We start from the raw sequence: 53,680 nt of genomic DNA on the forward strand, positions 1-53,680 counted from the left end.
AGCGAGGGCCAGCGTTCGCGGGGCGGCGGCTGGGGGTGCTGGTTGGCGTCGAGGGGCACCACGCGCGGGGCGATGCCCAGGTCGAGCTGCCAGGCGTCGCTGTTCAGCGCAACGGCGGCAGCGTAGGAGGAGCACAGCGGGCAGGTGAACTGCATCTGCGCGTGGTCGCTGCCGTTGTCGCCGAGGCTGTCGGACGCATCGTGGCCGAGGCTGCAGTAGCCGCCATCGAGACCGCTGAGCTCCAGGCCGGTCATCTGGCCGTGGTGCAACCCGCAGGCGAACAGGCTGAACAGGACGCTCGCGTAGAGCAGCCAGGCAGTCAGTGTCCGGGTCGAGGCGGCGGGTTTCATGGGCGGCGACTCTAGCAGGACGCACTCACCGCCGGGAATACGGACGGGTCCGAAATTTCCCTGCCAAATGAAGGGGTTGGGCCTCTGGCACGGCCTTGGAAGCGGGGCTGCGACCATTGGGCGCAGCCCCGTGGCACGCGCGGCTACTGCCCGCCGCCGCTGCCGCCACTGGCGCCCCCGGTGGCACCGCCACTCGCGCCCCCTGTGGAGGAGCCGCCCGTGGAGCCCCCGGAGCCGGTGCCCGTCCCTGAACCTGTGCCCGAGCCGCCGTTACCCATGCCGTCGCTGCCCATGCCGCCGGACCCGTTGCCGCCCGGGGTGGTGGGGCTGCCCGAGGTGCCGGTCCCGTTACCGGTGCCGTTCGACGAGCCATTGCTGCCAGGGCCGGTGTTGTTGCCCGGCAACGCGCCCGGCGAACTGGGCGAGGCGGGGGAACCGGGGCTGGTGGCGCCGGGCTGGGTGGGGCCGGTGCTGCCGTCGTTGGCAGCGAGCGCCGGCAAGGCGCTGGCACCGAGCACGGCGCCGAGCAGCAGGGTGTAGAGGGGGCGTTTCATGTCCATGGTCGTCTCCTGGGTTGCATTGACTGACACAGGGTTCGGCCTGTGCCGGTCCCAGGAGGTTCGGGTCAGGTGGACCAGCGGTCGCCCAGCGCGGCGCAGGCGAAACGCAGCCTTGAACGAGGCCCCGCGTGGCGCATAAGGTGTCCGCCTCGATGGAACCGGCTCCCGACGGAGCCCCGCACAGGGAAAGCCCATGAGCACTGCACCGGACCGCGTCCTGGACACCGAACGCTCCCAGGCAGTCGTCCGCCTGGTGATGGCGGTGGCCGCCAGCCTCTACATCAGCTTCATGTTGTTCACCGGCCTGGCGACGCCGGCGCAGACGGTGCCCATCCTCATCTACTTCGGCTGCTTCTTCTTCGCCAGCCTGGTGCTGCTGGCCTGCATCGTGCGCTGGCCCGGGCATTACCCGGCGCGGCGGCTGTTCAGCATGCTGCATGACTATTCGGCGCTGACCTTCGGCCTGGTGGTGGGCGGTCCGCCCCTGCTGCCGGTGTATGGCGTGCTGCTGTGGGTCACGGTGGGCAACGGCCTGCGCTATGGCTCGCGCTACCTGACCATCGCCACCGGCCTGGCGCTGTGCTGCCTGGCCATCGTCACCCTGACGTCATCGTACTGGCGGGAGCAGCCCTACCTGGTGCTCACCCTGGTGGTCACCACCCTGATCGTGCCGGCCTACGTCAACGTGCTGCTGGCCCAGGCCAAGCGCGCCAGCGAGGCGGAACGTGCCGCCAACCTGGCCAAGTCGCGCTTCCTCGCCCAGGCCAGCCATGACCTGCGCCAGCCGATCCACTCCATCAGCCTGTTCACCGCCTGCCTGCGTGATGCCGAACTGGGCCAGGACGAGCGCCGCCTGGTGGACAGCATCGACAAGTCGCTGCACAGCGTGGCCCAGCTGTTCCGTTCGATCCTCGACATGTACAGCCTGGACGGCGGCAAGGTGGCGCCGCGCCTGCAGCCGGTGTCACTGTCCGAGCTGCTGGGCGAGCTGGTGGAGCAGAACGCCCAGGCGGCGCGCTGGGCCGGGGTGGACATCCGCCTGCGGGTGCCGGGCGACGTGCATGTCTCCTGCGACCCGAACCTGCTGGCGACCATGGTGCAGAACCTCATCTCCAATGCACTCAAGTACGCGCCGGGCAAGCCCATGCTGGTGGCCTGCCGGCGGCGCAACGGCGGCTGGTCCGTCGAGGTGCACGACCGGGGCAAGGGCATCGCCCCGCAGCACCTGGAGAACGTCTTCGACGAGTTCTACCGGGTGCGCCAGGCCCGTGACCACGACATCGAGGGCGTCGGCCTGGGGCTCGCCATCGTGCGTCGGCTCAGCGGCCTGATGGGGCTGGAGATCCGCATCGCCTCACGGCTCGGGCGCGGCACCAGCGTGGCCATCGAGGGGCTGCAGGCGGTCCAGGCGCCGCAGCGCCAGCCGTCGACCGTGAGCAGCCTGCCGTTGCGCCTGCTGGACGGGCTGCGGGTGCTGCTGCTGGAGGATGACCGCAACGTCCTGCATGCCACCGCCAGCCTGCTGGAGCGCTGGGGCTGCCGGGTGGAGGCCAGCGCGGCCCTGCCGACGGCACCGGAGGCGTGCGACCTGGTGATCACCGACTTCGACCTGGGCACCGAGGCCTCCGGTGCGGACTGCATCGCCCGCCTGCGGGACCAGGCCGGCTGGCCGGTGCCGGCGGTGGTGATCACCGGGCACGACGTGCGCCGCGTGCAGGATGCGCTGGGCGACCCCGACGTGCCGGTGCTGTCCAAGCCGGTGCACCCGGCGGAGCTGCGTTCGGTGCTGATGGCACTGAAGGTGGGGCTGGCGCGGGAACACGCCGAGGCCTGAGCGGCCTCAGAGCCCCGTCTTGGCGGCCCAGGCCGCTGCGGCGGCGCGGCTGCTGACCCCCAGCACGCGCAACAGCGAGGAGACGTGGATGCGCACGGTGAAGGGCGAGATGTCCAGCTCCCGGGCGATCTCCTTGTTGGACAGGCCATTGGCGATCAGCCGCAGCACGTCCTGCTGGCGCGGGGTGAGCTGGGTGTAGAGCGGGTCGACGTCGAGCCCGCCGTCGAGGCCGGCCTGGCTGTGGTCGTAGCGCACCACGAACTCGCCGGCGAGGATCGCCGCCAGGGCCGCGCCCATCTCGTCCGGCGCCACGGCCTTGCCGATGAAGCCATCGGCCCCGACGGCCATGACCTCGTCGACGGTCTTCTGGTTGTCCACCATCGACACCACCGCCAGGGAACTGCGCTTGAAGGCCTGGCGCAGCTCGCCGATGGCCGCCATGGACTGGCCGGGGAACAGCAGGTCGAGGATGAACAGGGCAGGGGGCGGGCCTTGGTGTGCCAGTGCCAGCACCTCGTCCATGGTGCCGGCTTCTTCGATCACGGCGTGGGGCAGGACGCGCTGCACGATGCGGCTCAGGCCTTCGCGGAATACGGGGTGGTCATCGGCGACGATGACCCGTTGCTGGGGTGTTTCTGCGGGCATCCGTACGTTCTTGTTCTGGCGGAATGAGGCGTCCAGATGTCATGGGACAGGGCTCCGGGCGCGGCTCAGGGTAGAGCCAAACGTACCTTGGCGCCAACCGCCTGACGCGCCGACCTGATCATCGGCGATGCTGGCGCCTGGCCCGCATGGGAGGGTCGATCGCCCGGGTGGCGGGGCCTGCGGAGGTTTTGTGCGGGGCGTCATCGCCGCGTGATCACGCGGCCGTTATGCTGCGCGACCGATCACCGCAGGACGCCCCGGATGAGCGAGCCGACCCTCACCCCCTATCGCATCAGCGAGCAGGACTACCTGCGCAGCAGCCGCCTCGGCGGACGCCTGCGCACCCGCCACCGCAACCTGCTGCTGGCGGGGCTGTTCGTGCTGGTCGCCATGGCCTTGTACTCGCTGAAGATCGGGGACAAGGCGACGGCCTATCCCCTGGTGGGCGGTATCGGTGGCGGGGTGCTGGCCGCCCTGGTGATACGCCTGGTGGTGCGGCCGATCCTGGTTCGCCGGCAGTACCGCCGCTATGCGCTGATGCAGCAGGAGCAGAAGGTCGGCTTCGCGCCCGAGGGCCTGCACTTCCAGTCGGCCGTTGGCCAGGCGGTTGTCAATTGGAGCAACTTCCATGGCTGGCGGGAGAACGACGAATTCCTGGTGCTGTTCATCGCACCCCGGGTCTTCTACGTGCTGCCCAAGCGGATCGCCGAGGCCGGCTTTCCCCTGGAGACGCTGCGCACCACCCTGGCGCGGGAAGTCGGCCCGTCCTACTGAGGGGTATTCGGAATGGGGCCTGTGCACGGCCTCCTCCTGCCACTTCGAGTAGAGTGGCGGCCCCTCGATGCCACCACGGAAGGTCCATGAGCACGCCACGCATTCGCCTCTTCGCGAGCAACGTCCATTTCGTCGACACCGACTTCGAACGCCTGCAACCCCTGGCCCCCGTCAACAGCACGCTGGGCAAGCTCATCCTCGCCGTGATCCTGGGCATGCTCGGCCTGTTCGTGCTGGGCTTCTGGAGCGATCAGGAGTGGCTGGTGACCCTGGGGCTGCTGGGTGCCGTGGTGGTGCCGCTCGTCATGCTGGGGGTGAGCAGCTGGCTGCACCCGCCGGCGCGCGAGGAGGCCTATTTCGACGCGGAGGGCCTGTTGCTGAAGCTGGTGCCGGCACGCGAGTCGGAACCGGGGCGGGAGGTGCGCATCCCCTTCGCGGTCCTGCAGGACCTGGTGATGGAGTCCAAGGTCAACCGCGAGGGCAGCCGCATCCACCAGTGGCGGCAGTACCGCATCCGCACTCATCAGGAGGGGGAGCACCCCCACGTGTTGATCAACACCTTCCGCCCGCTGCATCTGGTGCTCCAGGACCTGGAGCGGATCAGCCAATTGCCCGGTGCGGCCGAGTTGCCGATACGCCTCGAACTGCCCCGGGAGCAACACGATGCGCTGATGCAGGCGGAGCGCTGAGGGTCAGCCGGCGGCGTCGGCCTGCCGCTCGGCGCGTTCGCTGACGAAGGCCTGGAACGCCTGCAGCGGCAGCGGGCGGCTGAACAGGTAGCCCTGGTACTGCAGGCAACCGCTGTCGGCGAGGAAGCGTTGCTGCGCCTGGGTCTCCACGCCCTCGGCGATCACGCTCATGCCCATGCTCTGGCCCAGGGCGATGACGGTGCGCACGATGGTTTCGCTGCTGCTGTCGGTGAGCACGTCGCAGACGAAGGAGCGGTCGATCTTCAGCTTGTCCAGGGGCAGGCGCTTGAGGTGGCTGAGGGACGAGAAACCGGTGCCGAAGTCGTCGAGGGAAAAGCGCACGCCGTGTTCCACCAGGGCGGCCATCTTCCGCGACAGGTCCTCCATGTCCTGCACGATCAGTGTCTCGGTCAGCTCCAGCTCCAGGTTGCGCGCCTCGATGCCCGACTGCTGGATCAGCCCCAGCACGTCGTTGACGAAGGTGGGCTGGCGGAACTGGTTCTGGCTGATGTTCACCGCCAGGTGCAGCTCGCGGAACAGCGGGATGGCTTTCCACGCGGCCAGCTGGGCGCAGGTCTCGTGCAGCACCCACTGGCCGATGGGGATGATCAGCCCGGTCTTCTCGGCGTGGTCAATGAACTCGGCAGGCGCCAGCAGGCCGCGCTGGGGGTGCTGCCAGCGGATCAGCACTTCGGCGCCGAGCACGCGCCCCTCGATGTCCAACTGCGGCTGGTAGTGCAGCACGAACTGCTGCTCCCGCAGGGCCGTGCGCAGGTCGCGGTCCAGCTCGGAGCGCTCGGCGGCATCGGTCTGCAGGATGTGCAGCAGCAGGAACAGCATCACCGCCGCGGCGACGCTCTGCACCCAGGAGCCGATCACCCGCAGCTCGTCCGGCAGTCCGTAGCCCAGGTCGGGGCTCCAGGAGGTGGAGGCCATGACGGTGAACAGCGCCAGGCAGAACAGCGACACGCCGTAGCGCAGCCACATCGGCTCGTCGCGGAAGGCCATCAGCGCGGCCACCGACACCGGCAGCAAATAGAGATGGGATGCCCGTGGCGCTGCCGGGCTGGGCTCGTCCAGCAACAGGGTGGAGATGCTGATGACCACCACCAGCACGGCGAACAGCAGGAGGTTGGCGCTGCGCGCGCGGTTGCGCAGGGTCAGGGCCAGCACGCCGAGCCCGCAGAGCACCAGCAGCAGGTCCATCGCCACGATCAGCCAGGCGCCGCGTACCGCGAACACGGCGCCCCAGAGCACCCCGATCACCAGCATCACCAGGCTGGCCAGCATCCGCATGCGCCGCTCGCGGCGCTGGCCGATCAAGGCCAGGTCGTGGGCGAGCCACAGCTGCTTCAGGCGTTTGAAAAAGGGCTGGGACGCGGGCATCGGGGGCTGAATACCTGGAGGGTCGGTATTCATTCTTGAGGAGGTTTGGCGGTTTGCAACCCGGCGGCAAGCGAAACGGCAGCCGGTGTCGTGGATGGACAAGGGGAACAGTGCGTTCCGGCGTGCCGGTGCCAGGTGGCGGGCACGAAAGAAGGGCCCGCCAGGGCAGGCCCGAGGTCCAGCGAGGAGGGGGCGTCAGAGCAGCGAGAGCGGGTAGCTCACGATCAGGCGGTTCTCGTCGAAGCTGTTGGTATTGCCCCAGTCGCGGCGCTGGCTGGAGTTGCGCCATTTGACCGAGAGGCTCTTGAAGGTGCCCGACTGGATGACGTACGCCAGCTCGCTCTCGCGGCCCCATTCCTTGCCATCGGTCACGCCGCCGACATGGGCGTCGCTGCCGTGGATGTAGCGGTTCATCAGGGTCAGGCCGGGCGCGCCGAGGGCGGCGAAGTTGAAGTCGTGGCGCAGCTGCCAGGAGCGCTCCTTGGCGTTGTCGTAGCTGGAGTTGTAGCTGTCGTTGGCCAGGGTGCCGCCGCTGGTGCCGTTGACGCGCATCCAGGCGTCGTCGCCGCTGACCTTCTGCAGGCCCAGGTAGAAGGTGCTGCTGCCGTACTTGGCGGAGAGCAGGGCGGACCAGGTACGGTTGTCGAGGTCGCCGGCCCGGGCGGAGCCGTCTTCCCGGCCGGTGAAGTAGCCGAGGTTGGCGCCCAGGGTCCAGTCGCCCAGGGGCTGGCTGTGCACCACCTGCAGGTAGTTCTGGCGGTAGATGTCCTGCAGCTCGGCGTACCAGAGCCCGACCAGGGTGCGGTTCTCGTTGAAGCTGTATTCGCCGCCGGCGAAGTTGAAGCGGTCGGAGGTGAAGGCCGCCTTACCCATCAGGGACAGGTCTTCCATGCTGGCGTCGTTGCGCGGGCTGTTGCCGCGGAACTGGCCGCCGTAGAGGGTCAGGCCGGCGATCTCCTTGGAGGTCACCTGGGTGCCCCGGAAGGTCTGCGGCAGCGAGCGGCCATCGTCGGAACGCAGGATCGGCAGCACCGGCATCCACTCGCCCACCTTCAGCTCGGTGTCGGAGACCTTCATCTTGCCGGCCACCGCCAGGCGGCCGAAGTCGTCGGCTGGGCGCCCGTCGTCGTGCACCGGCAGCAGCTGGGTGCCGCGGGTGCCCTTGCCGCCGTCAAGCTTGAGGGCGTAGAGCCCGAGCACGTCGACCCCGAAGCCGACGGTGCCCTGGGTGAAGCCGGACTTGGCGTCGAGGATGAAGCTCTGGGTCCATTCCTCGGCCTGGTCCTGGGTGCTGGTGCCGACGAAGTTGCGGTTCATGTAGAAGTTGCGCAGGTTCAGCGTGGCGCTGCTGCCGTCGATGAAACCGGGGCTTTCGGCAGCCTGGGCGGCCTGGCTGGTGAGGGCGATGGCGCTGGCCAGGAGGGTGGTGTGCAGGGCGTGGCGATGAGTGAGTGGCATGGTGGCCTCTGTCTTGTTGTTGTCGGGGCGCAGGAGGCCCTTCGCGGCGTTGGCGAATGGGCGATGGGCGTGGAGCGGGTGATCAGGCGGGGCGCGGGCTGTGCAGTGCCGGGCAGGCGGCAGCGGGCTGGCGATCAGGGGCGCGAAGGCGTGGGAGGAAGCAGGTGGGGTGCATCGGGATGACCTTTCTTGTCGTTATTGGGGTCGCCGGCGTCAGGGCGCCGGGCCTGGGCCGATAGTGGTTGCAGGCTGGGCGCTGTTCAATTCGTCGAAGGCGCTTGTGTTCGATCAGCGAACGAAAACTAACTGGTTCGTACATTTGTGCGCGAAACAACGGATGCGTTCCAGGTTTCGGCCTGGGGGCTGTGTCTTCTAGAATCGCCGCACCCTCATCCAGGACCCACGCCATGGCCGGTAGCCAGATCGAACGCGCCTTCAGCCTCCTCGAACGCCTGACCTCCGACCCCCAGGGGTTGGCGCTGCAGGCCCTCTCCGATGAGCTGCAGATCCCCAAGAGCGCGACCCACCGCATGCTGGCCGAGCTGATCCGCCTCGGCTACGTGCGGCAGAACCCCGACAACAGCCGTTACCAGCTGTCCACGCGGCTGGTGGCCATGGCCTTCCGCCACCTGGCCAGCAGCGGTGCGGACATCGTCCAGCCGATCCTCGACCGCCTGGCCCAGGAGAGCGCCGAACTGGTGCGCCTGGGCGTGACCGAGGGGGGCCGGCTGACCTGGATCGCCAAGTCCCAGGGGGCTCGCTCCGGCCTGCGCTACGACCCGGACATGGGCCGGGACGCGCCGTTGTTCTACACCGCCTCGGGGCACGCCTGGCTGGCGGCCCTGAGCGACGCCGAGGCGCTGGCCCTGGTGGAGCGCCAGGGCATCGCTGACCCGGCCGGCTTCGGCCCCAACGCGCCACGCTCGAACATCGAGCTGCTGGAGCGCCTGCGCCGCGCCCGCGAGCGCGGCTACGCCTGGGTGGTGGAAAGCTCCGCCGTGGGCATGTCTGCGATGGCCGCCGTGGTGCGCCACCCGGCCACTGGCCAGGTCATCGGTGTGCTCAGCGTGGCCGGCCCCAGCGCCCGCCTGCCGGAGGCGCGCATGCACGAACTGGCCCCATGCCTGCTGGCTGCAACCGCTGAACTGGGTGACGCGAGCCAGGCGTCCGAACTCTTCCCGTGATCCGCTGGGCCTCACCACGGGCCGTGAAGATCGCCTATTGCGTAAAAATGGAACTCTGTTCTAAATAACGCGAAGCCGATTTCAGAACCCCCTTGCTGTGAGGTCCCCGTGTCCGTCCCGTCCTTTGCCAACCGGCTGCCTGGCCGGTTTTTTCATGCCTTCCCGATGATGCCGACCAGGCAGGAGGCCTGCCGTGGCTGACCGTGCGCTGTCGCTCGCTGCCTTGACGGTGCTGGAGCTGGCACCTCCGGACATGGTCGAGGTGGCCGCCCGCACCGGCTACAGCCATGTGGGCCTGCGGCTGATCCCGGCGACGCCGGAGGAGCACCACTACCCCGTGGTGGCCGATGCCGACCTGCGTCGGCGCACCCGCCAGCGCCTGGGCGATACCGGGGTGCAGGTGCTGGACATCGAGATCCTGCGGCTGAAGCCGGAGACCTGTGTGGCGGACTTCGCCGCCGTGCTGGAAGCCGGGGCCGAGTTCGGCGCCAGCGAGGTGCTGGTGGCCGGCAACGACCCGGATGAAGCCCGATTGACCGACCGCTTCGTCGAGCTGTGCGAGCGCGCGGCACCCCTCGGGCTGCACGTCAGCCTGGAGTTCATGCCCTGGACCGACGCCCGCGACCTGGGCCAGGCGGCCCGGGTCGTCGAGCGGGCGGGCCAGCCCAACGGCGCGGTGCTGGTGGATGCGTTCCACTTCGACCGCTCGGCCTCGTGCCTGGCGGACCTGCGGGCCCTGCCGCCGCAGCGCCTGCGCTACGCCCAGTTGTGCGACGTGGCCGGACCGCGCCCGGACGACATGCAGGAAATCCTCCGCCAGGCGCGCAACGAGCGGCGCTTCCCGGGGGAGGGGGACTGCGACCTGGCGGGGTTGCTGCGGGCGTTGCCGGCAGGCATCCCCCTGAGCCTGGAGATCCCCACCCGGCAGTTGCTGGAGCAGGGCGTGAGCGCCGAGGCGCGGGCGCGCCTGGCGCGCGAGCGAACCCTGGCGCTGTTGGCCGGTCTCTGATCCATCGGCCTTTGCGCCGGTTCTCGAGGTGTCATGAGCGATCCGATTTCAACCGCTGTCAGCCAGCCCTTGCGCGGTGTGGCGCTGGTCCTGCTGGCGACCTTCCTGTTCGCCGGGCACGACGCACTGTCCAAGCACCTGGGGGGCCTGTACCCGGTGGTGATGGTGGTGTGGGCGCGCTACCTGGTGCACAGCCTGCTGATGGCCGGGCTGTTCCTGCCCCGCGCCGGCCTGCGCGGGCTGCGCACCCAACGACCGGTGCTGCAGGTGCTGCGGGCACTGAGCCTGCTGAGCACCAGCCTGCTGTTCACCACCGGCCTGCAGTTCGTGCCGCTGGCCGAGGCCACGGCGGTGAACTTCCTGGCGCCGATCCTGGTGACGGCGCTCTCGGCACCGCTGCTGAAGGAGCGGGTCAGTGCCGGCCAGTGGCTGGCGGTGGCGATGGGCTTCGTCGGCGTGGTGGTGATCGTGCACCCGGGTGGGGCGCTGTTCACCCCGGCGATCCTCTTCCCGCTGGGCTCGGCCCTGGGCTTCTGCGCCTATCAGCTGCTGACGCGCATCCTCTCGGCCCACGACAGCCCCACCACCAGCAACTTCCTCGCGGGGGTGTGCAACACCCTGGTGATGAGTCTGCTGGTGCCGTTCTTCTGGCAGTTGCCGAGCCTGTTCGACGGCTTGCTGCTGGTGGCCCTGGGCACCCTGGGCATGGCGGCGCACCTGTTCCTGACCCAGGCCTTCCGCCATGCGCCGGCAGCCTTGCTGGCGCCCTTCGGCTACTGCCAGATCGTGTTCGCCGGGCTGCTGGGCTACCTGCTGTACGCCCACGCGCCGGACCTGACCACCCTGGTGGGCATCGGCATCGTCTGCCTCAGTGGGCTGGGGGCGGCCTGGCTGCAGCGCAGCCGTGGCTGAAGGTGGGGAGTGGAGCGTGCACAGCCGCGAGAAGGCCTGTGCGTGAGGGGGAAGCGGGGGCCGAAGCCCCCGCCGGTCAGTGTCCCGGGTCCTCCTCGTCCCGTTGCCCGCGCGGGCCGCGCAGGTGGTCGAAATAGAAGAGTACGAGGCCGAAGGCGACGATGATCGCCGAGACGGCCAGTCCGAGTTGAGCGTTCTGCATCATGGATTCCGTTTCCAATGGGTGCGGTGGGCTCAGGGCTGGTGGCGAGGGTGCGCCATTCGCCTGAGAAAGGCCAGCATGAGGCCGCTCAGGAGCAGCATCCCGAGCAGCAGGAGGGGGTAGGCGACCCACCAGGGCGCACCAGCGGTCATCATGCTGAATTCCGACATGCCGCCGATGCTGGCCACCAGGTTGAGTGGCAGGAACACCACGTTGATCAATGTCAGCTTGCGCAGCATGTCGTTGATGCCGTGGTTGGCCAGGCTGCCCCGTGCGTCCATCAGCGCGGCGAACACCGTGGAGTAGATCCGCGCCTGCTTGTAGCACTGCTCGTTCTCGATGATCAGGTCGTCCAGGGTCGCCAGGGCGGCCGCATCCAGCTGGTACTCGGCGGCGTGGTTGCGCAGGCGCACCAGCACGGTGGCGTTGCTCTGGATGGCGTTGAGGTAGTGGATGAGGCTTTCGCTGAGGTTGACCATCTGCATCAGGTGGCTGTTGTCCAGCGAACGGTTGAAGCGGGCCTGCAGCTCGCGGGCCACCAGCTTGATGACCCGCAGGTGGCCGAGGTAGTGGTGGACGCTGCTGAACAGCATGTCCAGCAGCACGTCGCGTGGGGTGGCGAGTGCGCCGCGCTGGCCGACCCCCTGCAGCAGCGAATCGCCGGCGGCGATCACCAGCAGCCGCGTCGGCTCCAGCAGCATGCCGAAGGCGCTCACTTCGAAGACCATGCCGTCCTGCCCGGTGCAGCGTTCCGGGCGCTTCCAGATCAGGAACAGCCGCTCGCCGTGGAATTCGATGCGTGATACCTCGTCGGGGTCCAGGGCCGAGTCCAGCGCGTGCTGGTCCAGCTGCCAGGTGCGGCACAGGTGCTCGCGTTCGCCGGCATCGGGGTCGACGCACAGCAGCACGCTGGCGTCCGCTTCGGAGGTGCGCTGCAGGCGGCCGTCGCCCAGGCGGTAGGCGTCGAGCATGGGCTCACCAGGCCTGGCCGCGACGGCGGAGGTCGAGGCGGCGGATGAACTCCTCCAGCACCAGGGCGTAGAGATCGTCCTGCAGGTAGGCGTCCTCGATGCCGGCGTCCAGGTTGGGGTTGTCGTTCACCTCGATCACCACCACGCGGTCGCCGGCCTGCTTCAGGTCCACCCCGTAGAGGCCATCGCCGATCAGCCCGGCGGCCTGCAGGGCCAGGTCCACCACGGCGCGTGGCGCCTCGTGCACTGGCAGGGTCCGGCACTCGCCGTTGATGTCGGCGCCCTTGGCCTTGTGGTTGTAGATCTGCCAGTGGCCCTTGGACATGAAGTACTGGCAGGCATACAGCGGCTTGCGGTTGAGGACGCCGATGCGCCAGTCGTACTCGGTGTAGCAGTACTCCTGGGCGAGCAGCAGCACCGAGTGCTCGAACAGCTCCCCGGCCGCGCGGCGCAGTTCGGCGGCGGAGGTCACCTTGATCACCCCGCGGGAGAAGCAGCCGTCGGGGATCTTCAGCACCAGGGGGAAGCCCAGGCGCTCGCCGACCTGCTCGATCTCGCCGAGGCGCTCGCGGTAGAGGATCTCGGTGGCGGGCATGCCCAGCCCGTGGCTGGCAAGCAGGTCGGCCAGGTAGACCTTGTTGGTGCAGCGCAGGATGGAGCTGGGGTCGTCCATCACCACCAGCCCTTCGCTCTCGGCCTTGCGGGCGAAGCGGTAGGTGTGGCTGTCGACACTGGTGGTCTCGCGGATCAGCAGGGCGTCGTACTCGGCGAGCCGTGCATAGTCCTTGCGGCCGATCAGGTCCACGGCGATGCCCAGGCGCTCGCCCACCTCGACGAAGCGCTGCAGGGCCCTTGGGTTGGACGGCGGCAGCGCTTCGCCCGGGTCATGCAGGATGGCCAGGTCGTAGCGGGCCTGGCGCGGTGCGCGGGGCTGGCGCCAGACCTTGCGGCTGAAGCGGTCCAGGGCGTCGGCGAAGAGGTCCTGCTGGTCGTCCCGCAGGCGGTGCAGGGCACCCGGCCGTACACCGGTCACTTGCCAGCGTTCGCCCTTGCGGAAGTCCACCAGCAGGATCGGGCAGGGGAAGGCCTCGAACAACTGGCGGGCAATGTCCTGGAGACTTTCAAGTTCGGTATGGCCGAAATAAAGACTCAAGGTGAACCCTTCGGTATTGCCGCAGGGTTGTTGTTCGAGTGCATCGTCCAGTGAAGTTTCAAGTTCATCCAGCGCCAGCCCGTAGATGGACTTGCGGGTCAGTTCATTGATGGTCTTCACCGACGGGATGACTTTATGTCCGCGTGCCTCGGCCAACAGCGAACAGTAATAACCGTGGCCCAGGTACTTGTAGTTGCGACACAGGTTGATGACCTGCGCGCGCGGCCTGGAAGGCCCGCCGGGCGACTGTTCCAGGTAGTCGCGAGCGCTGATCAGGTAATCCGTGGGGAAGTAGGCCGACCAGTCTTCGGTCCGCTCGACAATGATCAGGGGGTGGTTGGAAAGTTCTTCCGTTTGAATCGGCGTCAATTTGAAAGTTGCTGCCGTTCGTGTTCTGTCCAATACTTCCTGCCACCGGTTCTGCACCGCACTCATGGGATTTATCGATCCGTTCGGGAACACAGGCTTTCTATTAAGCACGCGCTTTTGGAAATGTCCCGGACCGTTACGCACTCTTTACGGAGTTCCCATGAAACTTGATTTTCGCGTTGCTCGGGCGGCCGACCTGCCCGAACTGGTGGCCCTGGAAAACCGCACCTTCAGCCACGACCGGCTCAGCCCCCGCAGCCTGGCCTGGATGGTCAACCGCGCCCATGCCGCCTTCACCGTGGCGGAGCATGAGGGGGCGGTGGTGGGCTATGCCCTGGTGCTGTTCCACCGGGGCACTTCCCTGGCCCGGCTGTATTCCCTGGCCATTGCCGGGCACCTGCAGGGCCGGGGCATCGGCCGGCAGTTGCTGGAGCAGGCCGAACGCTGCGCCCACGCGCACGACTGCGCCTACCTGCGGCTGGAGGTGCGGGTCGACAACCCGGCGGCCATCGCCCTCTACGAGCGCGCCGGCTACCGGCGCTTCGCGGTGATCGACGACTACTACGAGGACCACGCCGGCGCACTGCGCTACGAGAAGCGCATCCGCCAGCCGCGCCAGGCCGGCACCCGCCGTGTGCCCTATTACCCGCAGAGCACCGACTTCACCTGCGGCCCGGCCTGCCTGCTGATGGCCATGGCGGCGCTGTACCCGCAGCGGGCCATGGAGCGCCGCGAGGAAGTGCAGCTGTGGCGCGAGGCGACCACGGTGTTCATGACCGCCGGCCACGGTGGCTGCAGCCCCCAGGGCCTGGCCCTGGCGGCCTGGCGACGGGGCTTCCGGGTGCGCCTGCAGGTGAGCCGGCGCGGGCCGCTGTTCCTCGAAGGCGTGCGCAGCGAGGACAAGCGCGCGGTGATGCGCCTGGTGCACGAGGTGTTTCTCGATGCCCTGGCCGATACCGACGTGGAGCAGGTGGAGGCGCCCTGGGCGGAGCTGGACGGCGGCCTGCGGGCCGGCGGTGTGTTGCTGGTGTTGATCAGCAGCTACCGGCTGACCCGTTCCAAGTCGCCGCACTGGGTTGTGGTCACCGGGTGCGACGAGGATTTCGTCTACCTCCACGACCCCGATGTCGACCACAGCCGGCAGCCCCTGGATTGCCAGCACCTGCCGGTGAGCCGGGATGCGTTCGCCCGCATGAGCGCTTTCGGCCGCCACAAGCTGCGGGCTTCGGTGACGCTGTTCCGCCGCGAGGGCTCAGTCGCCGCAGAAACGCAGCCGGGTGACGCGGTAGTCGATCATGCTGCTGTGGGCCTGCATGGTCTGCAGCCACTGCTCGGCCACGTCGCGACGGGTGAAGGCGCCCATGGAGGCGACCCGCTTCCAGGTGCGCTCCTCCCGCAGGCGTGACTCCAGGACGAAGACCGCCTCCAGGCCGTGGTCCTGGTACCAGGGCAGCGCCGCATCGCGGTCGTCGGGCTGCTGCTGCAGCTGCCGGACCTGGGCTTCGAGGGCTTCCAGCCGGCGTTGCGCCTCCACCAGGGCGGCCTGGGCCTGGTCGCGCTCCTGGCGGAGGAACTCGGTGAGGCAGCTGCTGGCGTGGTCGTCCCGCGCCTGGCGCTCGCGCTGTTCAGCCTGGCGCTGGCGCCAGGCACGCTGGCGTTCGGCGTTGCTCTGGGCCTGGCCGTTGCAGGGGCGCCCGCGCTTGCGCGGCGGAGAGGCGGTTGGGCTCATGGCGATGTCCGGGTGGCCTTGAAGGCTGATTCAGGAGGCTGATTATCGTTACGTAACAGAAACCTGCAAGCCCTTGAGAGCAAGGCCGATAGCAGTATTAGTGTTATTTGTCGTTACGTAACGAAATAAAAGCGCCACCCGCCCGGGCGGGTGGCGGAGCGGGCTCACTGCCAGCCGTAGCGGCGGGCGAACCACCCTTTCATGGCCTGTACCACGGCGGCATAACCCAGCAGCAGCGCCAGCAGGAAGGGGAAGTACGACAGCGGCAGGGGCTGCAGCTTGAAGCGCGCCGCCAGGGGCGAGAACGGCAGCAGCAGGCCGATGCTGGCGATCACCAGGGTCATCAGCAGCAGCGGCCAGCCGGCACGGCTTTGCAGGAAGGGCAGGCGACGGGTGCGGATCAGGTGCACCACCAGGGTCTGCGACAGCAGCCCTTCGACGAACCAGCCGGTCTGGAACAGGGTCTGGTGCGCCAGTGTGCTGGCGGCGAAGACGAACCACATCAGGGCGTAGGTGAGGATGTCGAAGATCGAGCTGAGCGGCCCGAAGAACACCATGAAGCGACCGATCTCGTCGGCCCGCCATTGCTGCGGCCTGGCCAGTTGCTCGTCGTCGACGTTGTCGAAGGGAATGGCGGTCTGCGACAGGTCGTAGAGCAGGTTCTGCACCAGCAGGTGCAGGGGCAGCATCGGCAGGAAGGGCAGGAAGGCGCTGGCCACCAGCACGCTGAACACGTTCCCGAAGTTCGAGCTGGCGGTCATCTTGATGTACTTGAGCATGTTGGAGAAGGTGCGCCGGCCTTCGCGAACCCCGGCTTCCAGCACCATCAGGCTCTTCTCCAGGAGGATGATGTCGGCCGCCTCCTTGGCGATGTCCACGGCGGTGTCCACCGAGATGCCGATGTCCGCCGCGCGCAGGGCCGGCGCGTCGTTGATGCCGTCGCCGAGGAAGCCCACCACGTGCCCGCGCTCGCGCAGCAGGCGCACCACCCGGGCCTTTTGCGCGGGCGTCAGGCGGGCGAACAGCGAGCAGGCGGCGGCCCGTTCGCCCAGCTCGCGGTCGTCCAGGGCGTCCACCTCGCTGCCCAGCAGCAGGCCTTCCACCGGCAGCCCCACTTCACGCAGCACGCGCTGGCTCACGCGCTCGTTGTCGCCGGTCAGCACCTTCACCGACACGCCATGCTCGCGCAGCGCCTGCAGGGCTTCGCGGCTGGTCTCCTTGGGGGGATCGAGGAAGGCGATGTAGCCGGTGAGCAGCAGCTCCTGCTCGTCCTCCACGCGGTAGTCGCGGCGGTCCCCGGGGAACTGCCGCACGGCCACCGCCACCACCCGCAGCCCCTCGTCGTTGAGGCGGGCGGCGTGCTCGCGGATGTCGGCCCGCAGGGCGTCGTGCAGGGGGAATTCCTCGCCGTCCAGGCGCACCCGGTCGCACACCGCCAGCACCTCGTCCAGCGCGCCCTTGCACACCAGCCGGTGGCCGTCGCCGTGTTCCGCCACCACCACCGACATGCGCCGCCGCTCGAAATCGAAGGGCAGTTCGTCGACCTTGCTGAACGCCTCGGCCAGCTGCGCCCGGCGCTGGGCATCGCCGTGCTCCAGCACCGCCACGTCCAACAGGTTGCGCAGGCCGGTCTGGTGGAAGCTGTTCAGCCAGGCGTCGTCCAGCACCGCGTCGCAGGGGCGGCCCAGCACATCGGTGTGGCGTTCGAGCACGATGCGGTCCTGGGTGAGGGTGCCGGTCTTGTCGGTGCACAGCACGTCCATGGCGCCGAAGTTCTGGATGGCGTCGAGGCGCTTGACGATCACCTTCTTGCGCGAGAGCGCCAGGGCGCCCTTGGCCAGGGTCGAGGTGACGATCATCGGCAGCATTTCGGGCGTCAGGCCCACGGCGATGGAGAGGGCGAACAGCGAGGCCTGCAGCCAGTCGCCCTTGGTGAAGCCGTTGACCAGCAGCACCACCGGGGCCATCACCAGCATGAAGCGGATCAGCAGCCAGCTGACCTTGTTGACCCCCTGCTGGAAGGCGCTGGGCTCGCGGTCGGGCTCCAGCACATGGGCGGCGAGGTTGCCGAAGTAGGTGTTCGGCCCGGTGCCCAGCACCAACGCGCGGGCGCTGCCGCTGACCACGTTGGTGCCCATGAAGCACAGGGTGTCGCGCTCCAGGGGCGTGCCCGGGGTCGGGCCCTGGGGCGTGGCGAACTTCTCCACCGGCAGCGCTTCGCCGGTGATGGCGGACTGGTTGAGGAAGAGGTTGCGCGCCTCCAGCACCCGCAGGTCCGCCGGGATCATGTCGCCGGCCGCCAACAGCACCACGTCGCCCGGCACCAGGTCGCGGAACGGCACTTCCACCGCGCCGCGCCGGTCGGGTGACGGCGCACCGGGGCGCAGCACGCTGGCGGTGTTGTCCACCAGTGCCCGCAGGCTTTCCGCGGCGCGGTTGGAGCGGGTCTCCTGGACGAAGCGGAGCAGCGTCGAGACCAGCACCATGCAGCCGATCACCAGCGCCGCCTGGAGGTCTTCGGTGACCCAGGAGAGCACCGCCAGGGCGGTCAGCAGCAGGTTGAACGGGTTGCAGTAGCAGAGCCAGAGGTGGTGCAGGGGCGACAGCGGTTTCTCCTGTTCCACCTGGTTGGTGCCGACCCGTTCGAGCACCCGCTGCGCCTGGGCCGGGTCGAGGCCGCCGGGCTGGCTGTCCAGTTGCCGGAACAGCTGCTCGGGTGGGCAACTGGCGAACGCCTCCAGTTGCTGGACGAATGCCGGCGGCAGGGTGGCGGCGGTGCGCCGGCCGCGCAACGCGTCGAGCAAGGCGCGGCGGCGGAAATGGCGGCCGAGGCCGTGGTCGAACAGAGCCAGCAGGCGCCGGCCCAGGGCGGACATCAACATGGTGGTTTCCTCGTCACTCGTGGAGCGATGGCTGTTCGAGGGGCCGGGCGAGGAGCCCGGTGCCGATGGGTTATGCGTCCGCCGCCAGGTCGTGAAGCCGCCAGCGCACCGAGCTGACGCCTTTCTCCAGGCTCACCCGGCTGACCAGGCGCTCCAGCTGGGTGGTGGTGCCGGGCTTGCCGAGCAGTTCGGCGCGCACCTCCAGGCGCCCGGGCGTGGCCTGGTCCTGGCTGTGCAGCGATTGCAGGCGCAGGCTGCCGCCCTCCAGGTCATGCAGCATCAGGCTGCGCACCTGGATCTCGTCCTCGGCGCGGCAGACGATGTCGACGCTGTAGCGCTGCTCGACCTCGCTGCCGGGCAGGGTGTCCAGGTGGTTCAGGCGCTGGGCGATGTCACGCAGCAGGATGTTGGCGCAGAGCACCGCCAGGGTGCCGAGGGCGGCTTCCAGCAGCAGGCCCATGCTGCACAGCACGCCGATGGCGGCGGTGCACCAGAGCGTTGCGGCCGTGTTCAGGCCGCGCACGTTGAGGCCGTCGCGCATGATCACGCCGCCCCCCAGGAAGCCGATGCCGGAGACCACGTAGGCGGCGATACGCGAGGCATCGCCCGCCATGCCCGGTACGCCCTGGCTCATCAGCACGAACAGGCAGGCGCCGGTGCTCACAAGGGCATTGGTGCGCAGGCCGGTGAGGCGCTGGCGCAGTTGACGCTCGGCGCCGATCAGGGCGCCGAGTACGAGCGCTGCGGCGACCCGCAGCAGGAAGACTTTCCAATCCATGTTCCACCTCGTGTCCGGCCAGGGGGCCGGGGTGTGTGCCGGGTGACCGGCGCTGAAGGGGTGTGGATTGCACAGGCAGGCGTCGCCGTCGCGCAGGCAGCGCGTCGGTGAACGTCAAGGAAGGGGCGTCGGGCCACCGTCCGCTGAAGGCAGCGAGACGACGGCGGAGGGAACCGCTGGACGTGCTCGCTGTTCAGCCCTGTCGCAATCGACCGGGGCAACTGTCCAAGGGGTTCTCCTGTTTCGGGTGGGAAGGCGGGCGGAATCTACGCCCGGCCCATAAGGGGGTCAATCGCCTCCTGCGTTTCATTCAGTCAGCGTTCAGGCGTCTACCCTGTAGGCCTCTGCGAAACGTTGTCGCAGGACATCCCAAAGAACTACAGACGCGTAGGAATAGCCCTCTATAGTCTGGGGAAAATAATCAGGGTGCCCTTTGGAGGCCGTCATGGGTGTCTTCAGTCGCTTCACTGCCAACGGCTCGTCTCGCGCGGCTGCGCGCCACCTGAGCTGTTCGTCTGCCGAATTGTCCCGGGAGCTGGCCGCGCTGTCGCTGCGGCCCACTTTCATCACCGGGTATGTGTCCCCGCACCTGGACATCGACCGGGTGGCCCGCCAGGTCAGCGGGCGCTTCCCCGGCGTGGCGCTGAGCCTGAGCAGCAGCGCCGGCGAGTTGTGCGAAGGCGGCGGGCGTCTCTATTGCGATGCTTCCGGGCAGTGGGACCGGGTGGTGCTGGCCCTGTTCGATGGCTCGGTGATCGCCTCGGCCGAGGTGGTCAGCGTGCCGCTGGAAAGCCAGGACATCCGCCAGGGCGGTGCCCGCATGGCGCTGCGCGAGCGCATCGCGCGGCTCACCCAGTCACTGAAGAACCTGCGGGTGACCACGCCCATCGAGGCCCACGACACCCTGGCCTACGTGCTGTTCGATGGCCTGTCGGCCTCGGAATCCTTCTTCATGGAGGCGCTCTACGAATGCGGGCGCTTCCCCTGCCTGTTCGTGGGCGGCTCGGCCGGGGGCAAGGGGGATTTCCGCCAGACCTTCCTCCACGACGGTCGCCAGCGCTACGAGAACCACGCCCTGGTGGTCTTCCTCAAGAGCGCGCCGGGCATCCGCTTCGGGGTGTTCAAGAGCCAGAACTTCGAGCCCACCAGCGTCAGCTTCAGCGTGCTGACCGCGTCCCTGGAGGAACGCAGCATCCGCCAGGTGGTGGACGCCAAGGGGCGCATCGTCAGCATGGTCACGGCACTGTGCGAGGCGCTGGGCTGCCGCCCGGATGAACTGGAGCGGCGCCTGGCGGAATACTCCTTCGCCATTCGCGTCGGCGAGCAGCTGTTCGTGCGCTCCATCGCCCAGATCGACCTGCAGCGCGAGGTGGTGCACCTGTTCTGCGACGTGGCGCCGGGAGAAGAGCTGGTGATGGTCAAGCGCACCTCGCTGGTGGAGGCGACCCGCCGCGACTTCGCCCAGTTCCTCCGTGGCAAGGGCGGCACGCCGCTGCTCGGGCTGCTCAACGACTGCATCCTCCGGCGCCTGAACAACGGTGACGAACTGGGCCGCATGAGCGGGGTGTTCGGCGAGGTGCCGGTGGTGGGGTTCTCCACCTTCGGCGAGATCCTCGGGCTCAACCTCAACCAGACCCTGACGGCGGTGTTCTTCTTCCAGGTGGCGCCCGGCGAGGCCTTCACCGACGAGTACATGGACCGCTTCCCCATCCACTACGGCGAGTTCAAGGCCTTCTTCCTGCGCCGCCAGGTGAAGAAGTTGGCCGGGCTCAGCCAGGTGGTGGTCAGCCAGATCGAGGCGTTCAAGCGCCACGACTACAGCAGCAGCGTCGACAGCGAGGGCCTGGACGAGCACATCCGTCCGGTGTTCCAGGGCCTGGCCGACCTGGGCCGTGTGCTGCAGGCCGCGGAGAGCAGCCAGCGGGAGATCGGTGAACAGCTGCGCCTGCATGCCGACGACCTGCACCAGAGCATGGACGTGCTGACCGAGAACATCGCCCGCCAGGGCGAAGTCACCGGCCAGGCCGAGCAGACCGTGCGCAGCCTCACCGAGCAGGGTTCCACGGTGGTGCGCAGCGCCGACGAACTGGCGCGCTCCAGCCTGCGCATCCAGTCCATCGTCCAGGTCATCCAGCAGATCGCCGGGCAGACCAACCTGCTGGCGCTCAACGCCGCCATCGAAGCGGCGCGGGCCGGGGAAATGGGACGCGGGTTCGCGGTGGTGGCGGACGAGGTGCGCAACCTGGCGCAGATCACCCACAAGAACGCCGCCGAGATCGGCACCGACGTCGACCAGCTGTCCCAGGCCATCACCGTGGTGGCCGGGCACATCCAGCAGCAGGCGGACGAAGTGGCGTCACTGGGCGGGATGATCGGCACGCTGCGCGAGTCGGCGCTGCTGACCGAGGAAACCTCCAGCCGCACGCGGGAGCTGGCGGACACCCTGAGCGGGTTGACGGGGCGGGTGAACGGCTAGGGAAGCGGCGCCCCGGGACAGGCGCCGCGAAGGGCACTACCGGGTTACTTGCTCATCCACTCGATCACGGCCTTGTAGTCCTCGGCCGAGCAGTCCATGCACAGGCCGCGTGGCGGCATGGCGTTGAAGCCTTCGGTGACGTGCTTGACCAGGGTGTCGTTGCCCTGGGCCAGGCGCGGGGCCCAGGCGGCGTGGTCGCCTTTCTTCGGCGCCTGGGGCAACTGGCCGTTGTGGCACATGCCGCAGGCGCGGTTGAACACGGCTTCCGGGTCCTGGGCGGCTTGGGCGGTCTGGATGGCGCCCAGGGACAGCAGGCCGAAAGCGAGCAGGATGGCTTTCATCGGGGATTCCTCATCGTGGGTGTTGTTATCGGATCACGGTGGCGTCTGCCGGGCGCTATCTTGCCGGGCCCGACAGCCTGAAAAAAAGACCCTCCCGTGCGGGAGGGTCGTCATCGACGGTGTCGATTCGAGGGGGGCCCCGAACCCAACCGTGGAAGCCCTGCCAAGGACAACTCCAGGTTCGGGGCCCCGCCATCCTAGTGGGGGCGTGAAAACCCCCTCAACTGCGACGGCCTGCCGCAGCCGGGTACCCGGCAGGCGCCGTTACACGCCCGGCAGGTGCCTGCGGCAGGCGGTCGCAGGTTCAATCGTGGATCCTCAGCCAGCGGCGGAAGCTGCCGATGCCGCCACGGCCCAGGGGCGACCAGGCGAAGTCGAAGCGTGCCGGCGGCAGCACCTGGATGTCGGCGTCGCCGCCGACGGCGTTGCCTTCCTTCCATTCCACCGTGGTCATGGGGAAGGCGCTGCACGCCAGGAGGATGCCCTGGGCCTCGCTGGGGTCGCTGTTGATCCAGCGTGCCGCTGCCGCGGAGAGCAGGCTCTCCACATGGGCGGCCTTCACCTGGGGGGCGTACTCGGACTGCAGCAGCCAGCGGCAGAAGCTGATGTGGAAGGTCCAGTCCTGCGCTGGCTGGTGGCGGTAGGCCCAGACCATGAAGGCGCGGAACAGCCCCACGCCCTCCGGCGGATCGAGCTTGAGCAGCACCGGGCAGAGGTCGAACAGCATGTGCCAGTACGGCAGCAGCCGCGTGTCCAGCGCAATGAACGACCGCGCATTGCTGGGGTAGTCGGGAAAGGGTTGCTCGCCACCCGCGCGGCGGGTGGAGAGGGTGGACCTGAGTTTGGGTGAACGCATCGCTCACGCTCCTTGTCATCGCGGGCCTCTTGGCCCGTCTAACCCTGGGTTCGGCCGGTGTTGCAGGCCGATGACGGACGATCAGGCGATGGCCGGCGGCGCCCGGGAGCGGGAGGAGGGGAAGTGCAGGGCGGCAAGCGCCGCCAGGGGCTGGCCCGAGCACACCGGCGTACCGGGGCGGGCGCAGGGCAGCGGCTGCCAGAGCGGGCCGGTGGCCGCCGGGGAGTTGAGCAGCAGCGAGCAGTAGCCGCAGGCGTCCAGCACCGTCAGCAGCGGGGCTTCGGGCGCCTTGGGTTGCAACGGAAGGGGAGCCGGCCCCGGGCTGGTCTGGACGCTGCCGGCGTGGCAGGCCAGCGCCTGCAGCCAGCTCCAGTCCTGCACGGGGGCCTGCAGGCGGGCCACCAGCGGCCCCAGCACGATGAGCGCCAGGGCCAGCAGCCCGAGGTGCGCGCCCAGCCGGCGCAGGCGCGCGTTCATGAACGTGCGTCTCCGTCCGGGTGCCGGGCCGTCTGCATGGGCATGCGCTTCACTGTGCAGGCTTCAGCCCGCTGCCGCATCGGCACTGTCCAGCGGGCGCAGCAGGCGGACCACCCGGTCCAGCAGCCACACGGCCACCAGCGATGCGCCCACCAGCGGGAAGGCCACGGCCAGCACCAGCATCACGCCGATGGCCGTCTTCCAGCGCGGCAGGTCATGGCGCTGCGGCGGCACACCGAGGCGGCCGGCCGGGCGACGCTTCCACCAGAGCACCAGGCCGCTGACCGAGCTGAACAGGATCAGCAGGCACACGGCAGCCATCAGCAGCTGGTTGGGCAGGCCGAACAGCTTGCCTTCGTGGAGCATCACCCCGGTCTCGACGGTGCGCGCCACCGGGCCGTAGTCGGCCCAGCGCACGTCCGCCAGCACCTTGCCGCTGTACTGGTCCAGGTGCAGGGTGGCGTCGTTGCGCGGGTCGTCGTCGAACACCGAGACGCTGAACACGCCCTCGGCGCCCTTGGGGAAGCTGATGCTGTAGCCCGGCGTCACCTGGCGTTCGCGGGCGGTGTCCACCACCTGCTGCAGGGGGATGCGCGACGCACTGGCCGGCGCCTGCTCGCTACCGTGGGCGTGGTGCGCGGCATGCGGGTCGGAGGCAGGCAGGGGCGTGGTCTCCACCGCCCAGGGCACGGTCTGGCGATGGGCCTCGTTGAGGCTGGCCGCCGCCTGGCGGGACTTCGGCACGTCGTCCCACATGGCTGCCGGGAAGTGGTTCCAGGCGCCGGCGAACTGGGCACCCCAGAAACCGGTCCAGGTCATCCCGGTCATCAGCATGAACAGCAGCAACAGCGAGCCCCAGAACCCGGTCACGCCGTGCAGGTCCCGCCACAGCAGGCGCCCGCGTGCCGACAGGCGCGGCCACAGCACACCGGCACCGCCGGTGCCCCGTGGCCACCAGAGGTAGAGCCCGGAGACCACCAGCACGATGCCCCAGCCAGCGGCCAGCTCGATCAGGCGATCACCCAGCGGGCCGATCAGCAGGTCGCCGTGCAGCTTGCGCGCGGCGGCCTGGAGGTTCCACAGCGCATCCTGGGTGCCCAGTACCCGGCCGCTGTACGGGTCGATGAAGAGGTTCAGCTCGCGGCCCTGCTCGGTGATCACGAACTGCCCGCTCCAGCCTTCCGCCACCGGCGGCAGGTACTTGCTGACCACCGCCTCTGGATGGGCGGCCTGCGCCCGCAGCAGCAGGGTATCGGCGCTGAGCGGCTGGCCGGCTGCCGGTACGCGCAGCAGGTCGGCGTACATCGCCTGGTCCAGTTGCGGCTTGAACAGGTAGATCAGCCCGGTGACGGACAGCAGGACCATGAACGGGATGACGAACAGGCCGGCATAGAAATGCCAGCGCCAGGCCAGGGTGTAGAACGCCGGGCGGGCAGCGGTCGCCGACTGGGCCGGCGCAGGGGTACGGGTGGTCATCTTCGGGCCTCCAGGCCACGACTTGCCGGACAGGCCGGCACAAACGGTTCGCAGGGTCAGGCAGCGGCCAGTGAGGCCGATGGGTCAGGCGAACAGCGGGGAGGCGCGGGGGTTGGCGAGCACCCAGGCTCGCCGAGGAGGATGGCGGTGGACCCGCTCGGGCAACGGCCAGTGGCGGCTGGGCGCCAGCAGGGCGAGCAGGCCGAAGAACGCCGCGAGGAGGAGGGCACCGAAGCTGGAGCTCAGTGCACAACCCGAACCGGAGGCCAGGTTGCCGCTGACCACGCCCATGTCGCCGAGGCTCTTGCTGCCGCCGCTGGCATCGTCCAGGGAGCAGAACTGCCCGTCGAGGCCGCTCAGGGCGAGGCCTGCCATCTGCCCGTGACCCACCGCGCAGGCGAGCGCGCCGAACAGGATGCTGAAATACAGCATCCAGGCGATCAGCGAGCGGTGTCGGCGGGCCATGTTCATCAGCGGGCTTCGGGCTGGTTGGGTCGGGCTGGGGGCAATGCTAGCAGAGTGTCGCCGTTGTGAAACAGCGAGCCCTGCATGAAAGCGAATCGGTCAAAAAGCCCCGTACACAGGCCGCCAAGCCGTGCACGGGGAAGCTTCCACACTAGTTGGCCGGGCGAATGACCACGCCCGAGCCCAGGTCCGCGCCGGTGATGGAGTCACGGCTCGGGTCCGAGGCGGTGCGCTCGCGCATCTGCTCCAGCGTGGCCCGCTGGCTGTCGGGCAGGTTCACGCTCGGCAGGCCGTTGCCGCCGTCCACGGCCGGCTCCGGCGCCTCCACGAAGGTCCATTCGTCTCCGCGGTTCCACGGCCCCCGACAGTCGCCTTCGCCCTGGGACAGGTTGAAGTACACGCTGGTGAAGGCCGGCATGCCCGGCAGCTTGCCCTGGGGAAAGTTCGGCTGGATCGAATGCAGCGCCTTCTCGAAGGACTTCTGGTGGGCTAGCTCGCGGGTCATGAGGAAGCCCAGGGCCTCCTTGATGCCCGGGTCGTCGGTGACGTTGATCAGCCGCTCGTAGATGATCTTGGCCCGCGCCTCGGCCGCGATGTTGGAGCGGAAGTCGGCCGTCGGCTCGCCGATGGAGTCGATGTAGGCCGCCGACCAGGGCACACCGGCCGAGTTGGTCAGCGCCGGCCCGCCGCCATACAGCAGGCTGGTGACGTGGGAGTCGTTGCCGGCGCCGGTCAGGGAGCGGTACAGGTCGGCTTCTGCCTCGATGCCTTCGGCCAGGTCGCCCTTGGCGCCCTTGTTGAGCATCCCGACGATGGAACCGATCACCTCCAGGTGGCTCAGTTCCTCGGTGGCGATGTCCAGCAGCAGGTCCTTGCGGCCGGCGTCGTCCTCGTTCAGGGCCTGGGTGAAGTAGCGCATGGCGGCGGCGAGTTCGCCCTGGGGACCGCCGAACTGTTCCAGCAGCAGATTCGCCAGCCCGGGATTGGGGGCCGAAACCCGAACGGTGTATTGCAACCGCTTGTTGTGAACGAACATGAAAGTTCTCCTCGAGTTGATCGTGACGTGATAGCGCGACGGGCCATGGGCCACTCACTAGGGAAGAACCGGATGTTGCCGGGGATGTTCAACGAAAGTTTCGAACGGTCGACTTGGAAAGTTGCATTCGCGGACGGAACGCCACCCTCTTTTTTCAAGGGCGGCGACGCCGACACGTTGCCTCAAGCGCGGTTCAGGTGGAACGACTGCGGGCGCATGGGAAGCAGGGGTTTCTTTTGCGGCGCGATATTCAGCACGGTGATGCCGACCTCTTCCAGCCAGGCCGCCATGGCCGCGCTGGACCTTGAGGGACGGGGCGTTCCAGGAAATTCGAGATCCTGGATGGCAAACGCCAGCGCCTTCAGGGTGGGCGTGGAGCGGGACTTCATCAGCAGCGTTCGGCGCTCGCCGTGCATCAGGTAGGTGACCAGCCAGTTCATGGCAACTCCTTCTGTCAATGATCCGAAGCGGAACTTAGCAAGACGCAGCGGTATTTCAATACTGGCCAGCTGATGCGTAGGAAAGTTGCGCGAAACAGCAAATTCTAAGACTGGGCAAGTTGCCTTTTGAAAGTCTGGTTAGTTGGGCTTGGTTATCGCCGTCTGGCTTCGTTTTTGTTGTACGGAAGTTCTCGTTTCATTGGCTGTGTATAACGCGTTGAACCATTCGGCCTTTCACCTGAACTTGTTCTGCCCGTGTTCACACGAAACCAGAACAGATCCCGGAGAACAGGCCATGCACAACCACACGGAAACCCCCAGCAACGACACCCCACGGCCGGAGGACGAGACCGCCACCTGGCCCATCCAGCAGGACCCGGAACCCGAGGCCCTGCCGGATGACCCCGACATCCAGGGCGACGACGCCTCCACCACCCCGCAATGAGCCGATGCCCCGCTGCGGTGGGGCACTGCACAGGAGCACCGAGATGACCGAGCGCCACGAACACCTGATCGACTGGCTGAAGGATGCCCACGCCATGGAGCAGCAGGCCGAGCAGATGCTCGAGGCCCAGATCGGTCGCCTGCTGAACTACCCCAAGCTGCGCACCCGTCTGGAGAAGCACCTGCAGGAGACCCGCGACCAGAAACGGCTGGTGGAACAGGCCCTGGAGCGCTTGGGCCATTCGCCCTCCACCCTGAAGGACCTGGGAGCCCGCCTGGGGGCCTTTGCCCAGGCCGCCGGGACCATGCTGGTGGAGGATGAAGTCCTCAAGGCCTCCATGGCCGGGCACGTCTTCGAGCAGATGGAGGTGGCGGCCTACACCGTGTTGCTGGCTGCGGCGGAGGCTGCAGGGGACGAGGAGACCCGCGTGGTGTGCGAGGCCATCCTGCCCCAGGAGCAGGCCATGGCCGAGTGGACGCTGGCGCACCTGCCCGAGCTGACCCAGGCCTTCCTCGATCGTGCCGAGGCACCCGGCCTGGAGGCCAAGCGATGAAGCGCGGACTGCCGGGCTGCTGCGGCCATTCCAGCGGGGCGGAGCAGCCCCTGGTGAAGACCCTCAGCTTCGCCGTGCTGCACTTCAGCATCGCCTTCTGCGTGGCCTACGCCTTGACCGGGAGCGCGCTGCAGGGCGGGCTGATCGCCCTGATCGAACCCGCCTGCAACACCGTGGCGTTCTACTTCCACGAGCGCTTCTGGCGCTGGCGGGGCACCTGCTCCGACCGGGAACAGGGCTACGGCCATGGCAACCTGGCTGGCGTCATCAAGTCACCCCAGGCCATGGAGCGCCGCGAGCCTTGAGCCGAGGGGCTCAGCCCTCGGGGCGTTCGCCAGGCCCTGCCAGGCTGGCCCAGGCCTTCCTGCTGTGCAGCCCCGTGATCACGCACAGTTCGGGCAGCAGCAGATAGGCATAGGCCAGGGGTGGGCAGTCCAGCGCCATGCCCGCCAGCAGCACCGGCAGGCCGACCAGCCACAGGGCAGCGGCCTCCAGCCGGCCGACCTCGGCGAAACGCCCGGCCGCCTGGTACTGGGCGCGCTGGAGGTTGCCCAGCACCCGCAACGGCAGGGACAGCGCGAGCAGCAGCAGGCCGGCCGTCCACCAGGGGCCCGATTGCCCGTAGAGCTGGCCGAGGGCCTGAATTGCCAGCAGCAGGCCCACCGACGCCACGGCAGCGACGGGCAGCGCCCGCCGCCGCACTTCATCACGGATCGCCACCGGGTCACCCGCAGCCAGGCGCAGGGCGAGAAAGCGCAGCAGGGCGTTGAGCGGCGACAGCACCAACATCCCCAGGGTGAGCACGGCGGAGAACCCATCCAGGCGCCCGGCGGACTCCGGCCAGGGGCGGTCCATGGCCACCAGCGTCACCGCCGCCAGGCCGAAGGCCTGGATCGCCAGCACCCGCTGGCTCTCCCAGCCGCTGTGCAGCAGCGCCTGCCGGCACCAGGCCCACCGAGGGCGCCACGGTTGGCCTGGGGAGGCGTGGGCCAGGTGGCGTAGCAGCCAGGCGCAGGTGCCGAGGTTCAGCAACAGGCCGGCGATGAAGCAGCCCGAGAGGCCCGCACCGAACCCCAGGACCAGCGCCAGGTCCAGCACCAGCCGTGCCAGCAGCTCGACGCCCTTGATGCGCAGCGCCTGGCGGCCCTCGCCACGGGCGTGGAGCAACAGGCCGGCGCAGCTGTTGAGCAGGCGCAAGGGCGTGGCGAGGAAGAACCAGGGCAGCGCCGCCATCACCTCGGGCAACTGCGCTGCTTCGCTGTGCAGCAGCATCGGCAGCAACCCCAGGCCGGCCAGGGCGCCGAGCAGGCCCAGAGGTACGCCCAGCGCCCCTGCCAGCACCAGGGCCGGACGCAGTCCTTCCCCGTGCCGGCCCGCGCGCTGGGCCTGGCTGGCCATCACCGATAGCGCGGTGCCCAGGGCCATGGTGACCACCAGTTCCAGCAGTGCCAGGCGGGTGAGCAGTGCATACAGGCCGGCCTGGCCGTCGCCGGCCCGGGCCAGCACCGCCAGGTCGATCTGCGGCCCCAGCTGGCCGGCGGCAAAGGCCAGCAGCAGGGCCAGGTAGCCGTGCCAGAAACGGCTGTTCAACGGGGCAGGTCGGTCCATCCGGGGAACCCCTCGGAGAGGTCGCCGGTGGCGCTGGTGAAGTAGCCGAAGGCGGCAGCGGGTGCGGGCAGGGGCTCCTCCAGCTCGAAGCGCTCGACCTGGCGGCCGGCCTCCAGGCTGCTGGCCTTCCAGCCGCACACCAGGTCGGGCAGGGCGGCGCTGCCGAGCACGATGCCGCGCTGGCGGGAGCGGTCGCCGGTGGCCCAGCGGGCGGCGGAGGCGGCCATCAGGCTGTAGCGCAGCTCATCGTCCACCGCATCGCGGAACGCCGACTGCTGCAGCCACACGTACACCCACAGGTACCAGGCCCAGTTGAACGAGCAGCCCTGTTCCACCGCCCAGGCCATGAACGGGCGGAAGATCGCCAGTCCATCGGGGCCGGAGAGCGCCAGCAGGCCGGGGCAGATGTCGAACAGGCTGTGCCAGTAGACCCGCAGGCTGGTGTCGATGCGCACGAAGGCGCGGGAGTCGCGGGGGTAGTCGCCCTGGCGGGCCGGTTGGTAGAGGGCCGCCAGCAACTGGCTGTCGGTGCGCGGCTGGTCAGCCATGGCGGCGCACCTCCGGTTGGGCGAACAGCGTGCGCAGGGTGGCCAGGTCGTTGTCGATCTCGCGCTGCACGAAGGCGTCGTCACGCTCGTAGGTGAGGGTGGCGCCGGGGCTGTCGAAGCGCTCGCGCCAGGTTTCGATGAAGGCCAGGGTTTCGTCCGACAGCGGGCGGTCGTGGGTGTCCAGCACCAGGTGTGGCTGGAGGATCGACAGGTTGTAGCCGGCGACGTGGAAGTGTCGGGAGGCGTCGATCACCGGCAGCCAGGCCTCCAGGGGCACGCCGCAGTTGAGGTGGGCGCACACCGCGTTGGAGATGTCGAACAGCACCCCCGCACCGGTCTCCCGGCACAGCCGCTCGAAGAAGGCCGGCGCATCGTGGCCGCCTTCGAGGATGGACGGGTAGTTCTCCAGCAGCAGCTGGCAGCCCAGGTGCTGCTGCCAGGCGTCCACGGCGTCACGCACGCGGGCGTAGTCGGCCTGGTAGTCGATCTCGGCCAGGTGGTAGAGCTGGCGCCCCTCGTGGCTGAAGCGGGCGACGTGGTCGGAGACGTACAGCGGCTTGACCCGGTCGATCAGCGTGCGCAGGCGCTGGGCCATGTCGTCCAGGCTGGCGGCGTCGGCCTCGATGAAGCGCGAGAACATGATGTGGAACCCCATCGGCGCGTCGAAGGCCCCGGCCAGGGTGTCCGCGTCGAGGGTGAGGAAGTTGTCGATCAGCAGTTCCACGTAGTCGATCCGCCCTTCGGCCAGCAGGCGACGGACCAGGGGCGTGGTTTCCCCGAGGGTGAAGTTGAATCCCAGGCGCATGGTTCCTCCTTGTCGGGAACCCACGCCGGCGCCAGGCGCCGGCGTGGGTGGGGCTCAGTTCACCCCGAGCGGGGCGCAGCAGGCACCACAGCAGGCACCGGCACGACCGGCGACGGTGAGGGTTTTCTTGCTGGCGATCTTGATGTTCATGGGGTTTCTCCTTGTGGATCAGCAATGAAAGGAACGTCGTTCGACGGCAGCGCCGTCAGGGTTGTGAGGTGGAACGGTGGGCGGTTTCTCGGTGCGCAGCCTCCTGGGTGTGGGTGGGTTGGAACCGGTAGCCCGCCGGCCAGGGGTCGGCGTAGCGGGGGTCATGGGGCAGGCTCAGGTCGGTGAGGCTGCCGAGGAAGGCTTCGAGGTCGTCCAGCTCGGCCTCGCTGAGGTCGATGCGGGCGATCAGCCCGCTCTTGTGCGGGTTGCGCCGGCCATCGCCCTTCAGTGGCCCCTCGGGAATGTCGCGGCCGCCGGCCGAGTAGATGCGCAGCACCTCGCGCAGGGTGGCGGCGCTGCCGTCGTGGAAGTAGGGCGCGGTCAGTGCCACGTTGCGCAGGCTGGGGGCGCGGAAGGCGCCCATGTCCTGGGCCTGGGCGGTCAGCTCGAACACGCCCCGGTTGGGGAAGGGGTAGGTGCCCTGGTCGTCCAGGTTGTAGAGCCCGGTGTTGTGGAAGGGCGTTTCCACCTCGCGGGTGCGGGCATGCACCACCTGGTCGTTGAAGTTGAAGCTGCCGTGGCAGTGGTGGCATTCGGCGCGTTCGCCGAAGAACAGCTCCATGCCGCGCTTTTCCGCGGCCGTCAGTTGCAGGCGGCCTTGCAGGTAGCGGTCGTAGCGGCTGTCCACCGCCAGCAGGGTGCGCTCGAAGGCGGCGATGGCGCGGATCACCGAGGCCATGCTGATGGGCTCGGGGTTTTCGGGGAACGCCTGGGCGAACAGCGGCGGGTACAGCGGCTCGTTCCGCAGGCGCTGGAGGATGGTGGCGCGGTTGCCGTCGTTCACCCCCATCTCCACCGGGTCGTCGCCGAACAGCGGGCCTTCCATCTGCCGCTCCAGGGACACCACGGCCGGGTTGGCCCAGTTGTAGGTGGCGTTCCAGGCCACGTTGGCCAGGCCCGGTGCGTTGCGGTGGGTGAGGGCGCCGGCGCTGCCGGTGGAGCGCGGCGTGCGGTCGCTGAAGGCCTTGGCCTGCAGGTGGCAGCCGGCGCAGGCGAGGGTGCCGTTGCCGGAGAGGCGCGGGTCGTAGAACAGCCGGCGGCCCAGCTCCACCTTGGCGGCGCTCATGGGGTTGTCTGCCGGTACGCGGGGCGCGGGTACGTGGCTGGGCAGTGGCCAGGCCCAGTCCTGCGCCAGGGCGCTGCCGACCAGCCCGAGGCCGGCCAGCAGTGCGGCGAGTCGGCCGATGCGCCGCGTCATGGCCGGGGCACGACGCGCAAGGCCGGAACCTGGCCATCCGGCAGCGGCTGGCCGCTGGCCAGGTCCAGGCCGAGGCGGGCGAACACTGCCGGGCATTCGGGGTCGTCCGGGCCGCTCATGCAGCCCACTGCGCCGCCCTGGTCACGGCCGAGCTGGCTGCCGGCCAGCAGGCTGGACAGGTCCAGCGCCACGGCATCGCGCCGGGGGTCGAAACCGCGCAGGGTGACGGGCACCCGGTTGGCCCGCAGGCAGGCCACCGTTTCGCCGGTGAGTGGGTTGCCGCTGCAGCCGGTTGAGCCCAGGTGCAGGTACCAGCTGGGGGCGCGGGCGCCATCGGCCTTGGCCACGCCGCCCTCCGGGTTGACCTCGAGCTTGGCGAACTTGCGCCCGGCCTGCCAGCTCCAGCCCATGGCGGCGATGTCCAGGGGCGGGCCCTGGAGTTCGGTGCTGGTGTGGTTGAGGGCCTCGGGCACGCCGAGGCTGAAGCGCAGGCCGACGTAGTCACCGGCCGGTGCCTGGCCGCGCACCTGGGTGCGGGTGGCCGGGGTGCCGCCCTGGCAGGTGCCGGTGGCGTCCTCGAAGTCCAGCAGGGCGACCTGGCCGTCCTGCCAGTCGTCGTGGTCGAGCACCAGGGGCACGGCCTGGCCGTCGGCGCGGACCAGCGCCACGTCCTGCACGTAGAACCGTGCATCGCGCAGGGTCGAGGAGCGGGCATCGGCGCCCAGCGGGCCCAGGGGCGCACCGCAGCGGGCGGGGTGTCCGTTGGCCAGTAGGGCGAAGTCGATCACCACCGGCTGCGGGCCGCTGGGGGCCTGGGCGGCGCATGCCGAGAGCAGGGCCGTGCCGAGCAGAAGGGGAAGGCGATGGGCGTGCATGGGCGGTCTCTCAGAAACGCGAGCTGAGGGTGAGGTTGACGCTGCGGCCTTCCTCGTAGCTGAAGGTGTTGGCCTGGGTCTGCTGGTAGGTGGCGTAGGCCTGGTCGAACAGGTTGGTCACTCCCAGGTCGACGCGGTACGGGTCGCGCTCCCAGGTCAGGCCGATGTCGTGCAGGGCGTAGCCGTCGCGGCGGCGCAGCAGGGTGTCGTCGTAGTCCTGGGCCTTGACGAACTGCCCGCGGTAGTTGACCGACCACTGCTCGTCGAGGCGGTAGCCCAGGGTCAGGGCCAGCTTGTCCGGCGGGGCGTAGAGGTCGGCGCCGGTCTGGGCGTTGCGCGAGCGCAGCTGCGAGTACCCCAGGCCGACGCTCAGGCGGTCCAGCTCGTAGGCCGCCTCGATCTCGCCACTCCGGCGTTCGGCCCGGGCCACGTTGCGCCGCTGGAAGACCTGGCCGACGCCGGCGAAGGGCGCCTGGCGCACATAGGTGCCGACCACCTGGGAGTCGATCAGGTCGTAGACATCCTCGTCGAAGCCGGTGGCCTTGAGGCGGAACTGGTCGCCGCTGGCCAGCAGGTCGCTGAAGTCCAGGGTGAAGCCGGCTTCCCAGGTCTTGCTGGTCTCCGGTTCCAGGCCCGGGTTGGGGCGGAAGTTGAACAGCGCCCGGCGCGTGTCCAGGTTGCCGTACATCTCGGTCATGGTCGGCGCGCGGAAGGCTTCGCCGTAGCTGACGAACAGCCCCAGGGGGTCGATGGGCTGGTACTTCAGGGCGATCTTCGGCGAGAGGCGGCTGTGGCGGGCGTCGCCCTGGCCGGGGGAGGACAGCTTGTAGTCGTCGTGGCGCAACGCGGCGATCAGGGTCCAGCGGTCGAAGGTCTGTTCGCTCTGGATGAAGCCGCCAAGGGCGCGCAGCTCGCCGTCGGGCAGCACCGAATTGCCCTGGCCGTTGGAGGTGTTCTCGGCGGTGTCCTTGTAGTAGTCCACGCCGTAGGTGAGGCGCTGCCGGTCGTGCTCGCCCACCTCGAAGGTGCTGGTGTTCTGCAGGCTGCCGCCGTCGGTACGGGTCATGGCCGAGGTGTCGGCCTGGGGCGGTGTCGAGCGGCTGTGGCCGGCGAGGCTGAAGCGGGTGCGGTAGAGGCTCAGCTTGCCGTCCAGCCAGCTGCGGTCGGTGTCGTGGAACGACCAGTTGCCGGTGTACTGCTCCTGCCGGCGGCGGGTGTCCTGATCGAAGGGGAACACCAGGTTGCCGCCGGGGTTGGTGGGGCCGGTGAAGTCGTCGTCGAAGGTCTGGCGGCTCAGCTCCACCCGGTTCAGTTCGCCCAGGTTGAGGCCGGCCTTGAGCAGGCTGGCGCCCAGGTCGCCGTCGTTGGGGTACTCCGAATCCGCGCCGCCCTTGCCGGTGTGAATGGCGCCGTAGTTGCGGTAGGTGGCACTGGCCAGCACGTCGGCCTGGTCGTTCATCGCTGCGGCGGTGAGGTGGGTGGAGAAGGCCTCGTTGCCGCTGCGGTAACCCACCTTGGCCTGGCCGCCGTAGCCGCGCTCGGGGTCGACGTAGTCTTCCGCTGCCAGGGTTTCGAAGGCCATCACGCCGCCCAGGCCGCCGCTGCCATAGGCCGCCGACATGGGGCCGCGCACCACGTCCACCTGGCGGATGAAGTCGGGGTCGAGCAGCAGCGGGCTGTTCACGCCGCCCTCGTTGTTACGCCGCGCACCGTCCACCGTGAGGATGATGCGTGGCCCCTGCAGGCCACGGATGGCGGGGATCTGTGCCGCAGGGCGGGGGCCGCCGCCGAAGTTCACGTTGGGCAGGCTGCGCAGCACGCTGGACAGGCTGTCGGCCTGGGTATCGTCGAGGGCCTTGCGGTCCACCGTGGACACCGAGGCCGGCAGGTCGAAGCTGCTGTTGGCGCTGCGGGTGGCGGTGACGGTGGTGCTGTCCAGCACCAGGGTCTTGTCGTCTTCCTGGGCCTGGGCGGCGGCGCAGAGCAAGAGCAGCAGCGGCCAGGCCGTGGCGGGCGAGGGGAGGAAGGCGGAGCGCCAGAACGAAGGGGATGGCATCACGGCCATGGGCGTCGGTCCCTGTTGTTGTCGAGTGGTTCCGGGAACGACTTGAGCCGCATGGTGCCGAGCTGTCCGATCCCTGGATGACTACCGGGCGCCTCATGGCGCCCGCATGCACTTGGCAGGCCTCTGGGGCGCTGCGGGACGGATGCTAGCAAGGCCCCCCGATGCGGCCCGACTGCGACGAGCTGCCACACCCCGGGCGCCCGGTGGCCTGCGGGTGGCGCCTGGCTGGCAGGGGAAAGTCGACTGTGGCGGACTGTCGCAGGCAGGGAGGCGCACGGGGCGCTCGCGGGGGCGCAAAAATTTGCCTTTGCCGCCCGCAGGCCCGCCAGTAAGATGGCCGCCGATGGTTTCCGGGCAACCGCCCGGAGCAACAGGGAACATGGTGCGGCGCAACGCCCAGGCCATGGCTGCCCCCGCAACTGTAAGCAGCGAGCGAAACCCGAAGCACCACTGGCCCCGGCCGGGAAGGTGGGTGAAGCATTGACCTGCGAGCCAGGAGACCTGCCATCCGTAACGGGCACGAGGCCCGACCCCTAGAACTGGTCACCGCGCGGTGGGCGCGGCAAGGAACCGCACATGCATATCGAACCCGGCGTCGTCGAAGGCGCCAAGCTCCTGCTCAGCTATGGCACCGCCGTCACCGCCTTCGGCCTGACCGCCAAGATGGCCTACGACAGCATCCGCACCAACGGCGGCATCAGTGCCCTGGCCCTGCGCAGCCTGATCGCCACGGCCCTGGTGTTCTGCTTCTTCGAGGTGTTCCCGCACCACGCGGTGGGGGTCTCCGAGGTCCACCTGATCCTCGGCTCGACCCTGCTGCTGATGTTCGGCGCGGGCGCGGCCGCCATCGGCCTGGCCGCCGGGCTGCTGGTCCAGGGCCTGTTCTTCGCCCCCTTCGACCTGCCGCAGTACGGCATGAACGTCACCACCCTGCTGGTGCCGCTGTGGGGCATCAGCCTGCTGGCCAACCGCATCATCCCGGCCCGCACCGCCTACGTGGAAACCCGCTACAGCCAGGCCCTGGCACTGTCCACCGCCTACCAGGGCGGCATCGTCGCCTGGGTGGCCTTCTGGGCCTTCTACGGCCACGGTTTCACCGCCGAGACCCTGGCCTCGGTGAGCACCTTCGGCCTGGCCTACATGAGCGTGATCCTGGTGGAGCCGCTGATCGACCTGGGCGTACTGGCCCTGGCCAAGACCCTGTCGCGCTACAGCCAGGGCCCGCTGTTCAACGTCCGCCTGCACCACGCCGCGGCCTGAACCGACACACCTGCCGCCCGGCTGCAATGGCCGGGCGGCCTCGTCATTACCCTTCGAATCCGTCCTGTTTCCGTCGCCCAAGTTTCACATGGCTGTGAATGTGACGACTTTCCGACGCCTCGCAACATCCAAGTTCGCCAGTAAACGGCGGCACATGACAACTTCCCCGGATTAATCCCGTCGCTCACAACTTGGCCAACTTCCAAGTTTCGTCCGGCTCAATACGAAATTTTCCCTCGAACTGCTGAAAGCCCCGCCGCGTGTGGGCTTGGCGCACTCCTTGACAAAAGTCCGGCGCCATTGAATCGACCTCGCAAAGCACGGCAGTTAGCGCGCTACTTGCCGGCTAAGTTCATTCGAAAAATGGAGATTGGCAGTCCGGAAATGTAGGTTCTCTGCAAAAAATACGGCTGTTAGCATGAAAACTGCACGACGCGGATAAGTCTCGACGAGTTTCGAAGTTGGTGAAGATGCTGGATGACTTGGCTTTATTCGTGCAGATCGTACGGGCAGGGAGCTTCGCAAAAGCAAGCAGGGTGCTAGGGATACCTGCCAATACCCTCAGCCGCCGCCTGATGAGCCTGGAACGCAGTCTCGGCACGGCCCTTTTTCTCCGCTCCACCCGGTTGCTGCGCTGCACGGCCGATGGGGAGCGGCTCTACCAGAAATGCAAGACGAGCATCGACCACCTGGGCAACGCCCTGGCCACCTTGCGTGACGACGCCCAGGGCATCGTCGGCCAGGTGCGCATCCAGGTGCCCACGGGCTTTTTCGAATGCCAGGAGAACGGCTTCTTCAGCCAGCTCCTGCGCCAGCACCCGGGGCTGGAACTGGACGTGGTGGTGGCGGACCACGAGCCGGACCTGGTGCTGGACGGGCTGGACCTGCTGTTCTTCCTCGGTGAGCTGAAGAACGACGCCTACGTGGTACGCAAGCTGTTCGACCTGGAGCTGGGCCTCTACGCCAGCCCCGGCTACCTGGCCATGCACGGCGTGCCGGAGCGGGTGGAGGACCTGGCCGAGCACGCCTGCCTGCACCTGAAGAACGTCCAAAGCTGCGAGTTGCATTCGAGCTGCGGCCGCCGGACCTATCGCCTGCGCCCCAACGGGCGGCTGGCGACCACCTCCGGCTCGGCCCTGCTCAACGCGGCGATCAACGATTCGGGCATCGCCCTGCTGTCCACCCTGGCCGCGGAATGGCGCAAGGAGCAGCTGGTGCGCATCCTGCCCGACTACGCCGTACGCGGGCGGGCGCTGCATGCCGCCTATTCCAGCCACCGCACGCTCTCGGCCTGCGGGCGTGCGGTGCTCGACTTCGCCGTGGCGACGGCCCAGCAGGCCTGCGACCTGGTGCAGACCGGGCATGCCTGATGGGGACCGGCGCCGCCGGGGGGAGAGTAGGGAATGCGCGATCCGGACAACGAGCAGCTGTACCAGGCACACCAGGGCCGGACCTTCATGCGTCCGCGCTTTCCGCCCCGCCTGGAGCAGCAGTACCGCGAATCGCTGACGCGGGATTTCCTGCCGTTCCAGAAGGCCTCGGCCGTGGTGGTGCTGCTGGTGTGGGCGCTGTTCATGGGGCTGGACCTGCTGCACTTCGACCTGCAGGCCGGCCTCGATGGCTGGCTGGTACTGCTGGCGGGGGTGCGGGTCGGCATCCTGTTGCTGCTCACCAGCCTGGTGCTGCAGATGCTGCTGCGCGGCATCGAGGCCTACTCGGTACGCTTCGCCTCGTGGGTGCTGCTATTGGTGCTGGCCGGTGGCATGGCCTCGATCTTCATCTACCGCATCAAGGGCCTGTACTTCTCCGACGGCATCTTCGCCTTGCTCGGCGTGGCGGCCTTCTTCCCCCTGGGCATCAGCTTCCGTCGCAGCCTGCTGGTGGCCCTGGCGCTGTTCGCTCTCTGGCTGCTGGTGGGCTACCCGGTGTACGCCGCAGAGGCACCCGAGCAGTACGGCTCGGTGTCCCTGGTGTTCCTGCTGTCGATCCTCGCCTGTGCCACGGGCGGCTACATCCGCGATCAGGTCAAGCGCGAACAGTTCCTCCTGCGCGAGCTGCTCAAGTGGCAGTCCAGCCATGACCCGCTGACCGGCCTGCACAACCGCCGCGCCTTCGACCAGCACGTGCAGACCGTGCTGGGCCTGGCCGCGCGTGAGGGCGCGAGCCTGGCCCAGCTGATCATCGATCTCGACTACTTCAAGCAGTACAACGACTACTACGGCCACCAGGCCGGAGACGCCGCCCTGTGCGCGGTGGCCGGGGTGCTGGAGGCCTTCGCCCGCCGCCCGCTGGACATCGCCGCGCGGCTGGGTGGCGAGGAGTTCACCCTGGTGCTCTACGACGTGGAAGAGGCCCATCTGGAAACGGTGGCGCTGCGGATCGTCCAGCAGGTGCGGGCCCTGGAAGTCCCCCATGCGCGATCGGCAGCCGCCCCGGTGCTGACGGTGAGCGTCGGTGCCTGCCTGTTCCACCTGCCTGTCAGTGAGGCGCTGATGTACCGCCGCTCCGACGAGCTGCTCTACGAGGCCAAGCGCCTGGGCCGCAACCGCAGCTGCGTGGCCGTGGAGGGTTCGCCGGTGGCGCTTCAGGAGGAGGCCAGCAGCGCCCTCAGGTAGCCGGCGAAGCCCTCCGGCGCGCGCCCCAGCAGCCGGGCACTGGTGTACACCCGGGGCCGCGCGCTCCAGGCGATGCGCGCGCCGATCCGGGCGAAGGCCTGCACCAGGTGCACGTCCTCATGGGCCGGCAGGGGCGCAAAGCCACCGGCGCGCAGGTAGGCGTGGGCGCAGAAGCCGAGGTTGGCGCCGTGCACGTGGCGGTGATCGTCGGCGTCGCAGTAGTGCTGCTCATAGCGGTCCCGGATGTGCTCCGGCAGGTCGTCCCAGTCGGCGACCTGCACGGTGCCGCAGACCAGTTCCGCTCCCATTTCGAGCTGGTCCACCAGCCAGTTGGCATCCACCACGCTGTCGGCGTCGGTGCAGGCGATCCAGCGGGCGCCGGCTTCCAGCAGCGACCTCGCGCCTTCGCCTCGCGCACGGCCCACGTTGCGCGCCTGAAGCGCCCGCGTCTCCACCCCGTAGGCATGAGCGATGGCGGCGCTGCCGTCGCTGCAGCTGTCCAGCACCACCAGCACGCGCACCGGCTCGCCGCCCAGCCCTGGGTGCGTGGCTGCGCGGAGTACGGAGTCGAGGCAGGCACCCAGGTGGGCTTCTTCGTCATGCACGGGGATCACCACGCCGATCATGCCGGCCCCTCGCGCAGGCCTTCGCGCTGGGCCACCGTGGTGGCGTCGCGGCTCCACACCTCCATCAGCAGGTCGGGCTCCTCGTGATAGAGCAGCCGGGGCATGTCCAGCGCGCCTCGCAGGTAGCCGTGGACGTCGTCGCCGGTCAGCGGGCAGCCCTCGATGGCGGGGCGCCAGTGGCAGGCCAGCAGCGTGCCCTGCTCGGTCAGCGACTCGCGCGCCTGCTTCACCAGCCGCTGCAGGTCCGTCGGGTCCAGGTAGTAGCCCAGCTCGCTGAACAGGATCAGGTCGAAGCGCCCCCGTGGCCATTGCTGGGGCAGGCGCGCCTGTACGAAACGCACGTTGGGCTTGCGCGCCACCCGCCGCCGGGCCAGCTCCACGGCCCGTTCCGAGGTGTCGCAGGCCAGCAGCTCGTGGCAGCGGTCGGCCAGGCGCAGGCTCAGCTCGCCGTTGCCGCAGCCGGGCTCGAAGACCCGCTCGTAGAAGCCGCGCGGCAGCGCCGCCAGCACCAGGTTGCGCTTGCGCCGCTCGTACCAGCGGCGGCGGAAGGCCCAGGGGTCGGCGCTGCGCCGGTACAGCGCCTCGAAATAGGCATCACCCACGCTCATATGAACACCAGTTCGAAGGGTTGCAGCAGGCGCGCCAGGGCCGCGTCGTCGAGGATCGGCCCGTGGCCGTCCGGCGAGGCATCCAGCTGGCTGGCGAAGGCTGCCACCGCCCGCTGCTTGCGCGCCCGTTGAGAGGGATCGAGGGGCAGCCGACGGGCCCGCTCCCAGGGCAGGCGCGGGTCTTCCGGCCTGGCCCAGTGCCAGGCCCACACCGGGTACTCGCAGACGTGGCAGCCCACCGCCTGGGCAGCGGCCAGGGTGGCCCGGCCACAGGCCTCGTGGTCCGGATGGCCGTCCCCGCGCCAGGTGGTGAACACCACGTCGTCTGCCCGCAGGCGTTGGCCGAGCCAGTCGGCCAGCGCCTGTTCACCGGCAGCGATCCCGCCGTCCGGCAGGCCGGCCCGCCAGCAGGGAATGTCCCGGTCCGGCACCAGGCGCTGCAGTGCCTCGCGGCTTTCCTCCGGGCGTACCTGGGCCAGGTAGTTGGGCGGCCAGGCACGGGAGCCGGGGTGACTGGCCTCGCCATCGGTCACGGCGATCACCTGGCACGCGCGCCCCAGCTGCGCCAGCTGCTGAATCAGCCCGCCGCAGCCGAGCACCTCGTCATCCGGATGGGGCGCGACGATCACCGCGCGCTGCCCGGGGCCCACCATTTCCGCTGCGTCGAGGGTGGGCACCTGCGCCAGGTGCGACGAGGCCTGCCAGGCCGCCAGCGGCGTGCCGAAGCCCCAGGCGGGGTCGGCCCTCATGGCAGCCAGCCTCCGGCCGGCGCCTGGGCGGCCAGTTGGCCCAATGCCGCCAGGTCCCGTTCGGCGTGGCTCTGGCGCAGGTACACCGGCAGGTCGGCGAGCAACCTCGACAGGTGCGGGTCCAGGCAATAGGGCGCCGCGCCCAGGGCGTGGCCGACATGCAGCAGGGTGGCTTCGGCGGCCGCCTCGACCACCGCACGCAGGCGCCGGGCGATGTGCTCGGCGTCCTCCAGGGGGTGGGCGTCGATCCATTCTGCCGCATCGGCCAGGGCGCAGCCGGCGGCGTACAGCTGCGCGTCCACCGCACCCAGGTGGGCGAGAGCGTGGGGTTCGCCCTGCTCGGCGCAGCGTCGGCGCAGGGCTTCGGCCAGCGCCTGGGTGGCGCCGAACCAGCAGGCGGCGATGCCGGCGCCGCCGTGCCAGAAGCCCGGCCGGTGCAGGTAGCCGTCCGCCGGGCCGACGCAGTGCCCCCGGGCCTGGTCGAAGAGCACGCTGTGGCTGCCGGTGGTGCCCATGCCGCAGGCGTGCCAGACCCCGTCCTCGAAGGCCACGCCCGGCTGGTCCAGGGCCACGGCCACCAGTTGCTGGCTGCCGTCCTCGGCCCAGGCGGTGAGCAGCGCATGGCTGAGCACCCGCGCGCCGGAACACCAGGCCTTGCGGCCATCCAGGCGCACATCCTGGGACGTGGTGCGGCCGTTGAGGTGGACCCGGGCGTCCGGCGGTTCGGCGGCCCAGGTGCCCCAGGTGCTGTCCGGCGGCGGTGCGTCCGCCCCCAGTTCGTGGAGGATGGCCAGGGCATCGGTGTGCCCCTCGTAGAGCTTGCACAGCCCCAGGTCCCGCGCGGCGACGCGGGCCAGGGCGCGCCAGCGGTCCAGGGTGGCGCCGTCACCGGGTTGCGGCAGGCAGTCCAGCCCGGCGGCCACCAGCTCCCGCAGCGCCTGCCCGAGGGCGGCGGTGTCGTCCACCGGCAGGGGTTCCAGTGCAAGGCGCAGGCGGTCGAGGAAGAAGCCGCCCGCCATCAGTCGGCCTCCTTGCGCAGCTCGAACAGCACCAGGGCGCGGCCGGTCACCACGAATTCCTCGCCGAACTCGTGCCGGGCCAGGCCCCGCTCATCCGGGCGGGCGGTGTCCGCCAGGCACACCCAGGCTACGCCCTGGGCCACTTCCGGAAGCTGGAAGGCCACGCCCTCGTGGTGCGCGTTGAGCAGGATCAGCAGCGTGGCGTCGGCACCGCTGCGGCGGATGCCGGTGGGCTGCGCGCGGCCGTCCAGCAGCACGCCCAGGCTGCGGGTATGGCCGTCGTCCCATTGCTCGGGGGTCATCTCCCCGCCGTCGGGGGCGAGCCAGGTGACGTCGCGCACCCCCAGCTCCTCGTTGTAGTCGCCCACCAGGAAGCGCCCCCGGCGGAGGATCGGGTAGGCGCGGCGCAGGCTGATCAGGCGCCGGGTGAAGTCCAGCAGGCCCCGGCCTTCGTCGTCCATCTCCCAGTCCACCCAGCCGATCTCGTTGTCCTGGCAGTAGGCGTTGTTGTTGCCGTGCTGGGTGCGACCGAACTCGTCGCCGGCCACCAGCATCGGCGTGCCCTGGGAGAACAGCAGCGTGGCCATCAGGTTGCGCATCTGGCGCAGGCGCAGCTCGCGGATCTCCGGGTCGTCCGTGGGGCCTTCGGCACCGTGGTTCCAGGACAGGTTGTTGTCGCTGCCGTCGCGGTTGTCCTCGTCGTTGGCCTCGTTGTGCTTGTGGTCGTAGCTGACTACGTCGCGCAGGGTGAAACCGTCGTGGGCGGTGATGAAGTTGACCGAGGCGAAGGGCCGCCGGCCGCGCTGGTTGAACAGGTCGCCGGAGGCGGTGAGCCGCCGGGCCAGGTGCCCCACCTGGCCGGGGTCGCCACGCCAGAAGGCACGCACGGTGTCGCGGAAGCGGTCGTTCCACTCCACCCAGCCCGGCGGGAAGCCGCCCACCTGGTAGCCGCCGGGGCCGCAGTCCCAGGGTTCGGCGATGAGCTTGACCTTGCTCAGCACCGGGTCCTGGCGGCAGGCGACGAGGAAGCCGTGGCGCTCGTCGAAGCCGTGGGGGTGGCGGCCGAGGATGGTGGCGAGGTCGAAGCGGAAGCCGTCCACGCGCATCTCCGTCGCCCAGTAGCGCAGGGAGTCGGTGACCATCTGCAGCACGCAGGGGTGGCTCAGGTCGAGGGTGTTGCCGGTGCCGGAATCGTTGATGTAGTAGCGCCGGTCATCGGGCATGAGGCGGTAGTAGGTGGCGTTGTCGATGCCGCGCATGGACAGGGTCGGGCCCAGCTCGTTGCCCTCGGCGGTGTGGTTGTAGACCACGTCGAGGATCAGCTCCAGCCCGGCGTCGTGCAGGTGCGCCACCAGCTCCTTGAATTCGTTGACGTGGCCGCTGGCGAGGTACGCCGGGTGCGGCGCGAAGAAGGCCAGGGTGTTGTAGCCCCAGTAGTTGTTCATGCCCTTTTCCAGCAGGTGCTGGTCGTTGACGAAGGCATGGATGGGCAGCAGCTCGATGCTGCTCACGCCCAGGGAGCGCACGTGCTGCAGCAGGTCGGCATTCATCAGTCCGGCGAAGGTGCCGCGCAGGTGCTCCGGCACCGAGGGGTGGCGCATGCTGATGCCGCGCAGGTGGGTCTCGTAGATCACCGTGGAGTCCCAGGGCACCCGCACCGGCTTCTGCTCGGGCCAGGTGAAGGCCGGGTCCAGCACCTTGGACTTGGGCACGAAGGGCGCGCTGTCGCGCTCGTCGAAGGAGAGGTCGGCGTCCGGGTGGCCGATGGTGTAGCCGAACAGCGACTCCGACCAGCGCAGCCGCCCCACCAGCTGACGGGCGTAAGGGTCCACCAGCAGCTTGTTGGGGTTGAAGCGGTGGCCGGCGTCGGGTTCGTAGGGGCCGTGTACCCGGTAGCCATAGATCAGCCCCGGGTGGGCGTCGGGCAGGTAGCCGTGCCAGATCTCGTCGGTGTACTCGGGCAGTTCGATGCGCTCCAGTTCCCGCTCACCCTTGCTGTCGAAGAGGCACAGCTCGACCTTGGTGGCGTGGGCGGAGAACAGCGCGAAATTCACGCCCAGGCCGTCCCAGGTGGCGCCGAGTGGAAAGGGGTGGCCTTCGGTGATCCGTGAGCGTTGCCTGCTCATATGGTGGCTCCTGTACGGCCTGGGGTCAGGCTTTGGGTGTCTTGGGGGTGCGTRGGGCGCGGGGTTTCTTCAGCAGGGCGGGCTTTTCCTCGGCCTCGCTGGCGGCGGGCTTGGCCGCCCGAGGGCGGCGGGTGGGAGTGACCGGGCCGGAGGAGGTGTCCACCGCCCGAGGCTTGCTGGCCGGCCGCGAGGTGGGTTCCGGCGGGGTGTCGCGGGGCTTCTCGCGCTGGGCCAGCTTGCGCGCCATCTCCCAGTGGCGAGCGTCCTGGCCGTGGGGACGGCCCTCGGATTCCCAGATCTGGTAGGCGAGCTCGCGGACGCGCTGATCGTCGGTGTTCATGGCATGACTCCTGTGGCATGGGGGCGGAAACACAGCAGGTTGACGGGGAAGTCGGCGAGCGCCCGGGACAGGGCCAGGCCTTCGGGACCCACCTGGGGCGGCTCGCGGCTGAACACACCGGCGAGGGCGCCGGTGGCCGGGTCGAAGGGCAGCTCCACGCGGGTGTCGCCCCAGCGCAGGGGCGGCACCTGGGGCACCTCAGTGCCTTCCAGCAAGGCATCCACCAGGCGCGGGGCGATCACCACCAGGTACTCGCCGTCGCGCTGGCGGGCGAAGGCGATCACCCGCTCGGCGTGTTCGCCGTGCACCGGCAGCGGCTGGTAGTCGCCCCGGGCGAACAGCCCGGCGCGGGCGTAGCGCACCGACAGCACGCTGCCGATCAGCCACTGCTTGATGCGCCCGTCGCGCCAGCCCAGCAGCAGGTCGGCCTGGTCGCGCAGGGTGCCCAGGGCGTCGATGCGCGCGGCGTAGTCCACCGGCCGGCGGTTGTCCGGGTCCACCAGGCTGAAGTCCCAGAACTCGGTGCCCTGGTAGAGGTCCGGCACCCCCGGCGTGGTCATGCGCAGCAGGCATTGCACCAGCCCGTTGAGGGCGCCGCTGGGGGCGATGGCCATGGCCGCGTCGGCAATGCCGCGACGCAGCTGGGCGGTGGCATCGCTGCCCAGCAGGCTGTCGAGGAAGGCGCGGCATGCGCCCTCGTAGTCGCCGTTGGGGGCGCTCCAGCTGGTCTGCAGCTTGGCTTCGCGCAGGGCCTTTTCCTGCCAGCGCAGCAGGCGCTCGTGGTAGGCGGCGAGGCCGGCGTGGTCGTCGGCTGCCAGGTCCAGCGGCCAACTGCCCAGCAGGCATTGGTAGAGCACCAGCTCGTCGCCGGGGCTGATGGCCAGCGGGCCGGTCGCTTCGCGCAGGGGCGCGGCCAGGCGCCGCCACTGTTCGCAGCATTCGGCGAACCAGGCAGCGCGCTCGCTGAGCACCGCCAGGCGCGCGCGGCTGTCCTCGCCGCGCTTGTGGTCATGGGTGGCGGTGGTCAGCAGGTTGTCCGGGAAGCTCTGCGCGCGGGCCTGGCAGGCCGCGTGGAAGGCCTCCAGCGGGGCGCTGAAGCGTTGCGGGTCGAAGCCCACGTCGTTGCGCGAGAGCAGCACCGCCGAGCGGTAGCAGGCGGTGTCCTCCACGGCCTTGGCCGCCGCCGGCGCGGTGAGCTGCTGGAAGCGCGCCACCACCTGCCGGCGCAGCCGGCGCTGGGCCAGGGGCACGGCCCGCAGCGGTTCGCCGCCGAGCCAGCGCTCCAGGTGGTCGAGCAGCGGGCGGTCGGCGTCGCCCAGTTCTGCGCAGGCCGCGTCGAAGGCCTGGCGGAACAGTCGCTGGTCCTGGGTGGAGCGGCCGCAGGCGTTGACGTAGGTGCGGTAGACGCTGAACTGACCGATCAGCGCGTGCAGCGCCCGGCGGATGCCGCCGAGGGTCAGGTCGCGGGTCGCCAGGTCGCTGCGCGCCACCTGCAGCAGGGCCTGGGCGAGGTTCTCCAGGTCGCCGGCGAGGTTGCTGCCGAGGATCAGTTCACGGGCCTCGCGGACCTCGTCGAGGAAGCGCGGCGAACGCCCGCTGGTCTCGCTCCACAGGCCGCACAGCTGCAGTTCGCCGAGGGGCGAGTGTTGCAGCAGCGACACCTGGTTCATGAATTCGTAGCCGGTGGTGCCGTCCACCTGCCAGTCGCCGGGCAGCGCCTCGTCGGGGCCGAGGATCTTCTCCACGTAGATGGGGAAGGGCTGCTCCGCCAGGCCGGCCGGGCGTTGTGCCGCCAGCCGCTGCACCCGGCGGCGCAGGCGGCGGCAGTAGCCGCGCGGGTCGGCCAGGCCGTCGACGTGGTCCAGGCGCAGCCCATCCACCAGGCCGCGCTGGATCAGCTCGAAGACCTTGGCATGCACCGCTTCGAACACCTCCGGGCGTTCCACCCGCAGGCCGCCCAGCTCGTTGATGTCGAAGAAGCGCCGCCAGTTGATGTCGTCGGCGGCGGTGCGCCAGCTGGCCAGGCGGTAGTGCTGGCGCTCCAGCAGGGCGTGCAGGCGTTCGAAGCCCGTCGGGTCGTCGCCCCGGAACGCCGCCAGGGCGTTCGCCAGTGCCTCGCCGGTCGGCGCGGCGCGGCCCAGGGCCTGGCGCAGCTCACGGGCGCGCTGCCAGGCGTCGGCGGAGCCTTCGAGGGTGTCGAAGCTGGCGGCCAGGGCCTGCAATGCCGGGTCGTCGGCGCGCCGCAGCACCTCGCCGTAGGTGGCCGGCCAGAGCGGGAAGCGGTGGTCGAAATGCTGGGCGTAGAGCGCGCCGCTGCTGCCGTCGTAATGCAGGCGCACCTCGCCGGCGGCGAGGACTTCCGCGTAGTCGCTGCGCAGGAAGGGGATCAGCAGCTGCCCGCGCAGCAGCGGGTCGTGGGATTGCCACTGGATGTCGAAGAACTGCGCGTAGGGGCTGGCGCGGCCCCATTCGAGCACGTCCAGCCACCAGGGGTTGTCGCCGCCGCCCACGGCCATGTGGTTGGGCACCAGGTCGAGGATGAGCCCCATGTGGTGCTCGCGCAGGGCGGCCACCAGGCGCTCCAGGGCCGGCTCGCCGCCCAGCTCGGGGTTGACCCGGGTGGGGTCGACCACGTCGTAGCCGTGGGTGGACCCGGCCCGGGCCTGGAGCACGGGCGACAGGTACAGGTGGCTCACGCCGAGACGGGCGAAGTAGGGCACCTGGGCGCGGGCGTCGTCGAGGGTGAAGCCGGCGTGCAGTTGCAGGCGCAGCGTGGCACGCAGTTCAGTCATGGGGGTGTTCCTGTTGCCGGCGGGTGTGGTCGAGGCGCTGCAGGCGGGCGCTCACCTCGGGGCGTTCGAGCAGGCTGGCGGCGGCCTCCGGCCAGCGCCGGCGCCAGTTGGGGTGCAGGTCGCCGGGGCCGGGGAGGTTGGGTTGCTCCTCGCTGCCGACGGCGTCCTCCAGGGGCAGCAGCACCAGGGGCGCGGGTGTCCGGCCGATGAAGGCGATGGCCGCATCGAGGTCGTCTTCGGGGGCCTGGCCGTGGCGCTGGCCGCTGGCGTGCAGGGCGCTTTCCAGGGCCTGGCGTTCCCGCTGGCGGTGCTCACGGTCGGCCTCGGCCTGCTCGGGCCGGGTCTGGCCAGCGGCCTCGCGCCAGTGGATGTCGCGCCCGGCGAGCCAGCCGCGCAGGGTCGGCAGGTCGTGGGTGGTGGTGGTGGCCAGGGCATCCGCCGGCCAGGCGTCGGGCGGCGTGAAGCGGCCGTCGGCCTGTTCGAACAGCAGCACGCGCATGCCGAGGATCAGTCGCCGGCCGAGGGCTTCGCGCAGCCCCTCGGGCACGGTGCCGAGGTCTTCACCGACGATCAGCGCGCGGTGGCGGGTGGCTTCCAGGCAGAGCAGGCGCAGCAGGTCTTCGCGGGGGTAGTTGAGGTAGGCGCCATGCCGGGGATCGGCGCCTTCCGGTAGGACCCAGAGGCGCTGCAGGCCCATCACGTGGTCGATGCGCAGGCCGCCGGCGTGGGCGAGGTTGGCCCGCAGCATCTCGATGAAGGCGCGGAAGCCCTGTTGGCGCAGGCCCTCGGGGGAGAAGGCGGAGATGCCCCAGGCCTGGCCGCTGCGGTTGAGGATGTCCGGCGGGGCGCCCACCGTCAGCGACGGCAGCAGTTCGGCCTGGCGCGCCCAGGCCTGGCTGCCGGCACCGTCGGCGCCCACGGCCAGGTCGGCGATCATCCCGACGGCCATGCCGGCACCGCGCGCGGCACTCTGGGCGCGGTCCAGCCCGCGCGCCACCAGCCACTGGGCGAAGGCGTGGAAGCGCACCTCGTCGGCATGCTCTTCGGCGAAGCGCAGCACCGCCGGGCTGGTGGGGTCGCGGTAGGGCTCCGGCCAGGTGCGCCAGTCGGTGGGCAGGCCGCTGCGGCTCATGAAACCGTGCAGGGCTTCGAAGCGGCAGTGCTGCAACAGGGCGTCGCCGGCGTGCTGGCAGAAGCTGTCGAAGTCGACGCTGTGCAGGTTCTCCCCGGCGGCGAAACCCTGGTAGAGCTGGCGCAGCAGCTGCAGGCGGGCGGCGGAGGCGGCCGGCCAGTCCACCAGCGGCAGGGACTCCAGGCGCTGCAGCTCGGGGCCGAGGCCGGTGGCGAGGACCGCCTCGCGCCAGGCGCGGTCGCCGAGGATGCTGGCCGGCGCGGCGTGCAGCACGTTGAACAGCAGGCGGCTGGAGGGCGAATAGGGGCTGTAGCGCTGCAGGTCGGCGCTGAACATGGCGTGCACCGGGCTCAGAGCGATGGCGTCGGCGCCCTGGGCGGCGGCGCTGCGCACCAGCTCTTCCAGGGCCTGGGTGTCCCCCAGGCCGCCGTCGCCGGGGCGGCGCAGGCCGTACAGCTGGGCCGCCAGGCCCCAGATGTGGCGGCGGCGGTGGTCGCTGAGCTGGGCGACGCTGGGGCAGGCCGGCGGGGCGACGGCGAGGGTCACCGCCTGGTCGCCCAGGTGCAGCTGGTGGTAGCCCCAGGCGGTGAGGGCGGGCAGGCACGCCTGGTCGTCCAGGTGGCCATCCACCACGCCGCCGTCTTCCAGCTGGACGCGGAAGGCGGCGCCGGGCCGGGCATGGGCGGCGAGTGCCAGGGGCTGGCCCTGGTCCAGGGTCAGCAGCCGGGGCAGGGTGGCGGCCTCATGCCGGGCCTGCAGGTGGGCCAGGCTGCCGGCGATCTGCTGCTCGCTCTGGGCCGGGTAGCCGAGGGCCTCCAGCAGCGCGCGCAGGCTGTCGGGAGCGACCTGTTGCGGGCGGCCGTCGGCGTCGGTCCAGTGGACGCTGAACCCCGCCGCCGTGGCCAGGGCTTCCAGCTGGGCGTCGCTCATCGCGGGTCCTCCAGGGTGACCACCATGCTGTGGGGGGGCAGCACGCCCTGGCGGTAGTCGGCGTCGTCGATGCCGTCGGCATGCAGGGTGCGGGCCTCGGGGTGGGGCAGCGGGGTGCGTACGGTGACCGCCGAGAGGTTCAGGTCGATGCGCAGGTGGCTGCCGTCGCCCAGCCGCCAGCCGGCGGAGACGGCCTTGTCCTCCAGCACCCGCGCGCCGATGGCCTGGCTGCCCGGCAGGCGCGGCACCAGGTGGGCATGACGCACCTGCAACAGGCGCTGGTAGAGCCGGCGCCAGGCCTCGGCATCGGCTTCGGTGGCTGCGGCGCTGTCGGGCATGGAGCGGCTGAAGGTGGAGAAGTCGTTGGGGTCGGGGATGGCGTCGCGCTGCTCGGGCCGGGTGAAGGCGCTGAAGGCGGCGAACTCGGCGCGGCGGCCTTCGCGCACGGCCTGGCCGAGGGCTTCGTTGTGGGAGGTGAAGTACAGGAAGGGCTGCTCGGAGCCCCATTCCTCGCCCATGAACAGCAGCGGCACCATGGGGCTGAGCAGCAGCAGGGCGATGCTGGCCCGCAGCGCGGCGGGCTCCGCCAGGCTGGCCAGGCGCTCGCCCAGGGCGCGGTTGCCCACCTGGTCGTGATTCTGCAGGAACAGCACGAAGGCGGTGGGCGGCAGGTGCGCGCTGGGTTCGCCGCGTTGGGCGCCGCGCGGGCTGGTCTCGCCCTGGTAGACGAAGCCTTCGCCCAGGCAGCGGGCCAGGTGGCTGGTGGGTTCGCGGGCGAAGTCGGCGTAGTAGCCCTCGTCCTCGCCGGTGAGCAGCACATGCAGCACGTTGTGGCCGTCGTCGTTCCACTGGGCGTCGAAGCCCTGTTCCAGCAGGCTGGCGGCGTTGTCTTCGTTCTCCAGCACCAGGTGCACGTGGCGCCCGGCGGTGGCGCGGCGCACGCGGTCGGCCAGCTCGACGAGGAAGTCGCGGTCGGGGATGGCGTGCACCGCATCCAGGCGCAGGCCGTCCATGCGGTAGTCCAGCAGCCACATCAGCGCGTTCTCGCAGAAGAAGTCGCGCACCTGCACGCGGCGGAAGTCGATGGCCGGCCCCCAGGGGGTGTGGCGGTCGTCGCGGAAGAAGGCGCCGGCGTAGCGGCCGAGGTAGTTGCCGTCCGGGCCGAAGTGGTTGTAGACCACGTCCACCAGCACCATCAGGCCCAGCTCGTGGGCACGGTCCACCAGGGCGCGCAGTTCGTCGGGGGTGCCGTAGGAGGATTCCGGGGCGAACGGCAGCACGCCGTCGTAGCCCCAGTTGCGCGCGCCGGGGAATTCGGCCAGGGGCATCAGTTCGATGGCGGTCACCCCCAGTTCGGCGAGGCCGGGCAGCAGGGCGGTGACCTGGCTGAAGCCGCCGAGCAGGCCGACGTGCAGCTCGTAGATCACCGCCTCGTGCCAGGGGCGCCCGTTCCACTCGGTGCAGCGCCAGGCATAGCGGGACGGGTCCTGCACTTCGCTGTCGCCGTGCACGTCGTCCAGCTGGCGGCGCGAGGCCGGGTCGGGCACCTCCAGTTCGCCGTCGATGCGGAAGCGGTAGGCGGTGCCAGCCCCCACCGGCAGCTGCACGCTGTACCAGCCGTCGGCGTGGGGAGTCATGGGGTGGGTCTCGCCCGAGGCAAGGCGCAGCTCCACCTGGCGGGCGTCCGGTGCCCAGAGGGCGAAGCGGGTGCTGCCGTCGTCCTGGAGCCAGGCGCCGTGGCTGCGGGTGACCGGGTACATCAGCGCGCCCCTCCGCTGGCGAGGGTGACGCGCTGGCCGATCAGCCGCTGGTAGAGCTGGTCGTAGGGCAGCACCGACTCGCGCCAGAACAGCGGCGCGGCCATGGCCTGGCAGCGCATGGCGTCCAGCAGCTCAGGGTGGCGGTAGACGTTCAGCGCGCGCTGCACGGCGTCCCAGTAGCTGGCGGCATCGGGCTCGCGGAACAGGAAGCCGGTCACGCCGTCCTCGATGGTGTCCGCCAGGCCGCCGGTGCAGCGGGCGATGGGCAGGGAGCCGAAGCGCTGGGCGTACATCTGGCTCAGGCCGCAGGGTTCGAAGCGCGACGGCATGAGCAGGAAATCGCTGGCGGCGAACAGGCGGCGGGCGTCGGTCTCGTTGAAGCCGACGCGCACGCCGATGCGCCCGGCATGGCGCTGCGCCAGGGCCTCCATGGCCAGCTCCAGTTCGGGCTCGCCACGGCCGATCACCGCCAGGCGGCCGCCCTGGGCGACGATGCGGTCGGCGATCTCCAGGGTCAGGTCGATGCCTTTCTGCTGCACCAGGCGCGAGACCACGGCGAACAGCGGGGCGGGTTCGCTGTCCAGGCCGTAGAGCTGCTCCACGTAGCGGCGGTTGGCCTGCTTGCCCTGCCAGGCGCGGGGGGCGAAGCCTTCCACCAGGTGGGTGTCGCTGCGCGGGTCCCAGCTCTCGTCGATGCCGTTGGTGATGCCGCTCAGGCGGCCTTCGGCGACGCGTTGGCACAGCATGCCTTCCAGGCCGCAGCCGAAGGCCTCGGTGGTGATCTCGCGGGCGTAGTTGTCGCTCACCGTAGTGGTGTGCCGGGCGTGGGCGATGCCGGCCTTGAGGAACGACAGCTTGCCGTAGAACTCCATGCTCTCGGGGCGGAAGGCCTGCTCCGGCAGGCCCAGCTCGGGGGCGCTGTGGGGGTCGCAGAGGCCCTGGTAGGCCAGGTTGTGGATGGTGAACACGCTGGGGGTGGCCTGGCCGCGCCAGGCCAGGTAGGCCGGCGCCAGGCCGCTGGGCCAGTCGTTGGCGTGCACCAGCTCGGGCACCCAGCTGAGGCCGGCCTGGCCGCCGGCGAGGTCGGCGGCGGCCAGGCCCAGGCGGGCGAAGCGGATGTGGTTGTCGGCCCAGTCGCGGCCATGGGCGTCGCCATAGGGGGTGCCTTCGCGCTCGTACAGCTCGGGGCAGATCAGCACGTAGACGATCAGCCCGTCCGGCAGGTCCATGCGCCCGACCCGGCAGGGCGGCAGGGCGGCGTGCCCCGGCAGGCGGCCGATCACCCGGATCGGGTGGCCGCTGTGCAGCACCGAGCGGTAGCCGGGGATCAGCACGCGGATGTCGTGGCGGGAGGCGAGGGCTCGGGGCAGGGCAGCGGAAACGTCCCCCAGGCCACCGACCTTGACCAGGTCGGCGAACTCCGAGGTGACGAAGAGGATTCGTTTTTTCTGGCTATTGGTTCCAAGGCTTTCCACGTGCAACTGGGGCCGACTGGCGAGGGTGGACCCCAGGCCTTCGAGTTGAAGGCTCACTACCGCATTTCCCATACCATCCTCCGCTTTCGAATATCCCTGAACGGGGCGGCGGAGCGCCGGGGCGCAAGCCATCTATCACTGCTGGCGGTCCGGGCCGCCGGCCGCTTGGAAGATGAGTTGAAGGTCCCGACGCAGACGTCCGCTCCCCACATGAATCGAGACCGGAGGCCCGGCGGGATAGTTTCGACTTTATTTCCCGGCGGCCTCCGCCGGACGGTGGCGCTGCGGGGGGAACTCGGCCCCGGGGCCGGCCTTCATAGCTAGCAACAGCGAACGGAGGAAAGGGCCATGCAGCATGTCGAGCAGGTGGTGAGCTTCCTGGAGCGGTACCAGTTGACCCTGGTGACCGCGGAGTCCTGCACGGCGGGGCTGATGACGTCGATCCTCGCGGACGTGCCCGGGTGCGGGCAGGTGCTGGACGCGGGCTACGTGGTGTACTCCCCCGAGGCCAAGCAGCGCTGCCTGGGGGTGTCGCCGGACACCATGGAGCGCTTCGGCCTGACCAGCGAGGAAGTCGCCCGGGAAATGGCCCTGGGGGCGCTGGAGGCCGCCGACCGTGCCGGTGTGGCCCTGGCCAACACCGGGTTGGCCGAAGGGGCCGGCGAGGCGGATGGGCTGGTGTGCTTCGCCTGCGCCATGTACCTGGACGGCGAGCCCTGGGTGGTGAGCGAGCAGCGCCATTTCGACGGGGAGCGCAACACGGTGCGCGAGCAGGCGGCCCGCCATGGCCTGCTGCAGCTGCCCTATTACTACGAGCGCCTGCACCAGGCCTGGGCGGTGCGCCAGCCGGTGGATCAGACCGGCGGCTGACGCTCGGGCCCGGCGATGGGGCCGTCGCCAACTGCCGGGGCCTGGGGTGGCTGTAGCGAGCGCAGTTCGGCCCGCATGCGCGGCAGGCTGTCGGGGTAGTTGCGGTTGACGAAGCTGATGAGGTTCTCCCGCAGGTAGCAGCGCAGGTCCCAGTTGCGCGAGGAGTCGGCGGAGCTGACCAGCACCCGCAGCTGCATGGCGCGGTCGGTGGCGTCCACCACCTGCAGCACGCTGACGCGGCCGTCCCAGAGCTTGGGCTGCTCGCCGCAGAGCCGGTCCAGCTCGCGCCGCAGGGGCTCCAGGGGCAGGGCGTAGTCGACCCAGATGACCACCGCGCCGGTGATCGAGGCGCCGACCCGGGTCCAGTTCTGGAAGGGGTTCTCGATGAACCACTGCAGCGGCACCACCAGGCGGCGGTCGTCCCAGATGCGCACCACGACATAGGTGCCGGTGATCTCCTCGATGCGCCCCCATTCGCCCTGGACGATCACCACGTCGTCCAGGCGGATCGGCTGGGTCAGGGCGATCTGCAGGCCGGCGATGAGGTTGCCCAGCACCGGCTTGGCGGCGAAACCCACCGCCAGCCCGGCCACCCCGGCCGAGGCCAGCAGGCTGGTGC

The 53,680-nt window shown here is 69.8% G+C and carries 50 protein-coding genes, 1 pseudogene and 1 riboswitch (1 of these 52 cut by a window edge); of the genes and pseudogenes, 16 read left to right on the forward strand and 35 right to left on the reverse strand.

Annotated features, from left to right (window positions below; genetic code table 11):
• Together SZ55_RS05485 and SZ55_RS27055 are read right to left on the reverse strand one after the other, a co-directional pair.
• The coding region (locus SZ55_RS05485) for a DUF2946 family protein (RefSeq protein WP_052807529.1) at positions 1–350 on the reverse strand (350 nt) is incomplete at its 3' end.
• Positions 351–493: 143 nt separating this feature from the next.
• Positions 494–910 (reverse strand): hypothetical protein, encoded by a 417-nt coding sequence (locus tag SZ55_RS27055; RefSeq protein WP_052807530.1) that lies wholly within the window; start codon positions 908–910, stop codon positions 494–496.
• Positions 911–1,103: 193 nt separating this feature from the next.
• On the opposite strand from SZ55_RS27055, the gene SZ55_RS05495 reads away from it, so the two are divergent.
• Positions 1,104–2,744 carry a hybrid sensor histidine kinase/response regulator gene (locus SZ55_RS05495; RefSeq protein ID WP_044402601.1) on the forward strand — a complete coding sequence of 547 codons (1,641 nt, stop codon included), beginning with the start codon at positions 1,104–1,106 and terminating at the stop codon, positions 2,742–2,744.
• Positions 2,745–2,750: 6 nt separating this feature from the next.
• Here SZ55_RS05495 and SZ55_RS05500 read toward each other — a convergent pair whose 3' ends face one another.
• The gene (locus SZ55_RS05500; protein ID WP_044402604.1) at positions 2,751–3,389 is read right to left on the reverse strand and encodes a LuxR C-terminal-related transcriptional regulator; all 639 of its coding nucleotides are present in this window, start codon (positions 3,387–3,389) and stop codon (positions 2,751–2,753) included.
• Positions 3,390–3,650: 261 nt separating this feature from the next.
• Here SZ55_RS05500 and SZ55_RS05505 point away from each other — a divergent pair, with 261 nt between their 5' ends.
• Together SZ55_RS05505 and SZ55_RS05510 are read left to right on the forward strand one after the other, a co-directional pair.
• A complete protein-coding gene (locus SZ55_RS05505; protein WP_044402606.1) occupies positions 3,651–4,163 on the forward strand; it encodes a YcxB family protein in 513 nt (170 codons plus the stop codon).
• 86 nt (positions 4,164–4,249) lie between these two features.
• Positions 4,250–4,852 (forward strand): hypothetical protein, encoded by a 603-nt coding sequence (locus SZ55_RS05510; RefSeq protein ID WP_044402609.1) that lies wholly within the window; start codon positions 4,250–4,252, stop codon positions 4,850–4,852.
• Between the two features lie 3 nt (positions 4,853–4,855).
• Here the strand turns inward: SZ55_RS05510 and SZ55_RS05515 are convergent, their stop codons facing one another.
• Together SZ55_RS05515 and SZ55_RS05520 are read right to left on the reverse strand one after the other, a co-directional pair.
• Positions 4,856–6,238 (reverse strand): putative bifunctional diguanylate cyclase/phosphodiesterase, encoded by a 1,383-nt coding sequence (locus SZ55_RS05515; protein WP_044402613.1) that lies wholly within the window; start codon positions 6,236–6,238, stop codon positions 4,856–4,858.
• A gap of 195 nt (positions 6,239–6,433) precedes the next feature.
• Entirely contained in the window at positions 6,434–7,696 is a 1,263-nt protein-coding gene (locus SZ55_RS05520; RefSeq protein WP_082078147.1) for an OprD family porin, read from the reverse strand.
• Positions 7,697–8,103: 407 nt separating this feature from the next.
• Here SZ55_RS05520 and SZ55_RS05525 point away from each other — a divergent pair, with 407 nt between their 5' ends.
• From SZ55_RS05525 to SZ55_RS05535, 3 genes are all read left to right on the forward strand, one after another.
• Entirely contained in the window at positions 8,104–8,880 is a 777-nt protein-coding gene (locus SZ55_RS05525; protein ID WP_044402615.1) for an IclR family transcriptional regulator, read from the forward strand.
• Positions 8,881–9,073: 193 nt separating this feature from the next.
• Entirely contained in the window at positions 9,074–9,889 is an 816-nt protein-coding gene (locus SZ55_RS05530) for a sugar phosphate isomerase/epimerase family protein (protein ID WP_044402617.1), read from the forward strand.
• Positions 9,890–9,922: 33 nt separating this feature from the next.
• The gene (locus tag SZ55_RS05535; protein ID WP_044402620.1) at positions 9,923–10,801 is read left to right on the forward strand and encodes a DMT family transporter; all 879 of its coding nucleotides are present in this window, start codon (positions 9,923–9,925) and stop codon (positions 10,799–10,801) included.
• A gap of 76 nt (positions 10,802–10,877) precedes the next feature.
• On the opposite strand, the gene SZ55_RS28780 is transcribed toward SZ55_RS05535, so the two are convergent.
• From SZ55_RS28780 to SZ55_RS05545, 3 genes are read right to left on the reverse strand one after another with little or no spacing between them, the layout of a single operon-like run.
• Positions 10,878–11,003 carry a hypothetical protein gene (locus tag SZ55_RS28780; RefSeq protein ID WP_260845184.1) on the reverse strand — a complete coding sequence of 42 codons (126 nt, stop codon included), beginning with the start codon at positions 11,001–11,003 and terminating at the stop codon, positions 10,878–10,880.
• Positions 11,004–11,035: 32 nt separating this feature from the next.
• On the reverse strand, positions 11,036–11,974 hold the full coding sequence (locus tag SZ55_RS05540) for a magnesium transporter CorA family protein (protein ID WP_044402622.1): 939 nt from the start codon (positions 11,972–11,974) through the stop codon (positions 11,036–11,038).
• Positions 11,975–11,978: 4 nt separating this feature from the next.
• Positions 11,979–13,562 carry a RimK family protein gene (locus SZ55_RS05545; RefSeq protein WP_044402625.1) on the reverse strand — a complete coding sequence of 528 codons (1,584 nt, stop codon included), beginning with the start codon at positions 13,560–13,562 and terminating at the stop codon, positions 11,979–11,981.
• A gap of 94 nt (positions 13,563–13,656) precedes the next feature.
• Here SZ55_RS05545 and rimI point away from each other — a divergent pair, with 94 nt between their 5' ends.
• Complete coding sequence (gene rimI, locus SZ55_RS05550; protein ID WP_082078148.1) at positions 13,657–14,901, forward strand: ribosomal protein S18-alanine N-acetyltransferase; 1,245 nt, start codon at positions 13,657–13,659, stop codon at positions 14,899–14,901.
• Between the two features lie 488 nt (positions 14,902–15,389).
• On the opposite strand, the gene mgtA is transcribed toward rimI, so the two are convergent.
• Entirely contained in the window at positions 15,390–18,107 is a 2,718-nt protein-coding gene (gene mgtA, locus SZ55_RS05560) for a magnesium-translocating P-type ATPase (protein WP_044402631.1), read from the reverse strand.
• 70 nt (positions 18,108–18,177) lie between these two features.
• Positions 18,178–18,885: an MgtC/SapB family protein gene (locus SZ55_RS05565; RefSeq protein ID WP_044402634.1), complete on the reverse strand. Its 708-nt coding sequence runs from the start codon at positions 18,883–18,885 to the stop codon at positions 18,178–18,180.
• 445 nt (positions 18,886–19,330) lie between these two features.
• Between SZ55_RS05565 and SZ55_RS29005 the strand changes: the two are divergent.
• Positions 19,331–20,437, forward strand: a pseudogene (locus SZ55_RS29005) (FIST signal transduction protein); the annotation flags it as partial.
• A 420-nt stretch (positions 20,438–20,857) separates the two neighbouring features.
• The gene (locus SZ55_RS29010) at positions 20,858–21,361 is read left to right on the forward strand and encodes a methyl-accepting chemotaxis protein (RefSeq protein ID WP_371320941.1); all 504 of its coding nucleotides are present in this window, start codon (positions 20,858–20,860) and stop codon (positions 21,359–21,361) included.
• Between the two features lie 44 nt (positions 21,362–21,405).
• Here the strand turns inward: SZ55_RS29010 and SZ55_RS05575 are convergent, their stop codons facing one another.
• From SZ55_RS05575 to SZ55_RS05605, 7 genes are all read right to left on the reverse strand, one after another.
• Positions 21,406–21,702, reverse strand: a complete 297-nt coding sequence (locus SZ55_RS05575) for a c-type cytochrome (protein ID WP_044402639.1) — start codon at positions 21,700–21,702, stop codon at positions 21,406–21,408.
• A 304-nt stretch (positions 21,703–22,006) separates the two neighbouring features.
• A complete protein-coding gene (locus SZ55_RS05580) occupies positions 22,007–22,558 on the reverse strand; it encodes a putative natural product biosynthesis protein (protein ID WP_044402643.1) in 552 nt (183 codons plus the stop codon).
• 81 nt (positions 22,559–22,639) lie between these two features.
• The gene (locus tag SZ55_RS05585) at positions 22,640–23,035 is read right to left on the reverse strand and encodes a DUF2946 family protein (protein WP_052807531.1); all 396 of its coding nucleotides are present in this window, start codon (positions 23,033–23,035) and stop codon (positions 22,640–22,642) included.
• A 63-nt stretch (positions 23,036–23,098) separates the two neighbouring features.
• Complete coding sequence (locus SZ55_RS05590) at positions 23,099–24,511, reverse strand: PepSY-associated TM helix domain-containing protein (protein WP_044402646.1); 1,413 nt, start codon at positions 24,509–24,511, stop codon at positions 23,099–23,101.
• An 84-nt stretch (positions 24,512–24,595) separates the two neighbouring features.
• Positions 24,596–24,982, reverse strand: coding sequence for a DUF2946 domain-containing protein (locus SZ55_RS05595; protein WP_044402648.1), 387 nt, complete (start codon positions 24,980–24,982; stop codon positions 24,596–24,598).
• 145 nt (positions 24,983–25,127) lie between these two features.
• A complete protein-coding gene (locus SZ55_RS05600; protein ID WP_044402652.1) occupies positions 25,128–26,012 on the reverse strand; it encodes a manganese catalase family protein in 885 nt (294 codons plus the stop codon).
• Positions 26,013–26,194: 182 nt separating this feature from the next.
• A complete protein-coding gene (locus SZ55_RS05605) occupies positions 26,195–26,452 on the reverse strand; it encodes a hypothetical protein (protein ID WP_044402655.1) in 258 nt (85 codons plus the stop codon).
• A 295-nt stretch (positions 26,453–26,747) separates the two neighbouring features.
• Between SZ55_RS05605 and SZ55_RS28250 the strand changes: the two genes are divergently transcribed.
• From SZ55_RS28250 to SZ55_RS05615, 3 genes are read left to right on the forward strand one after another with little or no spacing between them, the layout of a single operon-like run.
• Positions 26,748–26,897: a hypothetical protein gene (locus tag SZ55_RS28250; protein WP_160298833.1), complete on the forward strand. Its 150-nt coding sequence runs from the start codon at positions 26,748–26,750 to the stop codon at positions 26,895–26,897.
• 43 nt (positions 26,898–26,940) lie between these two features.
• Positions 26,941–27,450 carry a ferritin-like domain-containing protein gene (locus tag SZ55_RS05610; RefSeq protein ID WP_044402658.1) on the forward strand — a complete coding sequence of 170 codons (510 nt, stop codon included), beginning with the start codon at positions 26,941–26,943 and terminating at the stop codon, positions 27,448–27,450.
• Entirely contained in the window at positions 27,447–27,755 is a 309-nt protein-coding gene (locus tag SZ55_RS05615) for a DUF2061 domain-containing protein (protein ID WP_044402661.1), read from the forward strand. Before SZ55_RS05610 ends, SZ55_RS05615 begins: the two co-directional genes overlap by 4 nt.
• Positions 27,756–27,765: 10 nt before the next feature.
• Here SZ55_RS05615 and mbnM read toward each other — a convergent pair whose 3' ends face one another.
• Genes mbnM through SZ55_RS05645 form a run of 7 tightly spaced genes read right to left on the reverse strand, consistent with a single transcriptional unit; the run spans position 27,766 to position 34,759 of the window.
• The gene (gene mbnM / locus SZ55_RS05620; RefSeq protein ID WP_152644441.1) at positions 27,766–29,058 is read right to left on the reverse strand and encodes a hypothetical protein; all 1,293 of its coding nucleotides are present in this window, start codon (positions 29,056–29,058) and stop codon (positions 27,766–27,768) included.
• The gene (gene mbnC, locus SZ55_RS05625) at positions 29,037–29,606 is read right to left on the reverse strand and encodes a methanobactin biosynthesis protein MbnC (protein ID WP_082078149.1); all 570 of its coding nucleotides are present in this window, start codon (positions 29,604–29,606) and stop codon (positions 29,037–29,039) included. The genes mbnM and mbnC overlap by 22 nt, the downstream gene beginning before the upstream one ends.
• The gene (mbnB, locus tag SZ55_RS05630) at positions 29,599–30,411 is read right to left on the reverse strand and encodes a methanobactin biosynthesis protein MbnB (protein ID WP_044402667.1); all 813 of its coding nucleotides are present in this window, start codon (positions 30,409–30,411) and stop codon (positions 29,599–29,601) included. The genes mbnC and mbnB overlap by 8 nt, the downstream gene beginning before the upstream one ends.
• 54 nt (positions 30,412–30,465) lie before the next feature.
• Positions 30,466–30,561, reverse strand: coding sequence for a methanobactin (gene mbnA, locus SZ55_RS27310; protein ID WP_074971730.1), 96 nt, complete (start codon positions 30,559–30,561; stop codon positions 30,466–30,468).
• Between the two features lie 55 nt (positions 30,562–30,616).
• On the reverse strand, positions 30,617–31,819 hold the full coding sequence (locus SZ55_RS05635; RefSeq protein WP_082078150.1) for a methanobactin export MATE transporter MbnM: 1,203 nt from the start codon (positions 31,817–31,819) through the stop codon (positions 30,617–30,619).
• The gene (locus SZ55_RS05640) at positions 31,816–32,694 is read right to left on the reverse strand and encodes an MbnP family copper-binding protein (protein WP_044402670.1); all 879 of its coding nucleotides are present in this window, start codon (positions 32,692–32,694) and stop codon (positions 31,816–31,818) included. The genes SZ55_RS05635 and SZ55_RS05640 overlap by 4 nt, the downstream gene beginning before the upstream one ends.
• Positions 32,695–32,704: 10 nt before the next feature.
• Positions 32,705–34,759, reverse strand: coding sequence for a TonB-dependent hemoglobin/transferrin/lactoferrin family receptor (locus tag SZ55_RS05645; protein ID WP_052807532.1), 2,055 nt, complete (start codon positions 34,757–34,759; stop codon positions 32,705–32,707).
• A gap of 327 nt (positions 34,760–35,086) precedes the next feature.
• A riboswitch (cobalamin riboswitch) is annotated at positions 35,087–35,282 on the forward strand.
• Positions 35,283–35,335: 53 nt separating this feature from the next.
• Here SZ55_RS05645 and SZ55_RS05650 point away from each other — a divergent pair.
• The 3 genes from SZ55_RS05650 to SZ55_RS05660 all read left to right on the forward strand — a co-directional run bounded on the left by SZ55_RS05650 (position 35,336) and on the right by SZ55_RS05660 (position 38,634).
• Positions 35,336–36,019: an energy-coupling factor ABC transporter permease gene (locus SZ55_RS05650; protein WP_044402672.1), complete on the forward strand. Its 684-nt coding sequence runs from the start codon at positions 35,336–35,338 to the stop codon at positions 36,017–36,019.
• A gap of 470 nt (positions 36,020–36,489) precedes the next feature.
• Positions 36,490–37,389: a LysR family transcriptional regulator gene (locus tag SZ55_RS05655; protein ID WP_044403180.1), complete on the forward strand. Its 900-nt coding sequence runs from the start codon at positions 36,490–36,492 to the stop codon at positions 37,387–37,389.
• 33 nt (positions 37,390–37,422) lie between these two features.
• Complete coding sequence (locus SZ55_RS05660) at positions 37,423–38,634, forward strand: GGDEF domain-containing protein (protein WP_052807534.1); 1,212 nt, start codon at positions 37,423–37,425, stop codon at positions 38,632–38,634.
• Here the strand turns inward: SZ55_RS05660 and SZ55_RS05665 are convergent.
• From SZ55_RS05665 to glgA, 10 genes are read right to left on the reverse strand one after another with little or no spacing between them, the layout of a single operon-like run.
• Positions 38,604–39,260 (reverse strand): glycosyltransferase, encoded by a 657-nt coding sequence (locus SZ55_RS05665; protein ID WP_044402675.1) that lies wholly within the window; start codon positions 39,258–39,260, stop codon positions 38,604–38,606. The genes SZ55_RS05660 and SZ55_RS05665 overlap by 31 nt on opposite strands.
• Positions 39,257–39,868 (reverse strand): class I SAM-dependent methyltransferase, encoded by a 612-nt coding sequence (locus tag SZ55_RS05670; RefSeq protein WP_044402679.1) that lies wholly within the window; start codon positions 39,866–39,868, stop codon positions 39,257–39,259. The genes SZ55_RS05665 and SZ55_RS05670 overlap by 4 nt, the downstream gene beginning before the upstream one ends.
• Positions 39,865–40,617 (reverse strand): PIG-L deacetylase family protein, encoded by a 753-nt coding sequence (locus SZ55_RS27880; protein ID WP_044402682.1) that lies wholly within the window; start codon positions 40,615–40,617, stop codon positions 39,865–39,867. The genes SZ55_RS05670 and SZ55_RS27880 overlap by 4 nt, the downstream gene beginning before the upstream one ends.
• On the reverse strand, positions 40,614–41,636 hold the full coding sequence (locus tag SZ55_RS27885) for an acyl-CoA dehydrogenase (protein ID WP_044402685.1): 1,023 nt from the start codon (positions 41,634–41,636) through the stop codon (positions 40,614–40,616). Before SZ55_RS27885 ends, SZ55_RS27880 begins: the two co-directional genes overlap by 4 nt.
• Complete coding sequence (glgX, locus tag SZ55_RS05685) at positions 41,636–43,762, reverse strand: glycogen debranching protein GlgX (RefSeq protein WP_044402688.1); 2,127 nt, start codon at positions 43,760–43,762, stop codon at positions 41,636–41,638. Before glgX ends, SZ55_RS27885 begins: the two co-directional genes overlap by 1 nt.
• A 25-nt stretch (positions 43,763–43,787) precedes the next feature.
• Positions 43,788–44,102, reverse strand: a complete 315-nt coding sequence (locus SZ55_RS05690) for a DUF2934 domain-containing protein (RefSeq protein WP_044402691.1) — start codon at positions 44,100–44,102, stop codon at positions 43,788–43,790.
• Entirely contained in the window at positions 44,099–46,894 is a 2,796-nt protein-coding gene (locus SZ55_RS05695; RefSeq protein ID WP_044402694.1) for a malto-oligosyltrehalose synthase, read from the reverse strand. Before SZ55_RS05695 ends, SZ55_RS05690 begins: the two co-directional genes overlap by 4 nt.
• Entirely contained in the window at positions 46,887–48,956 is a 2,070-nt protein-coding gene (gene malQ / locus SZ55_RS05700; RefSeq protein WP_044402697.1) for a 4-alpha-glucanotransferase, read from the reverse strand. The genes SZ55_RS05695 and malQ overlap by 8 nt, the downstream gene beginning before the upstream one ends.
• Entirely contained in the window at positions 48,953–50,716 is a 1,764-nt protein-coding gene (treZ, locus tag SZ55_RS05705) for a malto-oligosyltrehalose trehalohydrolase (RefSeq protein WP_044402700.1), read from the reverse strand. The genes malQ and treZ overlap by 4 nt, the downstream gene beginning before the upstream one ends.
• Positions 50,716–52,263, reverse strand: coding sequence for a glycogen synthase GlgA (gene glgA, locus SZ55_RS05710; protein ID WP_044402703.1), 1,548 nt, complete (start codon positions 52,261–52,263; stop codon positions 50,716–50,718). The genes treZ and glgA overlap by 1 nt, the downstream gene beginning before the upstream one ends.
• 276 nt (positions 52,264–52,539) lie before the next feature.
• On the opposite strand from glgA, the gene SZ55_RS05715 reads away from it, so the two are divergent.
• Positions 52,540–53,061, forward strand: a complete 522-nt coding sequence (locus SZ55_RS05715) for a CinA family protein (protein WP_044402706.1) — start codon at positions 52,540–52,542, stop codon at positions 53,059–53,061.
• Here SZ55_RS05715 and SZ55_RS05720 read toward each other — a convergent pair.
• Positions 53,046–53,680, reverse strand: partial view of a mechanosensitive ion channel family protein gene (locus SZ55_RS05720; protein ID WP_044402710.1) — the 3' portion only. 487 nt of this gene lie beyond the right edge of the window; the window shows 635 of its 1,122 coding nt (coding positions 488–1,122); the start codon falls outside the window, past its right edge; its stop codon occupies positions 53,046–53,048. The genes SZ55_RS05715 and SZ55_RS05720 overlap by 16 nt on opposite strands.

The organism is Pseudomonas sp. FeS53a, assembly GCF_000931385.1.
In the GTDB taxonomy this organism is placed as follows: Bacteria; Pseudomonadota; Gammaproteobacteria; order Pseudomonadales; family Pseudomonadaceae; genus Metapseudomonas; species Metapseudomonas otitidis.

What these genes read in the sequence shown, in the direction of transcription:
- SZ55_RS27055 (WP_052807530.1), bottom strand. Translation starts at nt 910, where the DNA reads ATGGACATGAAACGCCCCCTCTACACCCTGCTGCTCGGCGCCGTGCTC.
- SZ55_RS05565 (WP_044402634.1), bottom strand. Translation starts at nt 18,885, where the DNA reads ATGGATTGGAAAGTCTTCCTGCTGCGGGTCGCCGCAGCGCTCGTACTC.
- SZ55_RS05520 (WP_082078147.1), bottom strand. Translation starts at nt 7,696, where the DNA reads ATGCCACTCACTCATCGCCACGCCCTGCACACCACCCTCCTGGCCAGC.
- SZ55_RS05525 (WP_044402615.1), top strand. Translation starts at nt 8,104, where the DNA reads ATGGCCGGTAGCCAGATCGAACGCGCCTTCAGCCTCCTCGAACGCCTG.
- mgtA (WP_044402631.1), bottom strand. Translation starts at nt 18,107, where the DNA reads ATGTTGATGTCCGCCCTGGGCCGGCGCCTGCTGGCTCTGTTCGACCAC.
- SZ55_RS05515 (WP_044402613.1), bottom strand. Translation starts at nt 6,238, where the DNA reads ATGCCCGCGTCCCAGCCCTTTTTCAAACGCCTGAAGCAGCTGTGGCTC.
- SZ55_RS05500 (WP_044402604.1), bottom strand. Translation starts at nt 3,389, where the DNA reads ATGCCCGCAGAAACACCCCAGCAACGGGTCATCGTCGCCGATGACCAC.
- SZ55_RS27885 (WP_044402685.1), bottom strand. Translation starts at nt 41,636, where the DNA reads ATGGCGGGCGGCTTCTTCCTCGACCGCCTGCGCCTTGCACTGGAACCC.
- mbnB (WP_044402667.1), bottom strand. Translation starts at nt 30,411, where the DNA reads ATGCGCCTGGGATTCAACTTCACCCTCGGGGAAACCACGCCCCTGGTC.
- SZ55_RS05615 (WP_044402661.1), top strand. Translation starts at nt 27,447, where the DNA reads ATGAAGCGCGGACTGCCGGGCTGCTGCGGCCATTCCAGCGGGGCGGAG.
- SZ55_RS05695 (WP_044402694.1), bottom strand. Translation starts at nt 46,894, where the DNA reads ATGACTGAACTGCGTGCCACGCTGCGCCTGCAACTGCACGCCGGCTTC.
- SZ55_RS05585 (WP_052807531.1), bottom strand. Translation starts at nt 23,035, where the DNA reads ATGAACGCGCGCCTGCGCCGGCTGGGCGCGCACCTCGGGCTGCTGGCC.
- SZ55_RS05645 (WP_052807532.1), bottom strand. Translation starts at nt 34,759, where the DNA reads ATGGCCGTGATGCCATCCCCTTCGTTCTGGCGCTCCGCCTTCCTCCCC.
- glgX (WP_044402688.1), bottom strand. Translation starts at nt 43,762, where the DNA reads ATGAGCAGGCAACGCTCACGGATCACCGAAGGCCACCCCTTTCCACTC.
- malQ (WP_044402697.1), bottom strand. Translation starts at nt 48,956, where the DNA reads ATGAGCGACGCCCAGCTGGAAGCCCTGGCCACGGCGGCGGGGTTCAGC.
- SZ55_RS05665 (WP_044402675.1), bottom strand. Translation starts at nt 39,260, where the DNA reads ATGATCGGCGTGGTGATCCCCGTGCATGACGAAGAAGCCCACCTGGGT.
- mbnM (WP_152644441.1), bottom strand. Translation starts at nt 29,058, where the DNA reads ATGGACCGACCTGCCCCGTTGAACAGCCGTTTCTGGCACGGCTACCTG.
- SZ55_RS27880 (WP_044402682.1), bottom strand. Translation starts at nt 40,617, where the DNA reads ATGAGGGCCGACCCCGCCTGGGGCTTCGGCACGCCGCTGGCGGCCTGG.
- SZ55_RS05660 (WP_052807534.1), top strand. Translation starts at nt 37,423, where the DNA reads ATGCGCGATCCGGACAACGAGCAGCTGTACCAGGCACACCAGGGCCGG.
- SZ55_RS05670 (WP_044402679.1), bottom strand. Translation starts at nt 39,868, where the DNA reads ATGAGCGTGGGTGATGCCTATTTCGAGGCGCTGTACCGGCGCAGCGCC.
- SZ55_RS05610 (WP_044402658.1), top strand. Translation starts at nt 26,941, where the DNA reads ATGACCGAGCGCCACGAACACCTGATCGACTGGCTGAAGGATGCCCAC.
- SZ55_RS05600 (WP_044402652.1), bottom strand. Translation starts at nt 26,012, where the DNA reads ATGTTCGTTCACAACAAGCGGTTGCAATACACCGTTCGGGTTTCGGCC.
- SZ55_RS28250 (WP_160298833.1), top strand. Translation starts at nt 26,748, where the DNA reads ATGCACAACCACACGGAAACCCCCAGCAACGACACCCCACGGCCGGAG.
- SZ55_RS05540 (WP_044402622.1), bottom strand. Translation starts at nt 11,974, where the DNA reads ATGCTCGACGCCTACCGCCTGGGCGACGGCCGCCTGCAGCGCACCTCC.
- treZ (WP_044402700.1), bottom strand. Translation starts at nt 50,716, where the DNA reads ATGTACCCGGTCACCCGCAGCCACGGCGCCTGGCTCCAGGACGACGGC.
- SZ55_RS05635 (WP_082078150.1), bottom strand. Translation starts at nt 31,819, where the DNA reads ATGACGCGGCGCATCGGCCGACTCGCCGCACTGCTGGCCGGCCTCGGG.
- SZ55_RS28780 (WP_260845184.1), bottom strand. Translation starts at nt 11,003, where the DNA reads ATGCAGAACGCTCAACTCGGACTGGCCGTCTCGGCGATCATCGTCGCC.
- SZ55_RS05580 (WP_044402643.1), bottom strand. Translation starts at nt 22,558, where the DNA reads ATGCGTTCACCCAAACTCAGGTCCACCCTCTCCACCCGCCGCGCGGGT.
- SZ55_RS05590 (WP_044402646.1), bottom strand. Translation starts at nt 24,511, where the DNA reads ATGACCACCCGTACCCCTGCGCCGGCCCAGTCGGCGACCGCTGCCCGC.
- rimI (WP_082078148.1), top strand. Translation starts at nt 13,657, where the DNA reads ATGAAACTTGATTTTCGCGTTGCTCGGGCGGCCGACCTGCCCGAACTG.
- SZ55_RS05495 (WP_044402601.1), top strand. Translation starts at nt 1,104, where the DNA reads ATGAGCACTGCACCGGACCGCGTCCTGGACACCGAACGCTCCCAGGCA.
- SZ55_RS05535 (WP_044402620.1), top strand. Translation starts at nt 9,923, where the DNA reads ATGAGCGATCCGATTTCAACCGCTGTCAGCCAGCCCTTGCGCGGTGTG.
- SZ55_RS05715 (WP_044402706.1), top strand. Translation starts at nt 52,540, where the DNA reads ATGCAGCATGTCGAGCAGGTGGTGAGCTTCCTGGAGCGGTACCAGTTG.
- glgA (WP_044402703.1), bottom strand. Translation starts at nt 52,263, where the DNA reads ATGGGAAATGCGGTAGTGAGCCTTCAACTCGAAGGCCTGGGGTCCACC.
- SZ55_RS05505 (WP_044402606.1), top strand. Translation starts at nt 3,651, where the DNA reads ATGAGCGAGCCGACCCTCACCCCCTATCGCATCAGCGAGCAGGACTAC.
- SZ55_RS05510 (WP_044402609.1), top strand. Translation starts at nt 4,250, where the DNA reads ATGAGCACGCCACGCATTCGCCTCTTCGCGAGCAACGTCCATTTCGTC.
- SZ55_RS05575 (WP_044402639.1), bottom strand. Translation starts at nt 21,702, where the DNA reads ATGAAAGCCATCCTGCTCGCTTTCGGCCTGCTGTCCCTGGGCGCCATC.
- SZ55_RS05605 (WP_044402655.1), bottom strand. Translation starts at nt 26,452, where the DNA reads ATGAACTGGCTGGTCACCTACCTGATGCACGGCGAGCGCCGAACGCTG.
- SZ55_RS05655 (WP_044403180.1), top strand. Translation starts at nt 36,490, where the DNA reads ATGCTGGATGACTTGGCTTTATTCGTGCAGATCGTACGGGCAGGGAGC.
- SZ55_RS05640 (WP_044402670.1), bottom strand. Translation starts at nt 32,694, where the DNA reads ATGCACGCCCATCGCCTTCCCCTTCTGCTCGGCACGGCCCTGCTCTCG.
- SZ55_RS05595 (WP_044402648.1), bottom strand. Translation starts at nt 24,982, where the DNA reads ATGAACATGGCCCGCCGACACCGCTCGCTGATCGCCTGGATGCTGTAT.
- mbnA (WP_074971730.1), bottom strand. Translation starts at nt 30,561, where the DNA reads ATGAACATCAAGATCGCCAGCAAGAAAACCCTCACCGTCGCCGGTCGT.
- mbnC (WP_082078149.1), bottom strand. Translation starts at nt 29,606, where the DNA reads ATGGCTGACCAGCCGCGCACCGACAGCCAGTTGCTGGCGGCCCTCTAC.
- SZ55_RS05545 (WP_044402625.1), bottom strand. Translation starts at nt 13,562, where the DNA reads ATGAGTGCGGTGCAGAACCGGTGGCAGGAAGTATTGGACAGAACACGA.
- SZ55_RS29010 (WP_371320941.1), top strand. Translation starts at nt 20,858, where the DNA reads ATGGACGTGCTGACCGAGAACATCGCCCGCCAGGGCGAAGTCACCGGC.
- SZ55_RS05650 (WP_044402672.1), top strand. Translation starts at nt 35,336, where the DNA reads ATGCATATCGAACCCGGCGTCGTCGAAGGCGCCAAGCTCCTGCTCAGC.